This window comes from Burkholderiales bacterium (assembly GCA_035560005.1).
Taxonomy (GTDB): Bacteria; Pseudomonadota; Gammaproteobacteria; order Burkholderiales; family Eutrophovitaceae; genus DASRFY01.
In genome coordinates, this window is record DATMAN010000101.1 from 168,438 (window position 1) to 210,988 (window position 42,551).

A 42,551-nucleotide genomic window follows, 5' to 3' on the forward strand; every position below is an offset into this window, starting at 1 on the left:
GTCTGGTCGGCCTGATTCGGAAGTGCGGTCTTCCGAAGAACGTCGACCAGGCGCTTCTGGACCAGGCTTACACCCTGTACCGCGACAAGAACATTGCCCCGGACGATCCTCCCGCGGTCGGTTTCCGGAACGCGCACTCACGCGAGATCCGGGTGCACTTCATCGGCGTCTGGGACACGGTCGGCGCACTCGGCATTCCGGTTTCGCACGTGCCCTTCGGCAGGGATTACTACCGCTGGCACGACACCGAACTTTCCAAGATCGTCGACTACGCCTACCACGCCGTAGCCATCGACGAACGGCGCAGGGACTACGCGGTGGCCGTGTGGACCCGGATCAAGCCCGAGAACCGCGAAGTGGAGCAGCGCTGGTTCATCGGAGCCCACGCCAACGTCGGCGGCGGGTATGACAAGGATCCGGTCGACACGCTGCCCAATCCGCCCCTGCGCTGGATCCAGGACAAAGCCGAAGCCGCGGGTTTACGCCTGAAGTCCAAAGTCGTGATCGGTCCCGATGACCATCTGGCCGAAGTCAACGACTCGTTCAAGGAGTTCATGTTCGGCCTCTACCAGCGCTTCAAGGATCCGTTCGCCCGTCCCTTCGGCTCCGGGGTGAATGAAACCGTCGACGAGAGCGTCTGGAACCGCTGGCGCTACGATCCCGAGTATCGCCCCGCGTCCCTGCTGCGGCATCCGGCCTGTCCGGAACTGTAATCCGGCGCGCGGCCGGCCCGCGGTTGCGCGTTGTGCGATCTATCGCGCAGCCTGCCCCCGGGGCACGATGAGGGACGCGCCCTTCAGGTCCGTCGGCAGGATCTCGAACAGCAGATGGGTATTGGGACGGCCGGTCTTGTTATTGACACGGTGGCTTACATCGCCGGTCTCGAAAAAGAAGTCGCCTGCGCGATAGATCACGGTCTTGTCCGGCAGGATGTACTCCATTTCGCCCGCCGTCATCTGGCGGATGCCCGGACCGACGTGGTTGTGGTCGCCCACATGTCCTCCAGGCGCGATGGTGATCTCGGTGATCCTCAGCTTGTATCGGTCTTTCAGCTCGGGGAGATGGCCGCCTGTGATCGGGGCCTCGTACAGGATCCGTGCGGAGACACCTTGGGTGTCCACCTTCAGGGGTTCGGCCGCCTGTGCCAGAAACCCCGCCGTGAAGAGTATTACTATCGCGGCGAAACATGTTCTGGAAATCATCGCGTAGTCCTCCACCTTGTCGTCCGAACCTCGGGCGAGAGCAGTCGAGTCTAGGCGCGACGCCCGCCGGGTCAAGTACGAAAATCGTAGTTGATCGGAGCCCTCCGGCGCTCGTAGACTGCGAGCGAGCACGGCACGCCACAAGGTTCGAGTCCATGGCTCGATACGGCCAGTACTGTCCCATCGCCAAGGCGCTGGAGTTGCTCGGCGAACGCTGGACGCTGCTGATCGTGCGCGAGCTGCTGATGGGGAGCCGTCGTTTCAACGAGCTGCGGCGCGGTGTCCCTCTCATGTCTCCATCGATGCTCTCGCAGCGGCTCAGAACGCTGACAGAGGCGGGAGTTGTCGTCCGGGAAGCCGGCTCGAGCACAGTCACCCCTGAATATCACCTGACGCCTGCCGGCGAAGAGCTGCGGCCCCTGATCCTCCAGCTCGGCACGTGGGGACAACGCTGGTCCCGGAGCACGATGGCCGCGAACGACCTCGACGCCAGTTTTCTGATGTGGGACATTCGGCGAAACGTGCGCGCCGACAAGCTTCCCGAAAGACGCACCGTGATCTATTTCGAGTATCCGGACGCGAAGAAAACGATGAGACGCTGGTGGCTGGTGGTCGACCGCGGCGAAGTCGACCTGTGCCTGGAAGATCCCGGCTTCGAGGTCGACGTCATGATCGGCGCGAGTCTGGCAACGATGACGCGCGTGTGGATGGGTGATCTTCCCCTCGGCGAGGCGCGCGCCGCCGGTCTGGTCAAGATTCTGGGAGCGAGGCACCTCGCTCGCAGTGTCGGAGACTGGCTGGGACTGAGTCCCTTTGCAAGCGTCGCTCCGGCACGGCAGGCCGGGTCCGCGACCTCTCCGCCTGATCGCTTGGCGTAATCGACTTGTGACGGAATTCTCGGCCGATCGAGTTCGGTGAAGCGTCCAAGGAGCGCTCCGCGAGACGCCAACGCGCGCTTGCGTCGGTGGTTGCTTTCGTGCCGGCGTTGACGGATCGCGAGCAACAGCAGTAGCCTTTCAATCAGCCGCAGCACTCAATACCAAAACAACCACAACACCGGCTGAAGCGCTACAGATTCTCAAGGGAGGAGCAAATGAAAGAGTTCCGTTGCCCGCATTGCGGGCAGTCCACGTTTTCCACGCTTTGCACCGACTGCCTGGCCGAAGGCATTAGGATTCAGGAAGTTAGATCTATTTTCCACGTCGGCCGCTGCCATCGCTGTGGACACGTGGACGATGAGCCGTGCGCGGCGCGCATCGGTGCGAACAGGGCGATCGCCCGCGCCTGGCAGCAGGGGGCCAAGGCGCTCAAACAGTTCGGCCACCTGGCCGGCAAGCTCGCCACCCGGGCGGCCGAATCGATGCGCGGTGGTTCGACTTCCGCTTCCTAGCGGTGCGCGAAACGCGCACCCTCGGCGGCGAGGCGCAGGCCGGCGCTGATCAGTCCGCCAGACCGAACACGACCAGCGCCTCGCCTTGCCGGTAGCCAAACAGCTGGCTCCCGCCCGCTGCGACCGCGATGTACTGCCTGCCGTCCACCAGATACGTGACCGGCGGGGCGTTCACGCCGGCACCGCAGTTGAACTGCCAGAGCAGATCGCCGGTGCGGGAATCGAAGGCGTTGAAGGTGCCGTTGCCCTCCCCGACGAACAGCAGATCGCCTGCCGTGGCCAGCACACCGCCGATCAGCGGCTGGGCACTGCGCCACTGCCAGCGGATCCTGCCATGATCGAGCGTGTCGATCGCGCTCAGCATGCCCCACTGCGGCCCGTTGACCGGTTCTACTGCGGTGTAGCGCACGGCGGGCTTGTCTGCCGTGGCTGGAATCTCGCGCACCGTGTAGCGCATCGGCATGTGCAGCGCAGCCACGTATGCGAGCCCCGAGCGCGGGTCGAACGACACCGGTGACCAGTTGGCGCCGCCCGCGGCGCCCGGCGAAATCTCGATGCCTTCCACCGTTGGCCGCTTGAAGAGATTGGCTTGCGGGACGAAGGGCTGCGACTTGTACAGGAACTGGCCGGTGCGGCGGTCAAGGACATAGAACCAGCCGGTCTTCGACGCGTGCCCCACCGCGGGGACTTTCCTGCCGCCCACGGCGGCCTCGAACAGCACCGGAGAACTGGCGACGTCGTAGCCCCACATGTCGTGCGGCACGATCTGGAAATACCACTTGAGCCTGCCGGTTTCCACGTCGAGCGCCACCAGCGACACGGTGTACAGGTTGTCGCCCGGACGCGTAAGGTCGTCCATCTGCGGTGACGGATTGCCGATGCCGGCATAGAGCAGCCCGAGTTGCGGGTCGATCGCCGGAGTGGTCCAAGCCGAGCCTCCGCCGCGCTTCCACGCGTCCTTGTATTGCGCCGCGCTGGCCTTCTCGCGCGCGATGTCGCGCTCCAGCGCTTCGCCTTCCGGCGTGGTGGTGCGGAACTCACCCTCCCAGTTTTCGGTGGTGGAATCGAACTGCCAGACCTTCCTCCCGCTCGCCGCGTCGAACGCGGCGTAGAACCCGGCGCGCTGACTCTGTCCGGCGATGCCCACGACCGCACCGACCGGCGCGCCCGGACGGTCGGAATCCAGATGCAATCCGTAGCCCACGCCGGTGATGCCGATGATGACCTTTCCCTTGTAGACCACCGGCGCCATGTTGGCGCCCACCCCGGTCGTGCCGGTCACGCGTTGGGCGCGCAGCGGATCGTCCTTTGCAAGCTGCTCGAGCTTCTCTTCCGGCCCGCCCAGTTCCTCCACCAGTGCGATGTCCCATTCGATCGCGCCGGTCGCGGCGTTCAGCGCAATCAGCCGCGCGTCCACGGTGCCGATGAAGACCTTGCCGTAGGCGACCGCGACCCCGCGATTGGCCGGGCCGCAGCACATCTTCTGCGAGCGCCGCTTGTGCTCGTAGCGCCACAACTGCCTGCCGCTGCGCGCGTCCAGCGCCACCACGTGGTTGAACGGCAGCGACAGGTACATGACCCCGTCCACGACGATCGGTGTGGCCTGGAACGTCGAAGATACCCCGCTCTGGTAGATCCATTTCGGAACCAGCTTCCTGACGTTGCCGGTAGTGATGCGGGACAGCGGCGAGAAACGCTGATTGGTGTAGTCGCGCCCGTTGTGCAGCCAGTTCGCGGCTTCCTTCGCCGCTGCGAGCAGTCGCTCGTCGGTCACCTGCGCGCCCCACGCGAAAGACAGGCTCACGGCGCAGAGCACGCCCAGCAACCCAGGCACGCAAACCATGAAGGGGCGAAGACACGAAGACGTCCGTGAATTGGCCGCCCACGTCATGAGTGTCTCCGGATGGCCGACGCGCCTTTCCATTGCGTCGCCGGGCGCTGCCTTTCGCATCTTCGCGTTTCGCTCCTTCCGATCCGCTGCTCAGCGAAGCCCGGCATTGAAGGCTTCCAGCGCCGCGGCGCCCGGGCACAGATCGGCTTCGTTGAGCTGGTTGAAAGGCGCATCCACGGTGCGCAGCCGGGCGTGCAGGTCTTCGGGCTCGCGATCGATGTAGAGCAGTCCGGTCACGATTTCCCCGGCCGCCTTGCGTTGCTCGAGGTAATGCATGGCGTGGATGCGGTCGTGCGGATCGTAATGAGCCTCCAGCTTGCGCAGCTTGAGCACCGAACCATCGTGCTGAGTGATCGTCTCGACGGTTCCCGGTTCGTACGCGGCCTGGATCGGCGCGCGGGGCGGGATGACGTCGAGCCGGTTCACCGCGTCGTTGTGCTCACGCACATAGTCATAGCTCTTGGTGGAGCCGTCGTGGTTGTTGAACGCCACGCACGGAGAAATCACGTCGAGAAAGGCCGCGCCGCGGTGCAGGATCGCCCCCTTGATCAGGGGCACGAGCTGGTCCTTGTCCCCCGAGAAGCCGCGGGCCACGTAGGTCGCGCCCATCTGCAGCGCCAGCGCCACCATGTCGATCGCGTCGTCGAGGTTCGCGTTGCCGCGCTTGTCCTTCGACCCCGGATCGGCGGTGGCGGAAAACTGGCCCTTGGTCAGGCCGTACACGCCGTTGTTCTCGACGATGTAGACCATGTTGACACCGCGGCGCAGGATGTGAGCGAACTGCCCGAGCCCGATCGAGGCGGAGTCGCCGTCGCCCGACACACCCATGTAGATCAGCTCGCGATTGGCCAGATTGGCGCCGGTGAGCACCGAAGGCATGCGGCCATGAACCGAGTTGAAGCCGTGCGAGCTGCCGAGAAAATAGGTCGGCGTCTTCGACGAACAGCCGATGCCGGAGATCTTCGCGATCCGGTGCGGCGCGAGGTCCAGCTCGAAGCAGGCCTGGATGATCGCCGCGCTGATCGAGTCGTGGCCGCAGCCCGCGCACAGCGTCGAGATCGCCCCCTCGTAATCGCGGCGCGTGTAGCCGAGCTTGTTCTTGGGCAGCTCGGGGTGGTGCAGCTTCGGTTTGGCTATGTACGTCATAAGTCAACTCTCGCCGCGCAAGCCCCGGGCCGAGCCATCCAGGCACCCGGGCAGGAATGTGAAGGCCTTCGAAACCAAACGTCCGCGGCGCCGCGAAACCGAGACGATCCTTCTCACGAAGCGCGCACGAACCAAGCATTCAAGGCGCCGCCGAATTACAGCGCGAACCTCGTTCCCGCTCGCTCCTTTGGCTGCCTTGGCGTCTTGGCGGCAAGTCATATCGGGGTGTCAGGCGGTGCGCTTGATCGGCTTGACGTTGAGGGCGGCGAGGCTCTCGCCGATCTCCCGTGTGATGAAACGCGCGGTGATCGGCGTGCCGTCGTAGTGCAGGACCGGAATCAGCTTGGCCGGGGCCACGCCGCACTCGTTGAGCAGCAGCGCGCGCATCTGCGCATCGCGGTTCTGCTCCACCACGAAAACCTGGTCGTGCGACTCGATGAATTCGGTCACTTCATCATGAAACGGAAAGGCGCGCAGGCGCAGCGTGTCCAGAAACACGCCCTTCTCCTCCAGGCGATCCAGGGCCTCCTTCATCGCCGGGCCGGTCGAACCGTAGAAGACGGCACCGTGGCGCGCGGGTTCCTTCGCCTTGGCCACGACGGGTCGCGGCAAATACTGCTTGGCCGTTTCGAACTTGCGCAGCAGCCGCTGCATGTTCTCGACGTACGGCGCGCCCTCCTCGGTGTAGCGGGCATAGGCGTCGCGCGTGGTGCCGCGCGTGAAGAACGCACCGCGCCGGGGATGCGTGCCCGGGTACGTACGGTAGGGAATTCCGTCGCCGTCGACGTCGAGGTATCTGCCGAACTCCCTTCCCGCCTCCAGGTCTTCGTAGCGCATGACCTTGCCGCGATCGTAGCGACGCGCGTCGTCCCATTGGAGCGGTTCGCACAATCGCTCGTTCATTCCGATATCCAGGTCGGAGAGCACGAAGATCGGGGCCTGCAGCCGTTCGGCGAGATCGAAGGACCGGGCGGCGAACTCGAAGCACTCGTGCGGATCCTCCGGGAACAGCAGCACATGCTTGGTGTCGCCATGCGAGGCGTAGGCACAGGACAGCACGTCGCCCTGCTGGGTGCGCGTGGGCATGCCGGTCGAGGGTCCCCCGCGCTGGATGTCGAAGAGCACCGCCGGGATTTCGGCGAAGTAGGCCAGGCCAATGAACTCCTGCATCAGCGAGATGCCGGGCCCCGAGGTACAGGTGAACGCCCGGGCGCCATTCCACCCGGCGCCGATCACGATCCCGATCGACGCCAGTTCGTCCTCGGCCTGGATCACCGTGAACTTGTTGGCGCCGCTTGCGGCGTCCACCCGGTACTTGCGGCAGTGGCGCATGAACGCTTCCGCCATGGAGGAGGACGGCGTGATCGGGTACCAGGCAGCGACGGTCGCGCCCCCATAGACGCAGCCCAGCGCCGCGGCATTGTTACCGTCGATGAAAATGCGGTTGCCGACGCGGTTCGCCCTGCGCACCCGCAGGCCGATCGGGCACGGCAGATACTTCAGCGCGTAGTCCCGGCCCATGTGCAGGGCGTGAAGGTTCGGCGCGATCAGCCTGTCCTTGCCCTTGAACTGCTCGCCGATCAGCTTCTCGATTTCCTTGACGTCGATCTCCAGCAGCGCGGACAGCGCACCGACGTAGATGATGTTCTTGAACAACTGGCGCTGCCGCGCATCGGTGTACTCCCGGTTGCAGATCTCGGTGAGCGGCATGCCGATCACGTGCACATCGTCGCGGAATTTCGAAGTCGGCAGCGGTTTGGTCGAATCGTAGAACAGATAGCCGCCGGGCTCGATGGATGCCAGGTCCTTGTCCCAGGTCTGCGGGTTCATGGCAACCATCAGGTCCACGCCCCCGCGGGCCCCGAGATAGCCCTCCTCCGACACCCGCACCTCGTACCAGGTCGGCAGGCCCTGGATGTTCGACGGGAAGATGTTGCGCGGGCTGACCGGCACGCCCATGCGCAGAACCGATTTCGCGAACAGCCGGTTGGCGGAGGCCGAACCCGAGCCGTTCACGTTCGCGAACTTCACTACGAAATCGTTGACTCTTTCCTGCGACATCCGGATTCTCGATCTCACCACCAAGGCACTTGCTCAACCCGTCTTCAAGCGGCAGCCAATGCCTTCCTGCGACAGGCCGGGCCGGCGAGGGTCAGGTCGAGGTAGAACTTGCGCATGTCCCAGGCGCCGGTCGGGCAGCGCTCCGCGCACAGACCGCAGTGCAGGCACAGGTCCTCGTCCTTGACCATGACGCGCCCGGTGCGCAACTCGTCCGAAACATAGAGCGCCTGCCCGAGATTTCTTGCCGGCGCGCGCAGCCGCGTGCGCAGTTCGGCCTCCTCGCCGTTGGTCGTGAAGGTGATGCAGTCCATCGGGCAGATGTCCACGCACGCGTCGCACTCGATGCACAGTGGTCGGGTGAAAACCGTCTGCACGTCGCAGTTGAGGCAGCGCTGCGCTTCGGCGAACGCGCTCTTGCGGTCGAAGCCCAGTTCGACTTCGACCTTGATGTTCTTCAGCGTGATCTTCTGGTCGGCCCAGGGTACCTTGTAGCGGGCGTCCAGCGACACGTCGTTGTCGTAGCTCCACTCGTGGATGCCCATCTTCTGGCTGATCAGCGCGACGTGGGGCGCGGGACGATCGCGCACGTCTTCGCCGTTGCACAGACGGTCGATGGAGATGGCCGCGTCATGACCATGCGCCACCGCCCAGATGATGTTCCTGGGACCGAAAGCCGCGTCCCCGCCGAAGAACACCGCGGGATGGGTCGACTGCATGGTGACGGGGTCCACTACCGGCAGGCCGTTCCGGTTGAACTCGATCCCGATATCGCGCTCGATCCAGGGGAAGGCGTTCTCCTGGCCGACCGCGATCAACACCTCGTCGCATGCGAAGTGCTGGTCTGGCTCTCCGGTTGGCACGAGGTTGCGGCGGCCTTTGTCGTCGTAGACCGCCTCGACTTTCTCGAAGGTCATCCCGGTAAGCCTGCCGCCGACGTGGTGAAACCGCTTGGGCACGAGGTAATTGAGGATCGGGATGCCCTCGTGCATCGCGTCCTCCTTTTCCCAGGGGGAAGCCTTCATCTCGTCGAAGCCGCTGCGCACGATGACCTTGACGTCCTCTCCGCCGAGACGGCGGGCGGAGCGGCAGCAGTCCATCGCGGTGTTGCCCCCGCCGAGCACGATGACGCGCTTGCCGATCCGGTTGGTGTGCCCGAAAGCCACGGATGCCAGCCAGTCGATGCCGATATGGATATGGGCGGCCGCGTCGGCGCGTCCGGGCAGATCGAGGTCGCGTCCGCGTGGCGCGCCGCTGCCCACGAAGATCGCGTCAAAGCCCTGCGCGAGCAGCGCCTTCATGCTGTCGACGCGCTGGCCGGGACGGAAGTCAACGCCCAGGTCGAGGATATAGCCGACCTCTTCGTCGATCACGGATTCCGGAAGACGAAAACGCGGAATCTGGGTGCGAATCATTCCGCCCGCGCGCGCATCGGCGTCGAACACGACCACGTGGTAGCCGATGGTGGCGAGATCGCGCGCGGCGGTCAGCGACGCGGGACCCGCCCCGACGCAGGCCACGCGCCTGCCGTTCTTTGCGGACGGCGGTTTCGGCAGGCGCGCCCGGATGTCGCCCTTGAAGTCCGCCGCCACCCGCTTGAGGCGGCAGATCGCGACCGGCTCGGTCTCGACCCGGCCGCGCCGGCAGGCGGGCTCACAGGGCCGGTCGCAGGTGCGGCCGAGAATGCCGGGGAAGACGTTGGATTTCCAGTTGATCATGTAGGCGTCCGCATAACGCCCCGCAGCGATCAAGCGGATGTACTCGGGGACAGGGGTATGGGCGGGACACGCCCATTGACAGTCCACGACCTTGTGGAAGTAGTCGGGTTGCTCGATGTCGGTCGCCTTCAAATTTCTCTCCTCGGCACGGATCCAACACGCTTGTTCTCATGCCGGTGATTCAACGCCGACCTCGGGCACCGGCTGGATGAAGTAACAGCATGTTACTCCGGCGCCACACGCCTGCAAAGGCGAAACGGCCGCGGCCGGGTGGTGTGTCTCGCTGCTCAGCTTGGGGGGCCAGCGACTTTGATGACCACCGGAGGCTTGACGGGCAGGACGCGGCCCATCCGGGCGCGCTTCAGAAGGTAGTGCGCCAGAGCCTCCCGCTCCAGGACGATTTCTTTCTCCTTGCCGCCGCGTGAGCCGCCTTTGACGACGAGCCTCGGCTGGTCCGAGATCGCGACCGTGTTCAGCCTGTCGTTCTCGTCCAGTCCCATCACGACCATGCCGCGCCCGCGCGGTTGATATTTCAGTTCCGCGATCGCAAAGAGCAGCAGCCGTCCCTTCTCCGACAGCGCGACGACGAAGTTGCCCTGGGATTCCCGATACACGAACGGCGCAACCGGAGTCTCGCCCTCTTCCAGCGTCATGAACTCGCGCCCGGCCTTGCGGTTGGACATCATGTCCGCAATCCGGGAGAGAAACCCGTAGCCGCCGGTCGAAGCCACGATCACGCTGCTTTCGGGCTTGCCCGCGAGGCAGTACATGATGTGGGCGCCGTCCTGCACTTCCACCAGCGAGGAAGCCGGCACGCCGTCGCCGCGCGCCGGCGGCAGCTGTGCCGCGTCCACCGTGTAGGTGCGGCCCTTCGAGTCCAGAAAGATCACCGGGTCGACGGTGCGGCAGCGCGTGAGCGAGAGCAGCCCGTCGCCCTCCTTGAAAGATAGGGTCGCCGGGTCCACCTCCCATCCCTGGCGCGCGCGCACCCAGCCCTTTCTCGAGAAGATGACCGTGATCGGTTCGTCGACGACCGGAATCTCGATGACGGCCTTCTCCGACTCTTCGATCACCGTGCGGCGCTTGTCGCCGAAGGTCTTGGCGTCGGCTTCGATTTCGGAAGTGACCAGCTCCTCCAGCACCTTCCTGTCCTTGAGGATCTTCTCCAGGCCCTTGCGCTCCTTGTGCAGGTCCTTCAGTTCCTGTTCGACCCTGATGTGCTCGAGCCTGGCCAGCTGCCGCAGCCGCATCTCCAGGATGTCGTCGGCCTGGCGCTCGCTCAGCTTGAAGGTGCGGATCAAGTCGACCTTCGGGTCGTCGGCGTTGCGGATGATCCGGATCACCTTGTCCACGTTGAGCAGGACGAGCAGGCGTCCTTCGAGCACATGGATGCGATCAAGCACCCTGTCGAGCCGGAAGCGGGTCCTGCGCGTGACGATGGCGAAACGGAAGTCGAGCCACTCCGAGAGGATCTCCTTGAGGTTCTTGCCGGTCGGCCGTCCGTCCAGTCCGACCACGACCAGATTGACCGGTACGTTGGTCTCCAGGCTGGTCTTGGCCAGCAGCAGGTTCACGAACTCCGTTTCGTCGATTCTAGAAGTCCTGGGCTCGAACACCAGACGTACCGGATGGGCACGGTCCGACTCGTCGCGCGCGCGGTCCAGCATGGACAGCATCAACTGCTTCTCGCGCTGCTGTTCCGCAGTGAGCGACTTCCTGCCGGGCTTGGGTTGCGGATTGGCAATTGCGTCGATCTCTTCCAGCACGCGGCGCGCGGAGGCACCGGGCGGCAGCTCGGTCACCACCAACTGCCATTGGCCGCGCGCCAGGCGCTCGATCGTCCACCGCGCCCGCACCCGGACGCTCCCGCGGCCGCTGGCATAGGCCTCCACCAGCTCGTCGCGTGGCGTGATGATCTGGGCGCCACCGGGAAAGTCCGGCCCTTTGACATGGCGCAGCAGCTGGCGCACCGACAGGTTGCGGTCTCGGATCAGGGCCACGGCCGCGCTCGCCACTTCCGTCAGATTGTGACTCGGGATTTCGGTCGCCATCCCGACCGCGATGCCCGAAGCGCCGTTTAGCAACACCACCGGCAGCCGCGCCGGAAGGACCTTCGGCTCGCGCACGCTGCCGTCGTAGTTGGGAATGAAGTCCACCGTACCCTGGTCCAGCTCGGAGAGCAGTACCTCGGCGAACTTCGTGAGCCGCGCTTCGGTGTAGCGCATCGCGGCCGGATCGTCGCCATCGCGCGATCCGAAGTTGCCTTCGCCGTCGACCAGCGGATAGCGCAGCGTGAAGTCCTGAGCGATTCTCACCAGCGCGTCGTAGACCGACGCGTCGCCGTGGGGGTGATACTTGCCGAGCACGTCACCGACCACGCGCGCCGATTTCTTGCGCGGTGTACCGGCAGCGGCCCCCATCTCCCACATCGCGTACAGAATGCGCGACTGCACCGGCTTCTGGCCGTCCGCAACCCGCGGAAGCGCGCGGTCTTTCACCGTCGCGATGGCGTACTGCAGGTACTGCGCGGATGCGTAAGCGCCCAGCGGCAACCTGTCTTCGAAGCCGCCCGAAGCCGGTGCGAAATGCGGCGGCAGCCTGCTTCCGCCGTTTCCGTCCTTCTCGGGGGCCGGCTTGGCCCGCTCCTTCTTCTCCGCAACCGCGGCGGCGCCGTCTCCAAACAAGTCGGGTTGATCTGCCATCGTCCTGTCCGTGTGATTCAGGTTGCGCTCGGCGCCAATCAGGAGATGTCGGCCTCGACCAGATTGCCGTAGGTCTCCATCCATTCGCGGCGCTGCGGGGCGTTCTCGCGCGCCATCATCATGTTGAAGACGTCGCGCGAAGTTTCGAGCCCGCCGTCCAGCGACACCGGCAGCACGCGGCGGGTGTCGGGGTTGAGCGTGGTCTCCCACAACTGCTCCGGGCTCATCTCTCCCAAGCCCTTGAAGCGGCTCACCGTCCACGTGCCTTCCTTGACGCCTTCGTCCACCAGCTTTTCCTCCAGCGTGGCGAGCTCCTGCTCGTCCAGGGCGTAGAGCTTGCGCGCCGGCTTGTTCTTGCCGTGCGCAGGCACGTCGATGCGGAACAGCGGCGGCTGCGCGACGTACACATGGCCGTTGGCGATGAGCCTGGGAAAATGGCGGAAGAACAGCGTGAGTAACAGCACCTGGATGTGCGCGCCGTCCACGTCCGCGTCGGCCAGGATGATGATCCTGCGGTAGCGCAGTCCCGACAGGTCGACGTTGTCCTCGAACTTGTGGTGATCGACCCCGATCGCCAGTGCGATGGCCTCGATCTCCTTGTTCGAGTAGAGCGTCTCCGGCGAATCCTGCCACGTGTTCTTGGGCTTGCCCTTGAGTGGCAGGACGGCCTGGAACTCCTTGTCGCGCGCGGCCTTCGCCGAGCCGCCGGCGGAGTCGCCCTCCACGATGAACAGCTCGTTGCGCTCCGGATCCTCCGACGCGCAGTCAGTGAGCTTGCCCGGCAGCACGGCGACGCCGGAGACCTTGCGCCGCTCGACCTTGTGCGCGGCGCGGCTGCGGTTCAGCGCCTGTTGGATCACGAGTTCGGCGATCCGCTTGCCCTCGTCGACGTGCTGGTTGAGCCACAGCTCGAACGGATCGCGCACCATCTGACCGACGAGTTTCACCGCATCGCGCGAGATCAGCTCGTTCTTCACCTGTCCCTTGAACTGCGGGTCGAGCATCTTGACGGCGAGCACGTAGCTCGCGCGCGACCAGACATCCTCGGGTACGATCTTCAGGCCGCGCTGCCCCATCGCGTGGATGTCGATGAAGTTCCTGATCGCGTGATAGGCGGCCTCGCGCAGTCCGGCGACGTGGGTGCCGCCGAGCCGGGTGGGAATCATGTTGACGTAGCTTTCGCTGAGCGGATCGCCCGCGGCGGTCCAGGCGATCGCCCACATCGCACCCTCGCCTTCCGCGAAGCTGTCCGACTCGGACTGCACGGCGATGTAGCGTTCGCCCAGGAAGGCTTCTGCGACCGGTTCGTGGCCGGCGATCGCCTCCCCGAAGTAGCCGCGGATGCCGTCCGGAAAGTGCCAGGTCTGGGTTTCGATCTTGCGGCCCTTCTGGATGCCGAGCGTGAACTTCACGCCCGGCAGCAGCATCGCTTTCGCGCGCAGCAGGGCGGCTAGGTCTGCCACCGCGATCTTCGGCGAATCGAAGTATCTCGGATCCGGCCAGAAGCGCACGCGCGTGCCGGTGTCGCGCGGGCCGATGTCAGCGACCTTGCGCAGAGCCTCCTTCACCTTGCCGTTGTCGGCGAACACGATGCGGTGCAGGGCGCCGTCGCGCCTGACCTCCACCTCGAGCCGCCTGGACAGGGCATTGCTCACGCACACACCCACGCCGTGCAGTCCACCAGCGATGCGGTAAGCGGCATCCCGGTCGGTCTTGCGGAACTTGCCGCCGGAATGCAGCGTCGTGAAGATGACCTGCACCGCCGGCACATTCTTTCGCGGATGAATGTCGACCGGAATTCCGCGGCCGTCGTCCTCCACTTCCGCAGAGCCGTCCTCGTAGAGCGTGACCCGCACGTTCCTGGCGAAGCCGGCCAGACCCTCGTCCGCGGCGTTGTCGATGATCTCCACCAGCGCGTGGTTCGGATTGGCCGGATCCGTATACATGCCCGGCCGATGCAGAATCGGCGAGAGATCCTCGAGGATCTCGATGTCTTCCGCGGTGTAGGTTTTCTTGCCCATCTCGATCAAATCAGCGGCACGCACCGCACGGCGCATGACGGCGCAGAGGGGTGCGGGACCGGAAACAGGGGGGACGCCCGCCACCGGATCCGACAACACGACATGCAGATCCGTTCGAAGACTTGCACGACCGGCAGGCGGCAATTCACGGCGCGTATTGTAGTGAACTCGCGATCGGGCCGCGATCATCGCGCCTTCAATAGTGCTCCTCGGGACGCGAAGTCGCGACCGCCGTCTTCGCGCGGATGCGGGGCACGGGACGCGATGGGCTTTTCGGATGCAGCAGCGGGATCTTCAGAAACTCCTCCTGCATGAAGTCGACGAACAGCTTGACCTTGCGCGACAGCAGTCGCGCCGAGGCATAGACCGCGCTGATACGCACCGGCGCCGGACCGAAATCGGAAAGCACCTGCACGAGCCTGCCCGACTCGATGTCCTCGCGCACCAGAAACGCGGGGATGTTGGCGATGCCGATGCCCTCCAGGGCGGCCGCCCGGATGGTGAGGCCGCTGTTCGCGCGAAAGTCGCCGAACACGCGCACCGGTTGCAACCCGCCCGGCCCGTCGAAATGCCATTCGTTGCCGAACAGGTAAGTGTAGGTGATGCAGTTGTGGTTCTTCAGGTCGGCCGGCACCTTCGGCCAACCCTTCGCTCCGAGGTAGGCGGGAGAGGCCACGCACACGCGCGCGCTGCTGCCCACGTGCCGTGCCACGAGTTGCGAATCCTGCAGCTCGCCGAAGCGGATCGCCACGTCAAAGCCCTCCTGGATCAGATCGACGTAACGGTCGTTGAGCGAGAGCTCGATGGCGAGCCCGGGATACTTGCGCCGGAACTGAAAGGTCAGCGGCAGCAGGTAGAGCTGCCCGAATGCCACCGGCGCGTTCACGCGCAGCGTGCCCGTGGGCCGGTTCTGCAACTCGGAGACTTCGGCCTCCATCTCCTGGACTTCGTCGAGAATGCGCTTGCAGCGCTGGTAGTACTCGCGCCCGGCGTCGGTCAGCGAAAGCTTGCGCGTCGTGCGGTTCAGGAGGCGCACGCCCAGCTTTTCTTCGAGGGCCGTCAACTGCTTGCTGACGGTCGGCTGGATCATGTTCATTTCCCGCGCCACCGCCGAAAAGCTGCCAGCCTCCACGATCCGCACAAAGAGCTGCATCAGGTGAAACCTATCCATGGAGTCCCGTAATTCGAGCGTCCAAAGGCATAAATAATAGGTCAAAGCGCAAAAGTCTCAATGCGCATGCATGAAATCGGCTTAAAGAGGCAGTGACAGCGACTGCGGCCGACAGCCAAAGGCCCCGCTCGGCGCTGCGAGAACGCTCGGTCCTTAAGGCCGCGCGCCGCCAATCGGGGTTTTCATTCGACGGCGGGCTTTCTGGTCGCTGGCCGCCGCTCGCTTTGCAGTGCCGGCGCGGCGCCATGGCTTCATTTGTCGGTCGGTGGGCACCGCGCCGGTCTGGGGGGTTTCGGACGATATCCCGGTCTCGGCTACCTCGCGCAGCAGCCATTCGACGAATTGATTTGCTTCCGGGAGGGATTGGGCCTGCGGCGCGATGATTGCGAAGTAACTCCGGTTCGTCGGGAAGGTACGCGCAAAGGGCATGACCAGTTCACCGCGCGCGAACAGGTCCTGCAGGACAGCCCGGATACCCAAGGCAACCCCCTCACCGGCGACGGCCGCGCGGATGGCGTGGTCGAGGTGGCTGAAATGCAGCGCGCCCGCCGGGCGCAAGTCGGGTATGCCGGCAGCTTCGAGCCAAGTCGACCAGGCATGCCACGGCAGCCGATGCAGCGGCTCGTCGTAGTGCAGCAGGACATGCCGGGCGAGATCCTCGGGACGCTTGAGCAGCCGCGCGGGATCCGCCGCGACCCGCGGCGCGCAGACCGGGACCACTTCTCCACCGAACAACTTGACCGCGCCGTCAGGTACCGCCTCGGGTGCGCAATAACGCACCGCCACGTCGATGGCGTGGCGCTCCAGATCCAGCAGCTCACTGGTGGCGGACAGGCGTACGTCCACATCGGGCCGCAAAGCCCTGAATCGCGGCAGACGAGGCACCAGCCAGAGCGCGCTGAAGGCGATCGAGGCCGTGACGTTGAGTACGGGAGCGCGCTGCGTTCGGCGCGCTCGCTCGATCCCTGCGCTGATCTGCGCGAGCGCCGCGCAGACCGATCGATAAAGCGCCTCGCCCGCCTCGGTCAGCGCGAGGCCACGGCTTCTGCGAATGAACAGCCGCACTCCGATGCGCTCCTCCAGGGTCTTGATCTGGCGGCTGACCGCCGACTGGGTCAGGAACAGCTCGGAGGCAGCCTCGGTGAAACTCGATTTGCGCGCCGCCGCTTCGAATCCGCGCAGCAGATCGAGCGATGGGGAGGACGGGGCTGGTTTACGCATTCCTCTGGCTCATGCAAAGGATTCCAAAATATCGTTTGTCGTCACAGCTGACCGGGCGAACAATGGCCGGCGTCATGATTTTATGGAATAGCTTGAACGTCAAGCAGGAGGCCGTTCATGGATATCGCCTTGATCGATACGAGGCTCTCCCTTCCACGTGAAGGGTTGATTGCGCTGCGCCAGGCACGCGGTGCGCGGATCCTCTGCCTCGCCGGTTGTCTGTGGATCACTCAGGAAGGCAACTTGAAGGACGAGGTGCTTCGTCCGGGTGAATCCCTGACGGTGCAACGCGACGGGCTCACCCTGATCACCGCCTTGACCCCTTCGAGTGTGCGGTTGTCGGACCGCAGCGGCAAGCAATGCCCAAGCGCCTGGCCTGCCTGGCTCGGAGCGATGAGCGGGCGTCTGCGTCGCTGGTTTGGCGGGATGGGCACGCGTAATCCGCGTCCTTGCTAGCCATGGGCGGCACATACCTCGCAACCGCATCGCGTCTTGTGCGCAGGCCCGACCCTGGCATCGTTTTTCGCGCCGCAGGCTCGTACGATCGCGCAGCGGTGGCTTCGTTCATCGCGCGGCTCTCGCCGGAATCTCGCTACCACCGCTTCCTGCACGCGCTGCGCACGCTTCCGGACGCGCTGTTCGATGGGATGCTGCGGTTCCACCCGGCGCGAGCAGTCACCCTGCTCTGGTTCGATGTCGGGGCTGCGGGCGAACTGGTCGGTATTGCGCAGTACGCGGCCACCTACGAGCCCGGGCAATGTGAAATCGGGATCGTCGTTGCCGAGGCATGGCAGCGCCGGGGCTTGGGCTCGCTCATGCTGGACGAGCTGGCCCGAATCGCGCTTCTGGCCGGTTTCCGGTCCGCAACGGCCGAGACGTTGACCGAAAACGTCTCTGCGCTGCAAGTGGCGAGGCGTTGGGGCGCTCAGCTCGCCCTGGTGCCGGGAAACGCGCAACTTATGGCGATTCGCGCGCCGCTCGACCGGCGTGCGGGCCCGTCGCTCACGGGTACCCCACCCGATGCCCGCGTCTACTCCCGGAGACCCGGGCCGGGCTCGCCGGCAAGAACTCGTGGATAAACGAAATCGTCGATATCGATGAGGGCCCTTTCGTCGAGCACGCGCGCAGGGCGCACGACGCCGCAGGGTTTGGAGGCATCGCTGTGCGGATCGTTTCCGATCAAGCGAGGCTATCGCGTCCCATCGTGCCGCCGGGGGCAGGCGCGCATGGCCGTACCACAACGGTGCTCGCCTGCGCAGCGCCCGCAGGCCGCCGGCGGGCGCGTTTCTTCGAAGCCCGCGTGCGGCGCGAAAGCACCGTCGACAACTGGCCAAGACTGAAGCCGCCGAGCGGGAAACGGTCGCGCGAACGGACCCGTCAGACCGCGCCGGCCTCGCGCAGCAGATCCGCGATGGCTTCGGCGACGCGGCGATAGCCCTCGGCGTTGGGATGAATGGGATCGGATTTCAGCCGATTGTCCTTCAGCACGTCGTTGAGCACTTCGTCTTCCAGAGGCAGTGCGAAGTCATCCGCGATGCGCCGGTAGAAGGACGCCGTTCCTCCGAACAGCGCGGGCTCGGGAACCGCGATCATGACGACCGCAATTCCGCGGCGCCGGGCGATTTCCACCATCTTGCGCAGATTCGACTCGATGGTGGCCGCGCCGACCTTGCGCAACATGTCGTTGCCGCCCAGGCACAGCAGGAGGATTCTGGGCTGATGCTCTTCGAGCACGGCGTCGAGCCGCGCGAGCCCGCCCGTGGTCGTTTCCCCGGGCACGCCCGAGGCCACGACTGTGCGCCCGATCACCCGGGCGAGAACCTCCGGGTAGCTTTCCTGCGGCGCTGCTCCGGTGCCGTAAGTCAGGCTGTCGCCGAAGGCTAGAACCTTGTCCTCCGGTCCCAGCCGTGGCAGCGGCGGAACTTCGCGCCCACAGGCGGCCAGAACGCTCAATGAGACGACAAGCGCGAGGCTGCCCACGCGATGTCGAACGCGGCGCATGTTTCGATTCATCCCCGAAAGCAACGGGCCGACCCGCAAGACGACAATGCAGCAGGAGAATCCCGGAGCGACATTTCCCGAACGAGGTCCCCTGCTTCACTCGCCGGCGACGGTCATCCTTTCAAGCAAGATCGAGCCGCAGCAGCGTGATCCCCGCACCAGCACGTCGGTGCCGATGGCGACGATGTGCCGGAACATCTCTTCCAGATTTCCGGCGACGGTTACTTCCTGGACCGGATAGGCGATCTCGCCGTTCTCGACCCAGTAGCCGGCGGCGCCACGCGAATAGTCTCCCGTGACCAAGTTGACGCCCTGCCCCAGGAGATCGGTGACCAGCAGCCCGCGCCCCATTTTCCTGAGCAGCGCCGGGAAATCCTCGCCGGTGGACTCCATGATGAGGTTGTGATTGCCGCCGGCGTTGCCAGTGGATTTCATACCCAGCTTGCGCGCCGAATAGGTGCCGAGAAAGTAACCCTGGACCGAGCCACCGCTGACCACTGCGCGCAAGCGCGTGGCCACGCCCTCGTCGTCGAAAGGACTGCTCGCCAGACCGCGCGGCACCGTGGGATCGTCGATGATGCGCACGAACCGCGGAAACACCTGCTTGCCCAGGCTGTCGAGCAGGAACGACTGCTTGCGGTACAGATTGCCGCCGCTTACCGCCGCCACGAAATGCCCGAGCAGGCTGGAGGCCACCGTTGCCTCGAACAACACCGGCACCTGGACCGTGCCGATCTTGCGCGCGCCCAGACGGCGCGCCGCGCGGCTGCCCGCCTTGGCGCCCACCTGTGCCACGGGCTCCAAGTCGCAGGCCGCGCGAGCCACCGAATACCAGTCGTCGCGCTGCATGTTGTCGTCCTTGCCGGCGATGACCGCGCAACTCAGCGTATGACGGGAACTCGGATATCCGGCCAGGAAGCCGTGGGTATTTCCGTACGCGAAGTGCGATTGCTGCGCCGATACCGTGGCGCCTTCGGAATTGCTCACGCGGGGGTCGGCGTCGAAGGCCGCCTGCTCGCAGCGGCGGGCCAGATCGATCGCTTCCTCGACTTCGATCGGCCACGGGTGAAACAGGTCGAGATCGGGGAACTCGGTGGCCAGCAGCTCAGGGTCCGCGAGTCCGGCGAACTCGTCCGATGCCGTGAGCCGTGCGATCGACAGAGCGGCCTGCACCGCGGTGCGAACCGCCGCGCCGCTCAGATCGGAGGTACTGGCGTGCCCGCGCTGCTTTCCCACGTAAACGGTGACGCCAAGCCCCTTGTCGCGGTTGTATTCGATCGTCTCCACCTCAGAGCGGCGCACCGTCACGTTCTGCCCGGTTGCCTCGCTGGCCTCTGCCTCGGCAGCCGTCGCGCCGCGAGCAACGGCGTGCGCCAGCGCATCGCGCACGATCTCCTTCAGTGCGTCGAGGGAGTAAGCAAAGCTGTCACTTGCCGCTCGTCGTTCCATGGGCTCCTGCGGACCCTGAAAATCCAAGGCGGCATGGACTCGATCCACGCCGCCTCGGTTCGGTATCATACCACCCGGCTTCTCGCTCTCCGGACATGGACCCGCTCGCCGAAATCAGCAAGACGCAGCGCAAGCGCGAAATGCACGCGCTCCAAGCGCTCGGAGAGGAACTGGTTGCGCTGTCCGCCGGGCGCCTTGCCCGCATCGCGCTGCCCGAAAGGCTGCGCGATGCAATCGTCGAAGCCAGACGCATGTCGAAATGGGGTGCGCGCAGGCGCCAACTGCAGTACATCGGGCGCCTGATGCGCGAAGTGGACGCAGGCGCGATCCGCGCCCAGCTCGGGGCGTGGAAAGACGCGGCCGCGCGCGACACCGCCGTGCTGCACCGGGCCGAGTACTGGCGCGACCGGCTGCTGCAGGAGACTTGCGCGCTGGCCGAACTGCTCGAGCGCCATCCCGATGCCGATGCACAGCGCGTGCACACCCTGGTGCGCAACGCCCGGCAGGAAGCGACGTTGCTGAAGCCGCCAAAAAGCGCGCGCGCGCTGTTTCGGTTGCTGCACGAGCTTTTCTCCAAGGCGGATTGACCGCCTGCCGTTGTCCGTACCACGACCCATCCAGAAATGGCTCACACCGAAGACTTGATCATCGGCCTGGTCTCCATCAGCGACCGGGCATCGAAAGGTGTCTACAAGGACGAAGGATTGCCGGCGCTGCAGGAATGGCTGAGCGACGCCGTGATCAATCCGATCAGGTTCGTTTCGCGGCTCATTCCCGACGAGCAGCCGGTGATCGAGGCGACCCTGAAGGAGCTTGCGGACCGGGAAGGCTCGCATCTGATCCTGACCACCGGCGGGACCGGCCCGGCGCCGCGCGACGTCACGCCGGAGGCCACCTTGAACGTGGCGCACAAGGTCATGCCGGGCTTCGGCGAGCAGATGCGCCAGATCAGTCTGCACTTCGTGCCCACTGCCATCCTGTCGCGCCAGGTGGCGGTCATTCGCGGCGGCTGCCTGATCATCAACCTCCCCGGGCAGCCCAAGTCCATCCGGGAGACGCTCGAAGGGTTGAAAGACCCCGAGGGCAGACAGATCGTGCACGGGATTTTCGCAGCGGTGCCGTATTGTCTCGACCTGATCGGCGGACCGTACGTCGAGACCCGCGAGCACATCTGCAGGGCGTTCCGGCCAAAATCGGCCATTCGTCCCAAACCGGCCCCCGCCTGAGGCAAGGCGCGACCTTCTTGACGATCGGGCGCCGAGCCGAGACGATCGCAGCCAGAGCCAGAAGATGCAGCCCGCCACCACCCAGTCCTTGCTTCCCGCCGTCGAGATCGAAACCCGGTCGCGGCCCAGCCATGCGGTGATCTGGCTGCACGGCCTGGGCGCGGACGGCAACGACTTTGTCCCGGTCGTCGATGCCCTGCCGCTACCCCGCATCGGCATCCGCTTCGTATTCCCGCACGCGCCCATGATGCCGGTGACGATCAACGGCGGGTTCGTGATGCGCGCTTGGTACGATGTTCTCGACGCCGATTTCAGCCAGCAGGACGAACGCGGTATCCGAGCTTCCCAGCGGGCGGTGGAGGCGCTGATCGCGCGCGAGACCGAGCGCGGCATACCTGCCTCGCGCATCGTTCTGGCCGGGTTCTCGCAGGGCGGGGTGATGACCTTGCACGTAGGTTTGCGCTACCCGAAGAAGCTCGCGGGCTTGATGGCGCTGTCCGCGTATCTGCCCCTGGCCAATACCGTGGAGAAAGAGCGCAGCGCCGCCAACCGTCCGGCGCCGATCTTCATGGCGCACGGCAACCGCGATCCCATCATTCCCATCGAGGCCGGCTGGTCGGCCCGTGACCAGCTTCTCGGGCTCGGTTATGCCGTGCAGTGGCATGAGTACGACATGCCGCATTGCGTCTGTCCCGAGGAGATCCAGGACATCGGCCGGTGGCTGCAGAAGGTGCTGCTTTAGGGCACGGCGCTTACCCGTGCTGGGCGATTCGAAAGTGGGCGATCTCGTAATCGCCGCCGCTTTCCGTCAGCAGCTGCGGTTCGAGCAGATACTCGCGATCGTAGATCTGCATGGCATAGGTCGCCTGCGCGGAGAACGTCCCCGCCGGCAGCAACAGCGTGACTTCGCCGTGGCTCACGCTGTCGCCAACGTGGGATGGCAGCAGCACGGCCGCAACGGCCGGCACGGACTCGGCCGGCCGCAGCAGGGCCACGACCCGCGCCCCGCGCCCGATCAACTGCACCCCGACGTAGCGCTGGCCATCGTCGCGCGCGACCAGCCGGCGCACGACGCCCACCGCCCAGATGCGACTGTCGACCGCACGCGCACCGAGCAACGCGCCCACGCGCACCCAGTGGGCCGCGCCGCGCGGCAACAGGGCACCGTAGCCGCTTTCGCTCTCGTTCTCCACCGTCCAGGTCTCGCTGCTGTCGTCGAGCGCGAGGTCGACCGCCGATTCCGCTGATAGCTTGTTCAAGAGCTGTTCGTAGCCGCTCGCCACCAGGATCTTCGACACCGCGCGCTTGCGTTCCTCGGTGCGTCCGGGCCGCCGCGCCCACCAGTAGCGGGTCAGGTGCTCCAGTACCTCGATCACCTCGCCCACCCGGTTCACGTCCTGCAGGGACAGCTCCGCGGGAATCGCTTCTTCGGAGGCGATCGAAGCCGACAGCGCTTCGAGAACGGCCACCGCCTCGCCCGGACCGAAGAAGCGCATGCCCAGCCGGACCCGCATGCCGGGCACGAATCTCGAAGGCGGCGCCCCGCTCTCCAGATCGATGAAAAAATGGCAGCCGCGCGACGGGTAACGCTGGAGTTCGAAACGGCCGGAGTACTGCGCGACGATCCGCTCCGCGATATCGAGCGCCTTCGGCGACAGACTGTCGGCCGCCGACATCGCCAGCATCAGCGGCTTGAGAAATTCGCGCTGCAGCGTGGTCTCCACGCCTTCATAGGGCTGGACCCGGGTGGCGGCAATGCCCCGGTCCTCGGCGCAGGCCCACAATCGGGTCAGCGTGAACCACAGTTCTTTGTCGACCGGCGCGTAACGCAGCAGCTGCCATTTCAGGCGCAAGCCGGTTGCTCTCAAGGCCCGTGCAAGCAGCGTCGGGACCTTGTCGCGAACCTGCGTCCATCCGGGGCAGTAGGTCTGGAAGTCGCGGATGACGTCGAGATAGGCGGTCCAGAGCCGCTGCAGGTAATCCGTCGCCGAAGCCCACGCCTGTTCGTCGCCGGATGACTGTGAGCGATCGGCGCCGGCGAGAAATTCGCCTTGCAGTCGATTGAGCCAGTCGCGCCCGCTGCGGTCGAGCAGATCGACGATCTCGATCCGGCGCGCCAGCGCCAGTTCCGGCGAGGCGCTCGACAGGGCCTCGAGCCACGCGCCCAGACCGGCAAGCGCCTGATGCGGATCCTCCGGCAGCGCCGAAACGAGATCGAGCGCCGCATGCTGGTCGGCCAGGGGATGCGCCGCGCTCGTTGCCGGGGTACCGTCGGCCATCGTCGGTCCTCTCGCTAGCCCTCGTCGGTCGATTATATCCGCCGCGTGGTGGCGCGCCGCTGTCAGTCGGCGGCGAACGCCTCGCGCTGCGCGCGCCGCGCGGCGCGCCGGCCGCGTCGCACGTCGATGCCGGCGAGAACCAGCAAACCTGCAATGAAAAACACGCCAACCGTGAGGAGCGCGCGGCGATGATCGCCGCCGCTCAGCCAGGAGACCACGCCGTAGGTCAGCGGCCCGAAGATCGAGGACAGCTTGACCGCGAGTCCCCACAGGCCGAAGAACTCCGCGCGGCGCTGGGCCGGGGAGAGATAGCCGATCAGAGCCCGCCCCGCGGACTGGCTGGCACCAAGGCACAGGCCGGCGAGGTTGGCCGCTATCCAGAACAGCCCGCGAGTCTGTGCCGCCCAGGCCACGGCGATCGTGATCAGCCATCCGAGCAGGGTCAGCGCGATCGTCGCCTTGTGTCCGAGCTTGTCCTGGAACTGCCCGAAGGCGAGTGCGCCCGCCATCGCGGTGACGTTCACCAGCAGGACCAGCAAGATGGTTTCCCGGCTGCCGAAGCCCATCGCTTCCTGCGCGTAAATCGCCGCGAGCGCGATCACCGATTGCACGCCCGCCTGGTAGAACAGGATGCACACCAGGAAGCGCATCAGGTCCTGATAGCGGCGCGCGTGCTGGACCGTATCCCAGGTGCGCGCGAATGCGTTGGCGCGTTCGGCGCCTGCCTGCGGCACGGCGCGCTCGCGCAGTAGCACGAAGGTGGGCAGCGACGCCAGCAGGAACACTGCGGAGGTAATCAGCATCGTGACCGGCACGAACTGCGCGGCGCCCTGACCGGCCGCCTGCGCCCAGGTCACATAGGCCAGGCAGGCGGCGAGCGTGAGCAACCCGCCGAAATAGCCCAGCCCCCAGCCCCAGCCGGAGACCTTGCCCAGCGCGCGGCCCTTCGCGATTTCGGGAAGAAAAGCCGCGATCAGGTTTTCCCCGGAACCGTAGAAGAAGTTCGAGACGACCAGCAGCGCGATGCCGAGCGTCAGGTCGCCGGGACCTACCAGCGCCAGGCCCGCCGTGGCGAGAACGCAGCCTGCGGTGCTGAGGGCGAGCAGCGGCTTTTTCGCCGCGTGCACGTCGGCATACGCGCCGAGAACCGGCGCCGTGAGGACGATCAGCGCGTAGGAAAAAGACAGGGCCACGGTCCACGCGAAAGTCCCCCACACCGCGCCCTGCGCCACGACGGCAACGAAATACGCGTTGAATACTGCGGTGATGACCACCGTGGTGTAGCCCGAATTCGCGAAGTCGAACATCGCCCAGGCCCAGACCTCGCGCGGGCGCACGTCTTCGTGCAGCGACTGCCGCTTCGTTCGGATCTCCATCGTCGGATCGCGCAGCGGACCGGTTGAACTGCCGGCTTCCCGGTCCTAGATGACGCCCTTGTTCTTCAGTTGCTGCACCTGCCCGCGCTCGTAGCCGAGGTCGGCGAGAATTGCCTCGGTGTGCTCTCCCAGCTTTGGGCCGAGCCGGCGGATCGCACCGGGCGTGTCCGACAGCCTGGGCACGATTCCGGGCACCTTGAGCGGCTTGCCGTCGGGCAGCGTCGCCTGCGCGATCATGCCGCGCGCACGATAGTGCGGATCGCGCGCAATGTCCGCCACGTCGTAGATCTTTCCGGATGGCACCTCGGCCTCTTCGAGAATCTTCAGCACCGCTTCGAGATCGCGCGCGGCGCACCAGTCGCCGATCACCCGATCCAGCTCCTCGGCACGGTGCACGCGCCCGTCGTTCTTCGCCAGCCCGGGGTCGTTCGCCAGATCGTCGCGTCCGATGGCCGTCATCAGGCGCCTGAAGATCGAATCCCCGTTGGCGCCGACGACGATGTATTTGCCGTCGCGTGTGGTATAGGTGTTGGATGGCACGATGCCGGGAAGCGAAGCTCCACTGCGTTCGCGCACGAAACCGGTCAGGTCGTACTCGGGCAGCAGGCTCTCCATCAGGCTGAACACCGCTTCGTAGAGCGCGACATCGACCACTTGCCCGCGCCCGCCGTTTGCCTGCCGTGCGCGCAACGCCATCAGGGCGCCGATCACGCCATACATCGCGGCCACGGCATCGCCCAGGCTGATGCCTACGCGCACCGGCGGCCGGTCGGGATAACCTGTCACGTAACGCAAACCGCCCATCGCCTCGGCAATGGCGCCGAAACCCGGCCGGTCCCGGTACGGTCCGCTCTGGCCGTAGCCGGACAGGCGCACCATGACCAGCCCCGGGTTGTCGCGCGACAGAACGTCGTAGCCCAGTCCCCACTTTTCCATCACGCCGGGACGGAAGTTCTCCACCACCACGTCGGCGCGCTGGGTCAGACGGCGAACGATTTCCTGGCCTTCCATGGCCTTGAGGTCGACGGTGATGGACTTCTTGTTGCGCGCCTGCACGTACCACCAAAGCGAAGTGCCTTGGTAGAGCTTGCGCCACTGGCGCAACGGATCGCCCCCGTCGGGCGACTCGACCTTGATCACTTCGGCCCCGAACTCGGCGAGAATACGCGTGCAGAAGGGGCCGGCGATCAACTGGCCGAGCTCGATGACCCTGATATCCGATAGCGGACCCATGCAGCGATTCTATCTTGCCGGCACGCCACTCCGCGGCCACACGGGGGGCGATCGCGGCGGGAGGTATTCTTTGAGCCGCGCCGCGCCGCTGCTTGCCGCCGCGTTTCTCATCCTGTTATCGGAGGCCGCAATGTCCGCCTGCCCGGCAGTACTCGACCATGCGATGAAGGATCTGGACGGCAGGCCGATCGACCTGTGCCGGTTTGCCGGCAAGGTGGTGCTGGTCGTAAACACCGCCAGTTACTGCGGTAACACGCCCCAGTACAAAGGCCTGGAATCGCTCTACGAGAAGTACCAGGACAAGGGGTTGGTGGTGGTGGGCTTCCCCGCCAACGACTTCGGCGGCCAAGAACCCGGCAGCGCGCAGGAGATCAAGGAGTTCTGCGAGCTGACCTACGGCGTCCGATTTCCCATGGTCGAGAAGACGAGCGTCGTGCCCGGGAAGGCGAACCCGGTGTTCGCCGAGCTGGCAAGGATGACCGGTGAGACGCCCGAGTGGAACTTCCACAAATATCTGGTCTCGCGCGACGGCCGCCGCGCGTACAGCTTCTCCGCCCGCACCCAGCCCGAAAGCATCCAGGTGCTCTCGCGCATCGAAGAACTTCTCGCCGAGAAACCCTGACCTCTAACGGAGTCGAGGGGGAAGACAACGGGGACACAAAAAGACCAGAACTCGGGAGGCTCGCCGGAGGCAGCGGTCGGTAAAGCCCGGAAGCTCTGGCTCGGCCCCCTCGCCCCGCGCTTTCCCCCGGATCAAGCGGCGAAATCGCGCAGGACCTGACCGGCGCGAGGCGCATCCGCGCGCAGGCCGTGTGCATCCGCGATGAGCTGTCCGTTGACCCACACGCCGTGCACGCCCAACGCGGGCGTATCGATACGCGATGCGCCTGCCGGCAAGTCGTACACGCGGCGCGACGGGCCGCGACCGACCGTTGCCGGATCAAAGAGCAGCAGGTCCGCCCAGTTCCCCGGTGCGATGCTGCCCCGGCCCCTGAGACCGAACAGTTGCGCGGGCTCCAGGGTCAGTTTCTTCACGGCGCGTTCGATCGGCATGGCCTTGCGCTCGCGCACCCAGTGCCCGAGCAGGTGCAGGCCGAATCCGGCATCGCACAGGAATGTGAGATGCGCGCCGGCATCGGACAACGAGACGATGGCGTTCTCGTCGTTGAGCATGCGGCCTACCGCGTCCTCATCGGAATTGAGGAGCGTGGCAGTAAACAGCGTATCCAGATCCTCCGAAAGAGCCAGATCGAGCATGAAGTCCACCGGATGCACGTCTTCTTGCCTGGCCAATGCCTGAATCGACCGACCTTCGAAACGGCCGTGGGCCGGATCCGCGACCCGGGCCACAAAGGCCTTGTCCCATTCGCCCGTGAACATGCGGCGCGAGCGCTTGGCCAGCTCGTCCTTGAGGCGTTGCCGGAACGACGGATCCGCGAGCGTCGTCTTGACCCGTGGCTCGTCCATCTTCATCAGCGGCTGCCACGCGGCAAGTCCTTCGAACACGTAGGGTTCGTGCAGGGTGAATTCGAAGTTGAGCGGACACACCGAAACCGCGCCGTACAGGCGGCGCCCGCGGGCACGCGCCTCGGCGATCTGCTGCAGATCCTCGAAGGTCGCCTCAGGCGTAAGATTCGAGTGCAACAGGGCCGCGACCAGATAGGGCCGGTCGGCCAGCCCAGCCAGCGATTCGATCCAGCCGATGGGCGTATCGGACGCCTTGGTCATCATCAGCAAACCCTTGCCGATTTCACGCAGTGCGCCCGATAACCGCTCCAGCTCCTGCTCTGCGGCGAGCCGGGACGGCATCGGTATTCCCGCCTCGCCGTTGTGCTGATACGAACGCGTGGTCGAGAAACCGCAGGCGCCTGCTTCCATGGCCTCGAGCACGATGGCACGCATGCGGGCGATTTCCTCGGCAGTCGCGGCACGTCTGGGCGCCTCTTCGCGCATGACGAACGTGCGCACCCCCGAGTGCCCGACGAACACCGCCACGTTCGGCCCCACACCCTTTCGCTCGAGCATTTCGAGATACTCCGGAAAGGACTCGAAACCCCAGTCGATCCCGGCGCGCAGGGCCTCGAGCGACATACCCTCGACGTGCGTCAGGTTGCGCATCGTAAGATCACGGTCTTGCGGGCGGCACGGCGCGATGGTGAAACCGCAGTTGCCCATGACCACCGTAGTCACTCCGAGGGCGGGGGAAGGGTTGGCGAACGCATCCCACGTAATTTGCGCGTCGTAGTGGGTATGCGTGTCGATGATGCCGGGCATGAGCGCCAAGCCTTTGGCGTCCAGCTTGCGTGCCGCGGGCGCGGTGACGTTGCCGACTGCCGCGATGCGACCGTCGAGCACGCCCACGGAGCCTGTTTTCGGCGCGTTTCCCGTGCCGTCGTAGATCACGGCATTGTCGATTTTCAGGTCCAGCATCCGTATCGTTCCCGGTCAAGAAGTCCCATGCGGCCTTCGGCCCGCCATGCCCGTCCCGGCGGGAGTCCGGCCTGTCACGTCTTTTGCCCGCGCTGGCGCGGATAGCGAATCTCCAGAACCTCGAGCGTGGTCGCTCCGGCCGGCCGGTTCCAGGTCACCGTGTCCCCGACGCGCGCACCGATGAGCGCCTTGGCCAGCGGGGAGCGCCAGCTCACCTTGCCGCGCGCGGCGTCCGCTTCGTCCTCGCCGACGATGGTGAAGCTATGCACTTTCCCGTCCTCGTCCTCGGTCCGCACCGTGGCGCCGAAATGCACTTCGTCCGCGGGCTCGTTTGCCACGTCGACCACGATGGCGCTGTCCACCCGCGCCTGGTAATAGCGCAGATCGCGCTCCAGCTCGGCCAGACGCGGCTTGTCGAAGTCCGCCGCGGCCTGCTTGAGCCGCGCATGCTCCGCCGCCAGCTGTTCGACCTTCGCGCGCAGCATCGCCAGCCCCTCGGGGGTGACGTAGTTCGGCTCGTTGCCGAGCGGGCGTTCCGGCAGCTCCGTGCTCGCCAGGTCTTCGCTGTCTTCCTTGATGAAGGCGCGGCTCATGTTCGGTCCTTACTTCGGGTCTGGAATCGGGTCCGGCAAGTCGTGCGGTCGGGCCGGGTCGAGATCGGGGGAACGCGGCGCAGCGAGGCTGCGATCACCCGAGTTCATGTTACCAAGAATCGACGGTGCCGACGCGCTGCGCTGCACGCAGCCCACCGCGACGCGCGGTCGGCAGGTGTCCGGCTTGCGCGGCGCTGTTCGCGGCACACGGCGGCCAACGCACGCCCCTTCCGATGCGTTACGCGAGCGCGCTCGTTCGTCAAGGCCCCTGTGGTTCCGTCATTCTTTGCAATAAACCCGTGTTCTCACGAGCGGTCAAACCCGGTCGGCCTTTCGACGCGGGGCGCGATAATGTCGCTTGGCCGATTTTGCCCGTAACATGCGCCGCCAAGGGCCGATGTTCCGTCATATACCCCTGCCAAGCGAAAGGAGTCATTCGGGATGCACGCCACGCTGCCGCGACTGAACGAGTTCCGCTTCCCCGCCATCCATCGCCGCCGCGTACGGACACTGCAGGCCAATCTGGGCTACAAGTGCAATCAGGCCTGCCTGCACTGTCACGTCAATGCCGGGCCGGGGCGCACCGAGCTGATGTCGCGCGAAATCGCCGAAACCGTCATCGAGTATTTGCGCACGGCGCGCATCGAGACGCTCGATCTCACCGGTGGAGCCCCGGAACTGAACCCCAACTTCCGGTTTCTGGTGAGTGCCGCCACAGAGCTGGGACTGCACGTCATCGATCGATGCAACCTGACGGTTCTTGAACAAGCGGACCAGGAGGACCTGCCCGAATTCCTGGCGCGCTACCGAGTCGAAATCGTGGCTTCGCTGCCGTGCTACCTGGAGGAGAATGTCGACCGGCAACGGGGCAGCGGCGTGTTCGACAAGAGCATCCGCGCGCTGCGGCGGCTCAACGCCCTGGGATACGGCCGGCAGGGCTCCGGCCTGACGCTGAACTTGGTCTACAACCCGCAGGGGCCTTCGCTGCCGCCGCCTCAGGCCCGGCTCGAGCAGGACTACCGCCGCCATCTCGGCGTCAGATACGGCATCGAGTTCAACCAGCTCTTCACCCTGGCGAACATGCCGATCCAGCGCTTCGGCAGCATGCTGGTCTCCAGGGGCCAGTTCGGCGCGTACATGCAGTTGCTGAAGGACGCCTACCGAGAGGAAAACCTCGACAATTTGATGTGCCGCAGCCTGATCTCGGTCGACTGGCTAGGCTATCTTTACGACTGCGACTTCAACCAGATGCTGGGACTGCCGCTGCAACTGGGCAACCGCGCGCGCGTGCACCTGCGCGACCTGATCGGTCGGGATCTGGACGGCCACTCGATCACGGTGCGCGATCACTGTTTCGGCTGCACCGCGGGGCAAGGATCGTCGTGCGGCGGCGCGCTGCGAGACGACTGAGTCTTTGGGGCACACCGCTGGCAGGCCGGCAACGGGCGAGGACACCGGCGGCACCGGAACCCGGCCTGAGCGCGGCGCGCACTTCGCTTTGCCGGGCCCGTGGCGCGCGAACCCAGGCTGACCGCGGGAGGGTCTGCCCATGAGCAGGAGGAAATGGCTGGTACTTGCGCTCGTCGCTCTCCTTGCAGCGGCTTTCCTGGCGTTACCGGTGGAGCGCTACCTCAGCCTGGAATACCTGAAATCGCAGCATGCTGCCCTGACCGCGCATTTCGATGAGCGCCCGCTCAGCACCGCGGCCGCCTTCTTTCTGATCTACGTCGCCGTAACCGGCCTGTCGCTGCCCGGCGCGGCCATTTTGACGCTTGCCGCCGGCGCGGTGTTCGGCCTGCTGTGGGGCACGCTGATCGTGTCGTTTGCCTCCAGCCTGGGGGCCACGGTAGCCTTCCTGGTGTCGCGCTTCCTGCTGCGCGAAACGGTGCAAAGGCGCCTGGGGGAGAAGCTGCGCGCGATCAACGCCGGCATCGAAAAGGATGGCTCCTTCTACCTCTTCACCCTGCGCCTGGTGCCGGCTTTCCCGTTCTTCGCGATCAACCTCGTCATGGGGTTGACGCCGATGCGCACCTGGACTTTCTACTGGGTGAGTCAGCTCGGGATGCTGGCCGGCACCATCGTCTACGTCAACGCCGGCACCCAGATCGCCGGGATTCATTCGCTGGCCGGCATTCTCTCGCCGGGACTGCTCGCCTCTTTCACGCTGCTGGGCGTCTTCCCGCTCATCGCCCGCAAGTTCGTCAGCGCGATCAAGGCCCGACGGGTCTATGCGCGCTGGAGCAGGCCGCGCCGTTTCGACCGCAACCTGGTGGTCATCGGGGCCGGCTCCGCGGGCTTGGTGGCCGCCTATATCGCGGCAGCCGTGAGGGCGAAAGTCACGCTGATCGAGAAACATCGCATGGGCGGGGATTGCCTCAATACCGGCTGCGTTCCTTCGAAGGCTCTACTGCGTTCGGCGAAATTCCTGTCGCACGTGCGCCGGGCGCAAGAGTTCGGCATCCGGCGCGCCAGCGCCGACTTCGACTTCGCCGACATCATGCAGCGCGTGCAACGCGTGATCGCTGAGGTCGCGCCGCACGACTCGGTGGAGCGCTATGCGGGGCTGGGCGTCGAATGCCTGCTCGGCGAAGCCAGGATCGTGTCGCCTTGGGAAGTCGAAGTGCGCACCACCGCGGGCATTCAGCGGCTGACCACGCGCTCCATCGTGATCGCCGCCGGAGGGCGGCCGTTCATACCGCCCATACCCGGCATCGAACGGACCGGCTACCTCACCTCGGACACCGTCTGGAACCTGCGTACGCTGCCACGAAGGATGCTCGTGCTGGGTGGCGGCCCGATCGGTTGCGAGCTGGCGCAGGCCTTTGCCCGCTTCGGCGCGCGCGTCACTCTGGTCGAAATGCTGCCGCGGCTGCTGATGCGCGAAGACCCGGACGTTTCCGCCCTGGTGATGAAGCGCTTCCTCGAGGAAGGCATCGACGTGCGTGTCAACCACAAGGGCAGGCAGTTCCTGGTCGAGGGCGACAGCAAGATCGTCGTGTGCGAGCACGACGGGCGGGAGGTGCGCATCGAGTTCGATGAACTGCTGGTGGCGGTCGGACGCGTCGCCAACACGGAAGGCTACGGCCTGGAGGAACTGGGCATCGGGCTGACCCGAAGCCGGACGATGGAAACCAACGAGTTCCTGCAGACGATCTACCCGAACATCCTTGCCTGTGGCGACGTGGCCGGCCCGTTCCAGTTCACGCACACGGCTTCGCACCAGGCCTGGTACGCCACGGTCAATGCGCTGTTCGGTCGCATTCGCAAGTTCCGCGTGGACTACTCCGTTATTCCATGGGCCACGTTCACGGAGCCCGAGGTTGCCCGAGTCGGTCTCAACGAGGTCGACGCCAAGGAAAAGGGTATTGCCTACGAACTGACCGCCTACCGCATCGACGACCTGGACCGTGCGATCGCGGATTCCGAAGCGCATGGCGTGGTAAAGGTGCTTACCGTGCCCGGCAAGGACCGCATCCTCGGGGTCACCATCGTGGCAGACCATGCCGCCGATCTGATCGCCGAGTTCGTCAGCGCAATGCGTCATGGCATCGGACTGAACAAGATTCTGGGCACGATTCACATCTATCCGACCCTGGCCGAAGCGAACAAGTACGCGGCGGGTGCATGGAAACGCGCGCACGCGCCGCAGAAAGTGTTGCGCCTGCTGGAGCGCTATCACGCGTGGATGCGCGGCTGAGCCTGCCTGATTCGCGGTGCGGGAAGAAGATCGCCAGGCGGGCTTGGAGGCGCCGCCATTGTACTGAATGACGAAGCGCGAGACGTGCGACGAAACGGCAAGAAGCGAGAGGAAGGCGGTCCGCGCCTTTCGATCATCGTCCCGACGCTGAACGAAGCGGCCGGTATCGTCGCGTCCTTGCAGGCGCTCGTGGCGCTCCGCGCGCGAGCAGTCGAGGTCATCGTCGCCGATGGCGGAAGCAAGGACGGCACCACCGAACTGTGCCGCCCTTACTGCGACCGGGTCGTCACCTGCGGGCGCGGGCGCGGTCGTCAGATGAACGCCGGCGCGCGCGAAGCGCGGGGCGAGGTCTTGCTGTTCCTGCACGCCGATGTCCAGTTGCCTCCCGACGCGGACCGTCTGATCCTGCGAGCCGTGGGAGCCGGCAGCCGGGTCTGGGGACGATTCGATGTCGAGCTGTCCGGTGCCCACCGGCTGTTCCGGTTGATCGCCTTCATGATGAACCTGCGCTCACGCCTGACCGGAGTGGCCACCGGCGACCAGGCGATGTTCGTCACTCGCAGCGCATTCGAATCGGTGGGCGGATTTCCCGAGATCGCGCTCATGGAGGACGTCGAAATGAGCGTCCGGTTGAAGCGACTGAGCCGTCCCCTTCGCCTGTCGGCGCGGGTGCGCGTGTCTTCGCGTCGCTGGGAGCGCCACGGAATCCTGCGCACCACGCTCCTCATGTGGCGACTGCGCCTGTGCCATTTCTTCGGTGCGGACCCAGACCGCCTGGCGCGTTTGTACTCCGGTGGATCTTAGGATTCAGGTGTTCGCCAAGGCGCCGATTCCCGGCCGGGTCAAGACCCGGCTGGCTGTCCGTCTCGGCAGGCGCGGTGCGGCGCAGCTCCAATCGTGGTTGATCGAATGCGCCCTGCGGACGGCGGCCGCGGCCGGAATCGGCACCTTGGAATTGTGGTGCACACCGAACTGCGAACATCCCTTTCTGCGCGATTGCGCGCGGCGTTACGCAGCGAAGCTGATCGAGCAAGGGTCCGGAGACCTCGGCAGCCGCATGCACCGCGCCTTGAAGGCGGCGATCGATGGTGGCGGAGCCGGTGTGCTGATCGGTTCAGACTGCCCGTCCCTCATGCCCGCCGATCTGCTCGCCGCGGCCGGCGCGCTCGAAGCGGGTTGCGACGTAGTGCTTTCGCCCGCGGAAGACGGCGGCTATGTGCTCGTCGCCGCGAGACGCGCGCCCCCAGCGCTGTTCGATGGCATCCAGTGGGGGGGACCGGCGGTGATGGCGCAAACGCGCGAACGGCTGCTTCGCCTCGGCCTGCGCTGGCGCGAGTTGGCGCCCCGCTGGGACGTCGACCGGCCGGAAGACTACGACCGGCTGCTGCGAGAAGGCTGGTTGCCCGACGCGGAGGTTGGAAGTTGAAGGCGCGCGGCGTTGCCCGCGGCAAGGCGTGGCAGGCGCCGGCCCCGAGCGCCCGGCGATGAAGCGCCTGCTCCTCATCGGCGGTGGACACAGCCACATCGAGGTATTGCGGCGCCTCGCCCTGCGTCCCGAAACCGCGGCCGAGACGGTATTGATCAGCACTCATTCCACCACCGTGTACTCGGGAATGCTGCCGGGCGCCATTTCCGGTCACTACCGGCTGGACGAGTGCCGGGTCGACCTCGCGAGGCTGGCGCGCCGGGCCGGAGCGCACTTCATCGAGGCGCGAGTCAATGGCTTGCACCTCGACGCCAAGCTGGCGTTCTGTGCCGACGGCCGCAGCCTCGCATACGACGTCGCCTCGATCGACATCGGTTCGCGCCCCGCCACGCTGGGCGTGCCCGGTGCCTCGCACAATGCGCTGGGCATCAAGCCGATCGAAACCTTCATGCAGCGCTGGGAGGACATCGTCGCGCATGCACGGGATCTGCCGATTGGCTATCGCCTGCTGGTCGTGGGTGCGGGGGCGGCAGGAGTCGAAGTGCTGCTGGCCATGCAGCATCGTCTGATCCGGGCCGGCGCGCGCGATCCGCGCTTCGGTCTGGCTACGGACAGTGCGCAGATTCTCCCTGCCCATGCGCCGCGCGCACAGCGCATCTTCACGCGCCTGTTGCGGGAACGTCAAGTCGACACCTATTGCGGAGAGCGGGTGGTTCGTGTGATGCCGCGAGCGGTCTTGCTCGCCGACGGAAAGGAAATTCCGGCCGACCTGATCGTCTGGGCGGCGGGAGCGGCTGCGCCCCTGTGGCCCGGCGCGTGCGGGCTGGCGACCACTGCGCATGGATTCGTTCTGGTCAACTCATACCTGCAGTCGGTCAACCGGCCCGAAATCTTCGCCGCCGGGGACGTCGCGGAACTCCGTGGCAACCCGCGCCCCAAAGCCGGCGTGTACGCAGTGCGGCAAGGTCCCGCGCTCGCCGCAAATCTGCGCCGCGCGCTGAACGGTGCGCCGCTCGTGGTCTTTCATCCACAGCGCCGGGCGCTCGCGCTGATCAGCACCGGTGATCGCCACGCAGTCGCCTCGCGCGGCTGTCTGGCCGTCGAGGGCGCCGCATTGTGGCGCTGCAAGGACTGGATCGATCGGCGCTTCGTAGGCCGCTACGCGTAATGCCGGGGCCAAGCCCCGGCGCACCGTGACGGCTACAGTCCGAGCAGATTGAGCGGCGATCCACCGGACCCGGTTGCGGTCGTGCCTCCGAGAGCACCGGTCGATCCACCGAGCCACTCCGTCGCCGTGTCCAGCACGCTGCCGGTCGTTGCGCCCAGTGCATCAACCGTCCCGCCGAGAACGCCACCCGCGGTGGCGGTCAGGTCCTGCACCGGCCCATCCAGCGCGGTGCCGCCCAGCAACTGGCCGGATAAGTCCTGGACGGTGCCGGTCAGCGCGTCGGTTGCAGTGCCGAGCGTTCCAAATAGTGCCTCATGGGTCGCGCCCAGCAATCCGCCGGTGCCGTCCACGAGATCCGGGGAAATCGGCGACAAGGCGGAAAGCCCCAGCGGACTGATTGGCGAAGTAGGCGGCGGGGGCGACAGCAGGGTTTGGTTGGCAGCCAGCGTAGGCCTGGTTTTCCAATCGACAACCAGGTAGCTTTGGCCGGCCGAAACCGGCAGGCAGCCGCCACCGTTGCACACCTCGATCTCGCCCTCGGCGACCGTACCGGCCAAGGACCCGTTCAATTGCATCGTGTATTCGGTCCCGCGGATGCCGATCGTGGCCACGACGGTGGTCATGAGGTAGGCCTTGCGATTGACCTTGGCGATGCGGCCGGTGATCGTGCGCAATGCCCCCTTGAGCAGCGTGAAGAAGCTGCGTTCGGTTCCGTCAGCGACACTGTCCCATCTGTATTCGTCGATGCGAAACACGGTGCGCTCGTACAACGACACATAGCCGCCGTCGGTAAAGCGAAGCTGGGCGCGACCTTCGTTCGTGTTGATCGTGTCTCCGGCCTCAACTGTCATGCCCTTGCCCAGCGGGCGAATCGAACCATCGGCCGATTCCGCGCTCACCATGCCCATCGCGAATTCCACGCGCGCGGCAGGCGCAGCCATCGCCTGCAGCGAACAAAGCAGCAGAGCCGCGATCAGCGGCCGGTACAAGAGAAAAGCGCGCTTGACGTTCGGCTCCACGGAGGTTTCCTCAATGGTTCCAGCGATCGAAAAAGGTGCGCTCGGGTCCCAGACGAGGCCTTCTCGGACCCCGACCTCCCTTGCTGTGAGACAGCCGAGCGCACCCCGATCACGGCAAGCCGCGTACCACACGCGGCTGACGAAACCCGCTACAAGGGAAAAACGCCGAGGACAGCGAGGGTTTCACGCAACCCGGCCCGCGTTGCCGAAAGATCGACAGCGCCGGCTGTCGGCGTGCCGACGCGGCGCACTGCCGTCCGTAGTCAGAAGGCGACACTCGCATTTGTCGCGGGCTTCAGACCGGTTCAAGGGCTTCGCGAGCAACGCGAACCCAGGAGTCGGGGCAACCGATATCCCGGCCGGTCAGTCGTCGGAGCCGACCACGAGGGTGGGCCACACGACGTAGCCGAGAAGATCGTCGGGCTCGATCAGCACGACCGCCTTCTGCCGCAATTCCCGCGACGATGGGGTGGCGCCACGCCGCAGATAACGCTGCACGACCTCGATCGGATTGCCGCCCGGCTCCCCGGCCAGGGAGCGGCCGGTCAGACTGATGCGCCGCCCTTCGTAGGCTGGCGAAGCGGGATCGCGGCCGAATTTGGATCGGCCCAAGTCCCGGTGGGTGACCAGGTGATAGGGGAAAGGCGCTTCAGGGTGCTCGGCGTAGAACGTCCACACTTCGAAGTCCTTGACTCCGGAAGTGCCGTTGATGAAATGCAGGGCAGCACCCCCGCAAAGCGCGGCACAGAGCACGCGCCTGCGATACAGCAATGCCCATTCGGGGTGGCGTGCGAAGAGATCCGCGCGCTCCTCCCGGGCGATGCGCGCGAGCTTCCTGAGATCGACCCTCGTGATCGGGGCGAAGGAACGGTCCGGTACCACGCCGGCGTTCGGCTCGCCGACTAACCCATCGTGTTCGGCACCCACTGCGTGCACCACCCGTTCGGGCTCACCGCACCGTCGAGGATGACGCACACGCCATCGCCCTGGTAGAGCACGCACTTGGCGCAGTTCCGCCCCAGGTATGGCTCGTTCTGGTAGCGCACCTCCTCGCGCGTGCGCTTGCGCAGTCCTGGCAGCGGCTTGGTCTGCGCCCGCGCCCGGCCCGCAATGCCGCCTGCGCACGCCGCGGCGACCAAGAGAAAGCGCCGCCGCGAAAAGCCTTGTTCTCCGTGCCCGTTCATCCAGTTCTCCCTCCGGTCCGATATCGCTGCACGGATTATAGTTGCCCGCAGCGGGAGACCGCCTCCGGAACCGAGGAGCCGGCGATCGTCGACCGGCAGCATGCGCGACGATCAGAGAGCGTAACGCTTTAGCGTGTCGCGCCGTATCTCGATCCCCAGCCCCGGCGCGGACGGGATATCCACCCATCCCTCGGACAGCTCCGTCGGCCGGGATGTGAGTTCTCGACGGAACGGGTGCGCTGAGCGGTCGTATTCGAGGATCGGTTCGCGCGCGAACAGGGAATGATGGACGACCGGCAATGCGGCGATCAATTGCAGGGAAGCCGCTTGCGCCACGGCAGAACCCCAGACATGAGGGTTGACTTCAATGCCGTAGGCCTGGGCCAGTGCAACGATGTGCCTGCACGCCGTGAACCCGCCGCAGGAGCCGATATCGGGTTGGACGATATCCACCGCCCGGGCACCGAGCAGCTCGCGAAACCCGTACAGGCTGTGCTCGTTCTCGCCCCCGGCGATCGGAACCCGAAGCTTGGCGCGCAGTTCGCAATAACCGGCGATGTCTTCGGGGACGACCGGCTCTTCGTACCATCGCAGAGCGTAGTCTTCCAGCGCGTAACCCAGGCGCAAGGCCTCGGCCCTGCCGTAGGCGTGATTCGTGTCCACCATCAGCGTCACGGCGCTGCTGCCCAAGGCAGCGCGAATTTCACGCATCACGGCGATGTCGTCGTCCACCCCGTAACCGAGCTTGACCTTCATCGCCCGAAATCCGGCGCTGAAATGCATCGCCGCTTCCTCTGCGAGCCGCGCACCCTCGCCCTGACCCTTCTTGCGATAGAACCCCGTTGCGTAGGGCTGGACCCGATGGCGAAACGCGCCGCCCAGCAGACTGTAAATGGGCACCTCGTGGTACTGGCCCGCGATGTCCCAGAAAGCGATGTCCAGCGCGCTGATGGCCGCCAGCACCGATCCCTTGCGTCCGTAATCACGCGTCGCGTGGTACATGCGGTGCCACAAGACCTCCGTGTCCCGGGGATCTGCGCCCAGGACCAGAGGCTTGAGGGCCCTGTCTATCGTGGCCGCCGCGATTTCGGGTGGCTCCAGGCCCTGCGCAAAGGCTTCACCCCAGCCGATGATGCCCGCGTCGGTGGACACCTCCACGAGCGTGGCCGAACGATGCGTGACCCAACCCTGGGAAAAGGCGAACGGCTCGCTTAACGGGCTCCTCAAGACGTGAACCTGGATATCCGTGATTCTCATCGCCGGACTGTGGTATCAAGATAAGAAGACAGCGGCCGAATCATACCGAGGGGCGGGACCTCGGTCGCCTTTTCGGAGGCAGGTTAGCGCACGGAGGAGGAGCCATGTACCGGAAGATCCTGATCCCGACCGACGGGTCGGAATTGTGTCGCACTGCGGCAGTCAAGGGAATCGAGCTGGCTCGCGGACTCGGGGCCCAGGTCGTCGCCTTTCACGCGATCCCTGCGACCTCGTACATGCTCTATACGGAGTCCGGGCCCAGCGATCTGATGGTCGAGCAATTCGAGAAAGAGGCGCGCGCGCGGGGCGAGCGCCTGACCAAGGAAGTCGCCGATCTTGCCGCCGCCCAAGGAGTGCCCTGCGAGACCCTGTGCCTGGTGAACGATCATCCGTGGGAGGGCATTATCGAAGCCGCCAATACGAGAGGCTGCGACCTGATCTTCATGGCATCTCACGGCCGGCGCGGCCTCTCGGCGCTGTTGCTCGGCAGCGAGACGATGAAGGTGCTGACCCATACCAAGGTCCCGGTGCTGGTCTATCGCTGAACCCGCATCGGGCAGACGGGGTCTCGGGCAGGCGGCCGGCTCGCCAAAGCCCCGCGCAACCGTTCTGCCAAAAAGCGAAGAGCACGCGGCCCAGAAGCGGCCGAGTGCTCCCGATGTTCATGACCATGGTGCTGCTGCCCCGAATCGAACGGGGGACCTACTGATTACGAATCAGTTGCTCTACCGGCTGAGCTACAGCAGCCCGAAGGCGGCGGATTATACGCGCTGGCGTCGCGGCCTCGCAATCGCCGGCGCCCGATCCGGATTGGGACCACTGGCACTGCGCTCGTCTTCGCGCGATCCTGCAGCCAGGTTCTCTTCGTCGCCTCGCGGCGCGCGACAACGTACCGATCGGCTTGCGTGCGCACGCCCGGATGACGCGGCATACGAGGCGTCGGCGCGCATTTCGTCACTCGCGCCACGCAGCAAGAACACACACCCGACAGCGCACTTCGATGCGGTGCCAAATGACAGCCCACGTCAGCGGAAAACACAATCAAATCCGCGATCGGGCATGGCGTGACGCAGTTCGGCAGAAGCACAGACGCATCTGGGCAGTCGGAATGGATATTGCACCTCGAAAGCCTGATCACAACGCGCGCCTGCTTGTGAACAGCTTGTCTTCAGCGAGGGAGATTTTCCATGACTGCCCCATTCAAGACGCAACTCAAGGCCCCCCTTCTGGGTGCCGCGATCGCCTCTTTGCTCAGCGCGAGTGCCGCGGCGATCGCACAATCCGAAGTCGAGCCAAACGACACCAAGGACCAGGCTCAAGTGCTTGTCATTCCGTCCAGCAGCGTCAGCGTGACCGGAATGATCGGCAGCAGTTCGGGTGGCATGACCACCGATTTCGATTTGTATGCGTTCAACGCCAAGAACGGCGACGTTCCGGTCATCACCATCGTATCGGACGCAGCGTGGGACACCTATTTGGTGCTCTACAGCGCTACCGGCGAGAAACTGGTCGAGAACGATGACGCGGTCACGATGAATCCCGGCAGCAGCTCGCCCTTCGATTCTCGCATCGAGAGCTTCAGAATCGATGCCGATGGGACCTATTACGTGGGGGTCACGCCCGTGCCTCGCTATCCGGGCCCGAACTTTTCCATCATCAACACTTCGCCGACCAACGGTGGCGCGTACACGCTGACGATCGAGGGGGTCACGCCGACGGAACCGTCGCCGGGGCCCGACCCGACACCGCAACCTCCTCCGCCGACCACGACGCCGGGCGGAGATGCGCGAGTGGTCACCATCAAGGTCAGACACCGGCACTGGGACGACGACGAGCCTGAGAACCGCGTCTATCGCAGAATCATCCCGGTGGCGGTTCTGTCGGCGCACGACTTCAACGCCTTCTCGAAGATCGACCGCCACAGCCTGACATTCGGCGCGACCGGCACCGAAGACAGTCTGGCGCGTTGCCGCAAGCGCCCCAAGGACGTCAACCATGATGGCCTTCCCGACCTGGTGTGTTTCTTCAAGACCGAGCAAACCGGATTCGGCGTGGGTGACGCCCAGGGCTTCCTCAACGGCGCCACCAAGGACGGCGAGAAAATCACCGGCTCGGCTTCGCTCAAGGTCTATCAACTGCCGAAGAAGAAGCACGAAGGCTGGCATAAGCGCCATAAAGTCGATCCCTACACCGGCAAGCCGCGGTGGCGATAGACCAAACCGCGCGAGGCAGTCCGAAGTGGACTGAGAAGCGCAGTCCGACAGCAAGCACCGCAGTCCCCGCCAATGGCGGGGACTTTTTTTGCATCGCCCGCGCGCTAACGATTCCGGAATGCCGGCTTGCGCTTCTCCACGAAAGCCGCCATGCCTTCCTTCTGATCCTCTGTCGCGAAAGCGGAATGGAACAACCGGCGCTCGAAGCGCACGCCTTCGGAGAGCGTGGTTTCGAACGCCCGGTTCACCGCCTCCTTGGCCATCATGACGATCGGGAGCGAAAGTTCACAGATCTTCTCGGCCGCCTTCATCGCCTCGTTCATCAGTTCCGAGAGCGGAACGACCCGCGACACCAGCCCGCAGCGCTCCGCCTCCTGCGCATCCATCATCCGCGCCTGGCCGAGCAAGACCATCTCCATGGCCTTCGATTTGCCCACGAAACGCGGCAATCGCTGCGTGCCGCCCGCGCCGGGCAGAATTCCCAGATTGATCTCCGGCTGGCCGAACCTCGCATTGTCCGCGGCCAGAATGAAATCGCACATCATGGCCAGCTCGCAGCCACCGCCAAGTGCGTAGCCCGCGACCGCCGCGATCACCGGCTTTCGGCAGCGCGTGACGCGCTCCCATTCGGCGGTGATGAAGTCGGACTTGTAGACGTCCATGTAGGACTTGTCCTTCATCGCCTTGATGTCGGCACCCGCGGCGAACGCTTTTTCGTTGCCGGTAATGATGATGCAGCCGATATTCTCGTCTGCCTCCAACGAGTCCAGCGCGTGGCCGAGCTCGTTCATCAACTCGGGCGACAAGGCATTGAGCGCTTTCGGGCGGTTCAGCGTGATGACGCCCACGCGCCCGCGTGTTTGCACGATGATGTGTTCGTACGGCATTGGACAAGTCCTCGCTCAGGATGGTCGATCGGCTCGAAAGTTTCTGCGCGACATCGAGAATACCGGTGATGCCCGGCACTACACCCGGATCGACGCAATCCCGGGGTGCGCCCGTCGAGGCCGGCGCCGCGTCGGCACGCCCTGCCGGCGAGCAGGAATGCGTCAGGCGCTGGTGCGCGCGGGCCGCACTCGGATGATCACGTCCATGCCCTCGGCGACCATTCCTTCCGGCACGGCCGGCAACCCGGAGATTCGAACCTCGGACGCGGCAACGTCGGTCAATCGGCCCGACTCGACGTCGTAGATATGGTAGTGCGGTTCGGTGTTGGGATCGTAGAACACGCGGTTCGGATCCACGATCACTTCCCGGATCAACCCTCTGTCGACGAACAGGTTGAGCGTGTTGTAGACCGTTGCCTTCGAAGTTTCCGAGTGCCGCTCGTTCACGATGGCCATGATCTGATCGGCAGACAGATGCTCTTGGCGCGAGAACAGCGCGTACGCGATCTCGATGCGCTGATGCGTCGGGTTGATTCCGTGAGCACGCAGCGTGTCGGCGAGGTTGTCTCGGGTGTACGCAGTGCCTTGCATGG

38 protein-coding genes and 1 tRNA gene (1 of these 39 only partly in view) are annotated in these 42,551 nt (G+C 65.5%); 16 read left to right on the forward strand and 23 right to left on the reverse strand.

The features are described from left to right. Nucleotides 1-713, forward strand: the 3' portion of a protein-coding gene (locus VNM24_16875) for a DUF2235 domain-containing protein (protein ID HWQ40255.1). It extends 295 nt beyond the left edge of the window; the window shows 713 of its 1,008 coding nt (coding positions 296-1,008); its start codon lies beyond the left edge, outside the window; the stop codon is at nucleotides 711-713. A gap of 39 nt (nucleotides 714-752) precedes the next feature. On the opposite strand, the gene VNM24_16880 is transcribed toward VNM24_16875, so the two are convergent. Next, the gene (locus tag VNM24_16880) at nucleotides 753-1,202 is read right to left on the reverse strand and encodes a cupin domain-containing protein (protein HWQ40256.1); all 450 of its coding nucleotides are present in this window, start codon (nucleotides 1,200-1,202) and stop codon (nucleotides 753-755) included. Nucleotides 1,203-1,357: 155 nt separating this feature from the next. Here VNM24_16880 and VNM24_16885 point away from each other — a divergent pair, with 155 nt between their 5' ends. Continuing rightward, nucleotides 1,358-2,080 (forward strand): helix-turn-helix domain-containing protein, encoded by a 723-nt coding sequence (locus VNM24_16885; GenBank protein HWQ40257.1) that lies wholly within the window; start codon nucleotides 1,358-1,360, stop codon nucleotides 2,078-2,080. 215 nt (nucleotides 2,081-2,295) lie between these two features. After that, the gene (locus tag VNM24_16890) at nucleotides 2,296-2,592 is read left to right on the forward strand and encodes a hypothetical protein (protein ID HWQ40258.1); all 297 of its coding nucleotides are present in this window, start codon (nucleotides 2,296-2,298) and stop codon (nucleotides 2,590-2,592) included. Between the two features lie 49 nt (nucleotides 2,593-2,641). Here VNM24_16890 and VNM24_16895 read toward each other — a convergent pair whose 3' ends face one another. The 8 genes from VNM24_16895 to VNM24_16930 form a co-directional block, all read right to left on the reverse strand. After that, nucleotides 2,642-4,435 (reverse strand): PQQ-binding-like beta-propeller repeat protein, encoded by a 1,794-nt coding sequence (locus tag VNM24_16895; protein HWQ40259.1) that lies wholly within the window; start codon nucleotides 4,433-4,435, stop codon nucleotides 2,642-2,644. A 138-nt stretch (nucleotides 4,436-4,573) separates the two neighbouring features. Next, the gene (locus VNM24_16900; protein ID HWQ40260.1) at nucleotides 4,574-5,629 is read right to left on the reverse strand and encodes a 2-oxoacid:ferredoxin oxidoreductase subunit beta; all 1,056 of its coding nucleotides are present in this window, start codon (nucleotides 5,627-5,629) and stop codon (nucleotides 4,574-4,576) included. A gap of 228 nt (nucleotides 5,630-5,857) precedes the next feature. Beyond that, on the reverse strand, nucleotides 5,858-7,690 hold the full coding sequence (locus VNM24_16905; GenBank protein HWQ40261.1) for a 2-oxoacid:acceptor oxidoreductase subunit alpha: 1,833 nt from the start codon (nucleotides 7,688-7,690) through the stop codon (nucleotides 5,858-5,860). 44 nt (nucleotides 7,691-7,734) lie between these two features. Beyond that, on the reverse strand, nucleotides 7,735-9,537 hold the full coding sequence (locus VNM24_16910; GenBank protein ID HWQ40262.1) for an FAD-dependent oxidoreductase: 1,803 nt from the start codon (nucleotides 9,535-9,537) through the stop codon (nucleotides 7,735-7,737). Between the two features lie 155 nt (nucleotides 9,538-9,692). Then, nucleotides 9,693-12,107 (reverse strand): DNA topoisomerase IV subunit A, encoded by a 2,415-nt coding sequence (gene parC, locus VNM24_16915; GenBank protein ID HWQ40263.1) that lies wholly within the window; start codon nucleotides 12,105-12,107, stop codon nucleotides 9,693-9,695. A gap of 38 nt (nucleotides 12,108-12,145) precedes the next feature. Then, entirely contained in the window at nucleotides 12,146-14,128 is a 1,983-nt protein-coding gene (locus VNM24_16920; protein HWQ40264.1) for a DNA topoisomerase IV subunit B, read from the reverse strand. Nucleotides 14,129-14,324: 196 nt separating this feature from the next. Continuing rightward, nucleotides 14,325-15,299 carry a LysR family transcriptional regulator gene (locus VNM24_16925; protein HWQ40265.1) on the reverse strand — a complete coding sequence of 325 codons (975 nt, stop codon included), beginning with the start codon at nucleotides 15,297-15,299 and terminating at the stop codon, nucleotides 14,325-14,327. A gap of 153 nt (nucleotides 15,300-15,452) precedes the next feature. Next, nucleotides 15,453-16,520: a LysR substrate-binding domain-containing protein gene (locus VNM24_16930; GenBank protein HWQ40266.1), complete on the reverse strand. Its 1,068-nt coding sequence runs from the start codon at nucleotides 16,518-16,520 to the stop codon at nucleotides 15,453-15,455. Nucleotides 16,521-16,637: 117 nt separating this feature from the next. Between VNM24_16930 and VNM24_16935 the strand changes: the two genes are divergently transcribed. Further along, a complete protein-coding gene (locus tag VNM24_16935; protein HWQ40267.1) occupies nucleotides 16,638-16,976 on the forward strand; it encodes a DUF2917 domain-containing protein in 339 nt (112 codons plus the stop codon). Between the two features lie 98 nt (nucleotides 16,977-17,074). Further along, entirely contained in the window at nucleotides 17,075-17,599 is a 525-nt protein-coding gene (locus VNM24_16940) for a GNAT family N-acetyltransferase (protein ID HWQ40268.1), read from the forward strand. A 298-nt stretch (nucleotides 17,600-17,897) separates the two neighbouring features. Here VNM24_16940 and VNM24_16945 read toward each other — a convergent pair whose 3' ends face one another. Both VNM24_16945 and pmbA read right to left on the reverse strand, forming a co-directional pair. Beyond that, a complete protein-coding gene (locus tag VNM24_16945) occupies nucleotides 17,898-18,521 on the reverse strand; it encodes an arylesterase (protein HWQ40269.1) in 624 nt (207 codons plus the stop codon). 96 nt (nucleotides 18,522-18,617) lie between these two features. Then, complete coding sequence (gene pmbA, locus VNM24_16950; GenBank protein HWQ40270.1) at nucleotides 18,618-19,970, reverse strand: metalloprotease PmbA; 1,353 nt, start codon at nucleotides 19,968-19,970, stop codon at nucleotides 18,618-18,620. 95 nt (nucleotides 19,971-20,065) lie between these two features. On the opposite strand from pmbA, the gene yjgA reads away from it, so the two are divergent. The 3 genes from yjgA to VNM24_16965 all read left to right on the forward strand — a co-directional run bounded on the left by yjgA (nucleotide 20,066) and on the right by VNM24_16965 (nucleotide 21,938). Continuing rightward, the gene (gene yjgA, locus VNM24_16955; protein HWQ40271.1) at nucleotides 20,066-20,557 is read left to right on the forward strand and encodes a ribosome biogenesis factor YjgA; all 492 of its coding nucleotides are present in this window, start codon (nucleotides 20,066-20,068) and stop codon (nucleotides 20,555-20,557) included. 36 nt (nucleotides 20,558-20,593) lie between these two features. Further along, a complete protein-coding gene (gene mog / locus VNM24_16960; GenBank protein ID HWQ40272.1) occupies nucleotides 20,594-21,196 on the forward strand; it encodes a molybdopterin adenylyltransferase in 603 nt (200 codons plus the stop codon). Between the two features lie 64 nt (nucleotides 21,197-21,260). Further along, nucleotides 21,261-21,938, forward strand: a complete 678-nt coding sequence (locus VNM24_16965) for a carboxylesterase (GenBank protein HWQ40273.1) — start codon at nucleotides 21,261-21,263, stop codon at nucleotides 21,936-21,938. A gap of 10 nt (nucleotides 21,939-21,948) precedes the next feature. Here VNM24_16965 and VNM24_16970 read toward each other — a convergent pair whose 3' ends face one another. From VNM24_16970 to VNM24_16980, 3 genes are all read right to left on the reverse strand, one after another. Next, on the reverse strand, nucleotides 21,949-23,475 hold the full coding sequence (locus tag VNM24_16970; protein HWQ40274.1) for a hypothetical protein: 1,527 nt from the start codon (nucleotides 23,473-23,475) through the stop codon (nucleotides 21,949-21,951). Between the two features lie 62 nt (nucleotides 23,476-23,537). Next, on the reverse strand, nucleotides 23,538-24,851 hold the full coding sequence (locus VNM24_16975; protein ID HWQ40275.1) for an MFS transporter: 1,314 nt from the start codon (nucleotides 24,849-24,851) through the stop codon (nucleotides 23,538-23,540). A gap of 45 nt (nucleotides 24,852-24,896) precedes the next feature. After that, the gene (locus VNM24_16980; protein HWQ40276.1) at nucleotides 24,897-26,084 is read right to left on the reverse strand and encodes a CaiB/BaiF CoA-transferase family protein; all 1,188 of its coding nucleotides are present in this window, start codon (nucleotides 26,082-26,084) and stop codon (nucleotides 24,897-24,899) included. A 130-nt stretch (nucleotides 26,085-26,214) separates the two neighbouring features. On the opposite strand from VNM24_16980, the gene VNM24_16985 reads away from it, so the two are divergent. Then, a complete protein-coding gene (locus tag VNM24_16985) occupies nucleotides 26,215-26,706 on the forward strand; it encodes a glutathione peroxidase (protein ID HWQ40277.1) in 492 nt (163 codons plus the stop codon). Nucleotides 26,707-26,837: 131 nt separating this feature from the next. Here the strand turns inward: VNM24_16985 and VNM24_16990 are convergent, their stop codons facing one another. After that, a complete protein-coding gene (locus tag VNM24_16990) occupies nucleotides 26,838-28,514 on the reverse strand; it encodes an amidohydrolase family protein (protein HWQ40278.1) in 1,677 nt (558 codons plus the stop codon). Between the two features lie 74 nt (nucleotides 28,515-28,588). Continuing rightward, nucleotides 28,589-29,107, reverse strand: a complete 519-nt coding sequence (locus tag VNM24_16995) for a GreA/GreB family elongation factor (GenBank protein ID HWQ40279.1) — start codon at nucleotides 29,105-29,107, stop codon at nucleotides 28,589-28,591. 441 nt (nucleotides 29,108-29,548) lie between these two features. Between VNM24_16995 and arsS the strand changes: the two genes are divergently transcribed. The 5 genes from arsS to VNM24_17020 all read left to right on the forward strand — a co-directional run bounded on the left by arsS (nucleotide 29,549) and on the right by VNM24_17020 (nucleotide 35,398). Next, complete coding sequence (arsS, locus tag VNM24_17000) at nucleotides 29,549-30,517, forward strand: arsenosugar biosynthesis radical SAM (seleno)protein ArsS (protein ID HWQ40280.1); 969 nt, start codon at nucleotides 29,549-29,551, stop codon at nucleotides 30,515-30,517. Nucleotides 30,518-30,656: 139 nt separating this feature from the next. Then, nucleotides 30,657-32,804, forward strand: coding sequence for an FAD-dependent oxidoreductase (locus VNM24_17005; protein HWQ40281.1), 2,148 nt, complete (start codon nucleotides 30,657-30,659; stop codon nucleotides 32,802-32,804). Between the two features lie 84 nt (nucleotides 32,805-32,888). Next, nucleotides 32,889-33,608: a TIGR04283 family arsenosugar biosynthesis glycosyltransferase gene (locus VNM24_17010; protein ID HWQ40282.1), complete on the forward strand. Its 720-nt coding sequence runs from the start codon at nucleotides 32,889-32,891 to the stop codon at nucleotides 33,606-33,608. Then, nucleotides 33,598-34,230, forward strand: coding sequence for a TIGR04282 family arsenosugar biosynthesis glycosyltransferase (locus VNM24_17015; protein HWQ40283.1), 633 nt, complete (start codon nucleotides 33,598-33,600; stop codon nucleotides 34,228-34,230). The genes VNM24_17010 and VNM24_17015 overlap by 11 nt, the downstream gene beginning before the upstream one ends. Before the next feature lie 58 nt (nucleotides 34,231-34,288). After that, on the forward strand, nucleotides 34,289-35,398 hold the full coding sequence (locus tag VNM24_17020; protein ID HWQ40284.1) for an FAD-dependent oxidoreductase: 1,110 nt from the start codon (nucleotides 34,289-34,291) through the stop codon (nucleotides 35,396-35,398). Nucleotides 35,399-35,430: 32 nt separating this feature from the next. On the opposite strand, the gene VNM24_17025 is transcribed toward VNM24_17020, so the two are convergent. The 4 genes from VNM24_17025 to VNM24_17040 all read right to left on the reverse strand — a co-directional run bounded on the left by VNM24_17025 (nucleotide 35,431) and on the right by VNM24_17040 (nucleotide 38,858). Then, entirely contained in the window at nucleotides 35,431-36,417 is a 987-nt protein-coding gene (locus VNM24_17025; protein HWQ40285.1) for a FecR family protein, read from the reverse strand. A 363-nt stretch (nucleotides 36,418-36,780) separates the two neighbouring features. Continuing rightward, nucleotides 36,781-37,299 (reverse strand): hypothetical protein, encoded by a 519-nt coding sequence (locus tag VNM24_17030; GenBank protein ID HWQ40286.1) that lies wholly within the window; start codon nucleotides 37,297-37,299, stop codon nucleotides 36,781-36,783. Nucleotides 37,300-37,319: 20 nt separating this feature from the next. After that, complete coding sequence (locus VNM24_17035) at nucleotides 37,320-37,601, reverse strand: high-potential iron-sulfur protein (protein ID HWQ40287.1); 282 nt, start codon at nucleotides 37,599-37,601, stop codon at nucleotides 37,320-37,322. A 111-nt stretch (nucleotides 37,602-37,712) separates the two neighbouring features. Further along, nucleotides 37,713-38,858, reverse strand: coding sequence for a mandelate racemase/muconate lactonizing enzyme family protein (locus VNM24_17040; GenBank protein ID HWQ40288.1), 1,146 nt, complete (start codon nucleotides 38,856-38,858; stop codon nucleotides 37,713-37,715). Nucleotides 38,859-38,962: 104 nt separating this feature from the next. On the opposite strand from VNM24_17040, the gene VNM24_17045 reads away from it, so the two are divergent. Beyond that, nucleotides 38,963-39,403, forward strand: coding sequence for a universal stress protein (locus VNM24_17045; protein HWQ40289.1), 441 nt, complete (start codon nucleotides 38,963-38,965; stop codon nucleotides 39,401-39,403). Between the two features lie 126 nt (nucleotides 39,404-39,529). Here the strand turns inward: VNM24_17045 and VNM24_17050 are convergent. Then, nucleotides 39,530-39,605: transfer RNA gene (locus VNM24_17050), tRNA-Thr, on the reverse strand. Nucleotides 39,606-40,045: 440 nt separating this feature from the next. On the opposite strand from VNM24_17050, the gene VNM24_17055 reads away from it, so the two are divergent. Further along, the gene (locus VNM24_17055) at nucleotides 40,046-41,071 is read left to right on the forward strand and encodes a hypothetical protein (GenBank protein ID HWQ40290.1); all 1,026 of its coding nucleotides are present in this window, start codon (nucleotides 40,046-40,048) and stop codon (nucleotides 41,069-41,071) included. Nucleotides 41,072-41,175: 104 nt separating this feature from the next. On the opposite strand, the gene VNM24_17060 is transcribed toward VNM24_17055, so the two are convergent. Then, complete coding sequence (locus VNM24_17060; GenBank protein ID HWQ40291.1) at nucleotides 41,176-41,958, reverse strand: enoyl-CoA hydratase; 783 nt, start codon at nucleotides 41,956-41,958, stop codon at nucleotides 41,176-41,178. Between the two features lie 162 nt (nucleotides 41,959-42,120). Further along, nucleotides 42,121-42,551, reverse strand: a 431-nt coding sequence (locus VNM24_17065; protein HWQ40292.1) for a transcriptional repressor, incomplete at its 5' end; no start/stop codon positions are given.

Coding starts and splice junctions, on each gene's coding strand:
- VNM24_17045 (HWQ40289.1), top strand. CDS start 38,963: ATGTACCGGAAGATCCTGATCCCGACCGACGGGTCGGAATTGTGTCGC.
- VNM24_16935 (HWQ40267.1), top strand. CDS start 16,638: ATGGATATCGCCTTGATCGATACGAGGCTCTCCCTTCCACGTGAAGGG.
- VNM24_16880 (HWQ40256.1), bottom strand. CDS start 1,202: ATGATTTCCAGAACATGTTTCGCCGCGATAGTAATACTCTTCACGGCG.
- VNM24_16920 (HWQ40264.1), bottom strand. CDS start 14,128: ATGGGCAAGAAAACCTACACCGCGGAAGACATCGAGATCCTCGAGGAT.
- arsS (HWQ40280.1), top strand. CDS start 29,549: ATGCACGCCACGCTGCCGCGACTGAACGAGTTCCGCTTCCCCGCCATC.
- VNM24_16975 (HWQ40275.1), bottom strand. CDS start 24,851: ATGGAGATCCGAACGAAGCGGCAGTCGCTGCACGAAGACGTGCGCCCG.
- VNM24_16895 (HWQ40259.1), bottom strand. CDS start 4,435: ATGGTTTGCGTGCCTGGGTTGCTGGGCGTGCTCTGCGCCGTGAGCCTG.
- VNM24_16945 (HWQ40269.1), bottom strand. CDS start 18,521: ATGCGCCGCGTTCGACATCGCGTGGGCAGCCTCGCGCTTGTCGTCTCA.
- VNM24_16905 (HWQ40261.1), bottom strand. CDS start 7,690: ATGTCGCAGGAAAGAGTCAACGATTTCGTAGTGAAGTTCGCGAACGTG.
- VNM24_16965 (HWQ40273.1), top strand. CDS start 21,261: ATGCAGCCCGCCACCACCCAGTCCTTGCTTCCCGCCGTCGAGATCGAA.
- yjgA (HWQ40271.1), top strand. CDS start 20,066: ATGGACCCGCTCGCCGAAATCAGCAAGACGCAGCGCAAGCGCGAAATG.
- VNM24_17055 (HWQ40290.1), top strand. CDS start 40,046: ATGACTGCCCCATTCAAGACGCAACTCAAGGCCCCCCTTCTGGGTGCC.
- VNM24_17040 (HWQ40288.1), bottom strand. CDS start 38,858: ATGAGAATCACGGATATCCAGGTTCACGTCTTGAGGAGCCCGTTAAGC.
- VNM24_16980 (HWQ40276.1), bottom strand. CDS start 26,084: ATGGGTCCGCTATCGGATATCAGGGTCATCGAGCTCGGCCAGTTGATC.
- VNM24_16925 (HWQ40265.1), bottom strand. CDS start 15,299: ATGGATAGGTTTCACCTGATGCAGCTCTTTGTGCGGATCGTGGAGGCT.
- VNM24_16885 (HWQ40257.1), top strand. CDS start 1,358: ATGGCTCGATACGGCCAGTACTGTCCCATCGCCAAGGCGCTGGAGTTG.
- VNM24_17020 (HWQ40284.1), top strand. CDS start 34,289: ATGAAGCGCCTGCTCCTCATCGGCGGTGGACACAGCCACATCGAGGTA.
- VNM24_17005 (HWQ40281.1), top strand. CDS start 30,657: ATGAGCAGGAGGAAATGGCTGGTACTTGCGCTCGTCGCTCTCCTTGCA.
- VNM24_16970 (HWQ40274.1), bottom strand. CDS start 23,475: ATGGCCGACGGTACCCCGGCAACGAGCGCGGCGCATCCCCTGGCCGAC.
- VNM24_16890 (HWQ40258.1), top strand. CDS start 2,296: ATGAAAGAGTTCCGTTGCCCGCATTGCGGGCAGTCCACGTTTTCCACG.
- pmbA (HWQ40270.1), bottom strand. CDS start 19,970: ATGGAACGACGAGCGGCAAGTGACAGCTTTGCTTACTCCCTCGACGCA.
- VNM24_16930 (HWQ40266.1), bottom strand. CDS start 16,520: ATGCGTAAACCAGCCCCGTCCTCCCCATCGCTCGATCTGCTGCGCGGA.
- VNM24_17035 (HWQ40287.1), bottom strand. CDS start 37,601: ATGAACGGGCACGGAGAACAAGGCTTTTCGCGGCGGCGCTTTCTCTTG.
- VNM24_16985 (HWQ40277.1), top strand. CDS start 26,215: ATGTCCGCCTGCCCGGCAGTACTCGACCATGCGATGAAGGATCTGGAC.
- mog (HWQ40272.1), top strand. CDS start 20,594: ATGGCTCACACCGAAGACTTGATCATCGGCCTGGTCTCCATCAGCGAC.
- parC (HWQ40263.1), bottom strand. CDS start 12,107: ATGGCAGATCAACCCGACTTGTTTGGAGACGGCGCCGCCGCGGTTGCG.
- VNM24_16900 (HWQ40260.1), bottom strand. CDS start 5,629: ATGACGTACATAGCCAAACCGAAGCTGCACCACCCCGAGCTGCCCAAG.
- VNM24_17060 (HWQ40291.1), bottom strand. CDS start 41,958: ATGCCGTACGAACACATCATCGTGCAAACACGCGGGCGCGTGGGCGTC.
- VNM24_16990 (HWQ40278.1), bottom strand. CDS start 28,514: ATGCTGGACCTGAAAATCGACAATGCCGTGATCTACGACGGCACGGGA.
- VNM24_16995 (HWQ40279.1), bottom strand. CDS start 29,107: ATGAGCCGCGCCTTCATCAAGGAAGACAGCGAAGACCTGGCGAGCACG.